Origin of the sequence: Streptomyces sp. SA15 (assembly GCF_002291145.1) — a bacterium.
Lineage (GTDB): Bacteria > Actinomycetota > Actinomycetes > Streptomycetales > Streptomycetaceae > Streptomyces.
Genome location: NZ_NTGE01000195.1, coordinates 57672 through 114917, shown reverse-complemented (window position 1 = coordinate 114917; position 57246 = coordinate 57672). Strand labels below are relative to the sequence as shown.

General features: G+C 69.9%; 47 protein-coding genes and 3 pseudogenes (2 of these 50 running past the window's edge). 22 read left to right on the top strand and 28 right to left on the bottom strand.

The genetic code is table 11. The features are described from left to right. The 10 genes and pseudogenes from CLM62_RS41665 to CLM62_RS41620 all read right to left on the bottom strand — a co-directional run. Positions 1–821: the 5' portion of a fused response regulator/phosphatase gene (locus CLM62_RS41665; RefSeq protein ID WP_095755079.1), read on the bottom strand. The gene continues 799 nt to the left of window position 1, outside the view; 821 of the gene's 1620 nt are visible here — the first part of the coding sequence; the start codon lies at positions 819–821; the stop codon falls past the left edge of the window. A 76-nt stretch (positions 822–897) separates the two neighbouring features. After that, a complete protein-coding gene (pulA, locus tag CLM62_RS41660; RefSeq protein WP_095755078.1) occupies positions 898–6303 on the bottom strand; it encodes a pullulanase-type alpha-1,6-glucosidase in 5406 nt (1801 codons plus the stop codon). Between the two features lie 109 nt (positions 6304–6412). Beyond that, positions 6413–6919, bottom strand: coding sequence for a GNAT family N-acetyltransferase (locus tag CLM62_RS41655; protein WP_257004398.1), 507 nt, complete (start codon positions 6917–6919; stop codon positions 6413–6415). Positions 6920–6974: 55 nt separating this feature from the next. Continuing rightward, positions 6975–7946 (bottom strand): annotated as a pseudogene (locus tag CLM62_RS41650) (non-reducing end alpha-L-arabinofuranosidase family hydrolase); the annotation flags it as partial. A 101-nt stretch (positions 7947–8047) separates the two neighbouring features. Continuing rightward, entirely contained in the window at positions 8048–9463 is a 1416-nt protein-coding gene (locus CLM62_RS41645) for a glycoside hydrolase family 30 beta sandwich domain-containing protein (protein WP_257004396.1), read from the bottom strand. Positions 9464–9591: 128 nt separating this feature from the next. Beyond that, complete coding sequence (locus CLM62_RS41640; RefSeq protein ID WP_095755074.1) at positions 9592–10962, bottom strand: alpha-amylase family protein; 1371 nt, start codon at positions 10960–10962, stop codon at positions 9592–9594. Positions 10963–11097: 135 nt separating this feature from the next. Continuing rightward, positions 11098–12780 carry a glycoside hydrolase family 13 protein gene (locus tag CLM62_RS41635; protein ID WP_095755073.1) on the bottom strand — a complete coding sequence of 561 codons (1683 nt, stop codon included), beginning with the start codon at positions 12778–12780 and terminating at the stop codon, positions 11098–11100. 333 nt (positions 12781–13113) lie between these two features. Next, positions 13114–14022 (bottom strand): sugar ABC transporter permease, encoded by a 909-nt coding sequence (locus tag CLM62_RS41630; RefSeq protein ID WP_095755072.1) that lies wholly within the window; start codon positions 14020–14022, stop codon positions 13114–13116. Between the two features lie 13 nt (positions 14023–14035). Further along, positions 14036–15040 (bottom strand): carbohydrate ABC transporter permease, encoded by a 1005-nt coding sequence (locus tag CLM62_RS41625; protein ID WP_095755071.1) that lies wholly within the window; start codon positions 15038–15040, stop codon positions 14036–14038. Positions 15041–15150: 110 nt separating this feature from the next. Beyond that, positions 15151–16419 carry an extracellular solute-binding protein gene (locus CLM62_RS41620; protein ID WP_095755070.1) on the bottom strand — a complete coding sequence of 423 codons (1269 nt, stop codon included), beginning with the start codon at positions 16417–16419 and terminating at the stop codon, positions 15151–15153. Between the two features lie 293 nt (positions 16420–16712). On the opposite strand from CLM62_RS41620, the gene CLM62_RS41615 reads away from it, so the two are divergent. After that, positions 16713–17762: a LacI family DNA-binding transcriptional regulator gene (locus CLM62_RS41615; protein ID WP_306457973.1), complete on the top strand. Its 1050-nt coding sequence runs from the start codon at positions 16713–16715 to the stop codon at positions 17760–17762. A gap of 205 nt (positions 17763–17967) precedes the next feature. Further along, positions 17968–18858, top strand: coding sequence for a phosphatase PAP2 family protein (locus CLM62_RS41610; RefSeq protein ID WP_095755068.1), 891 nt, complete (start codon positions 17968–17970; stop codon positions 18856–18858). 62 nt (positions 18859–18920) lie between these two features. Here CLM62_RS41610 and CLM62_RS41605 read toward each other — a convergent pair whose 3' ends face one another. After that, the gene (locus CLM62_RS41605; protein WP_095755067.1) at positions 18921–21917 is read right to left on the bottom strand and encodes a bifunctional [glutamine synthetase] adenylyltransferase/[glutamine synthetase]-adenylyl-L-tyrosine phosphorylase; all 2997 of its coding nucleotides are present in this window, start codon (positions 21915–21917) and stop codon (positions 18921–18923) included. A gap of 159 nt (positions 21918–22076) precedes the next feature. On the opposite strand from CLM62_RS41605, the gene CLM62_RS41600 reads away from it, so the two are divergent. From CLM62_RS41600 to CLM62_RS41585, 4 genes are all read left to right on the top strand, one after another. After that, entirely contained in the window at positions 22077–22586 is a 510-nt protein-coding gene (locus CLM62_RS41600) for a pyridoxamine 5'-phosphate oxidase family protein (RefSeq protein WP_095755066.1), read from the top strand. Positions 22587–22628: 42 nt separating this feature from the next. Then, positions 22629–23069: a VOC family protein gene (locus tag CLM62_RS41595; protein ID WP_095755065.1), complete on the top strand. Its 441-nt coding sequence runs from the start codon at positions 22629–22631 to the stop codon at positions 23067–23069. Positions 23070–23163: 94 nt separating this feature from the next. Then, complete coding sequence (locus CLM62_RS41590) at positions 23164–23667, top strand: hypothetical protein (RefSeq protein ID WP_095755064.1); 504 nt, start codon at positions 23164–23166, stop codon at positions 23665–23667. A 3-nt stretch (positions 23668–23670) separates the two neighbouring features. Continuing rightward, positions 23671–24144, top strand: a complete 474-nt coding sequence (locus CLM62_RS41585; RefSeq protein ID WP_257004394.1) for an MBL fold metallo-hydrolase — start codon at positions 23671–23673, stop codon at positions 24142–24144. 147 nt (positions 24145–24291) lie between these two features. Here the strand turns inward: CLM62_RS41585 and CLM62_RS53335 are convergent, their stop codons facing one another. Next, complete coding sequence (locus tag CLM62_RS53335; RefSeq protein ID WP_373559239.1) at positions 24292–24699, bottom strand: hypothetical protein; 408 nt, start codon at positions 24697–24699, stop codon at positions 24292–24294. 50 nt (positions 24700–24749) lie between these two features. On the opposite strand from CLM62_RS53335, the pseudogene CLM62_RS53330 reads away from it, so the two are divergent. Next, positions 24750–24978: pseudogene (locus CLM62_RS53330) on the top strand (MFS transporter); the annotation flags it as partial. Positions 24979–25078: 100 nt separating this feature from the next. Here the strand turns inward: CLM62_RS53330 and CLM62_RS41570 are convergent. The 5 genes from CLM62_RS41570 to glnA all read right to left on the bottom strand — a co-directional run bounded on the left by CLM62_RS41570 (position 25079) and on the right by glnA (position 29029). Further along, positions 25079–25516, bottom strand: a complete 438-nt coding sequence (locus CLM62_RS41570; RefSeq protein WP_095755063.1) for a type II toxin-antitoxin system VapC family toxin — start codon at positions 25514–25516, stop codon at positions 25079–25081. Continuing rightward, positions 25513–25782 carry a CopG family transcriptional regulator gene (locus CLM62_RS41565; RefSeq protein ID WP_095755122.1) on the bottom strand — a complete coding sequence of 90 codons (270 nt, stop codon included), beginning with the start codon at positions 25780–25782 and terminating at the stop codon, positions 25513–25515. The genes CLM62_RS41570 and CLM62_RS41565 overlap by 4 nt, the downstream gene beginning before the upstream one ends. 486 nt (positions 25783–26268) lie before the next feature. Next, the gene (locus CLM62_RS41555) at positions 26269–26727 is read right to left on the bottom strand and encodes a GNAT family N-acetyltransferase (protein ID WP_095755121.1); all 459 of its coding nucleotides are present in this window, start codon (positions 26725–26727) and stop codon (positions 26269–26271) included. Positions 26728–26797: 70 nt separating this feature from the next. After that, a complete protein-coding gene (locus CLM62_RS41550; protein ID WP_218835667.1) occupies positions 26798–27304 on the bottom strand; it encodes a hypothetical protein in 507 nt (168 codons plus the stop codon). 363 nt (positions 27305–27667) lie between these two features. Next, positions 27668–29029 (bottom strand): type I glutamate--ammonia ligase, encoded by a 1362-nt coding sequence (gene glnA / locus CLM62_RS41545; RefSeq protein ID WP_095755120.1) that lies wholly within the window; start codon positions 29027–29029, stop codon positions 27668–27670. A gap of 340 nt (positions 29030–29369) precedes the next feature. On the opposite strand from glnA, the gene CLM62_RS41540 reads away from it, so the two are divergent. The 4 genes from CLM62_RS41540 to CLM62_RS41525 all read left to right on the top strand — a co-directional run bounded on the left by CLM62_RS41540 (position 29370) and on the right by CLM62_RS41525 (position 34881). Continuing rightward, positions 29370–30026: a DUF3105 domain-containing protein gene (locus CLM62_RS41540; RefSeq protein ID WP_095755061.1), complete on the top strand. Its 657-nt coding sequence runs from the start codon at positions 29370–29372 to the stop codon at positions 30024–30026. A gap of 14 nt (positions 30027–30040) precedes the next feature. Then, entirely contained in the window at positions 30041–30643 is a 603-nt protein-coding gene (locus CLM62_RS41535; RefSeq protein ID WP_179382456.1) for a DUF305 domain-containing protein, read from the top strand. A gap of 193 nt (positions 30644–30836) precedes the next feature. Continuing rightward, on the top strand, positions 30837–32777 hold the full coding sequence (locus CLM62_RS41530) for a protease pro-enzyme activation domain-containing protein (RefSeq protein WP_095755059.1): 1941 nt from the start codon (positions 30837–30839) through the stop codon (positions 32775–32777). 349 nt (positions 32778–33126) lie between these two features. Beyond that, positions 33127–34881, top strand: a complete 1755-nt coding sequence (locus CLM62_RS41525; RefSeq protein WP_095755058.1) for an NAD+ synthase — start codon at positions 33127–33129, stop codon at positions 34879–34881. Between the two features lie 106 nt (positions 34882–34987). Here the strand turns inward: CLM62_RS41525 and CLM62_RS41520 are convergent, their stop codons facing one another. From CLM62_RS41520 to CLM62_RS41500, 5 genes are all read right to left on the bottom strand, one after another. Further along, a complete protein-coding gene (locus tag CLM62_RS41520; protein ID WP_095755057.1) occupies positions 34988–35710 on the bottom strand; it encodes a VOC family protein in 723 nt (240 codons plus the stop codon). Between the two features lie 122 nt (positions 35711–35832). Continuing rightward, positions 35833–37053 (bottom strand): MFS transporter, encoded by a 1221-nt coding sequence (locus CLM62_RS41515; RefSeq protein ID WP_095755056.1) that lies wholly within the window; start codon positions 37051–37053, stop codon positions 35833–35835. A gap of 139 nt (positions 37054–37192) precedes the next feature. Further along, positions 37193–38161, bottom strand: a complete 969-nt coding sequence (locus CLM62_RS41510; protein WP_373559240.1) for an endonuclease/exonuclease/phosphatase family protein — start codon at positions 38159–38161, stop codon at positions 37193–37195. 277 nt (positions 38162–38438) lie between these two features. After that, positions 38439–39071 (bottom strand): TetR/AcrR family transcriptional regulator, encoded by a 633-nt coding sequence (locus CLM62_RS41505; RefSeq protein ID WP_095755054.1) that lies wholly within the window; start codon positions 39069–39071, stop codon positions 38439–38441. 97 nt (positions 39072–39168) lie between these two features. Beyond that, positions 39169–40764 (bottom strand): MFS transporter, encoded by a 1596-nt coding sequence (locus CLM62_RS41500; protein WP_095755053.1) that lies wholly within the window; start codon positions 40762–40764, stop codon positions 39169–39171. Positions 40765–40987: 223 nt separating this feature from the next. Here CLM62_RS41500 and panB point away from each other — a divergent pair, with 223 nt between their 5' ends. The 3 genes from panB to CLM62_RS41485 all read left to right on the top strand — a co-directional run bounded on the left by panB (position 40988) and on the right by CLM62_RS41485 (position 43928). Next, entirely contained in the window at positions 40988–41863 is an 876-nt protein-coding gene (gene panB / locus CLM62_RS41495; protein ID WP_095755052.1) for a 3-methyl-2-oxobutanoate hydroxymethyltransferase, read from the top strand. 233 nt (positions 41864–42096) lie between these two features. Then, positions 42097–43122 carry an ATP-binding cassette domain-containing protein gene (locus tag CLM62_RS41490; protein ID WP_179382451.1) on the top strand — a complete coding sequence of 342 codons (1026 nt, stop codon included), beginning with the start codon at positions 42097–42099 and terminating at the stop codon, positions 43120–43122. Next, positions 43119–43928, top strand: coding sequence for an ABC transporter permease (locus CLM62_RS41485; RefSeq protein ID WP_095755050.1), 810 nt, complete (start codon positions 43119–43121; stop codon positions 43926–43928). Before CLM62_RS41490 ends, CLM62_RS41485 begins: the two co-directional genes overlap by 4 nt. Before the next feature lie 34 nt (positions 43929–43962). Here the strand turns inward: CLM62_RS41485 and CLM62_RS41480 are convergent, their stop codons facing one another. Beyond that, a complete protein-coding gene (locus CLM62_RS41480; RefSeq protein ID WP_095755049.1) occupies positions 43963–47238 on the bottom strand; it encodes a BTAD domain-containing putative transcriptional regulator in 3276 nt (1091 codons plus the stop codon). A gap of 147 nt (positions 47239–47385) precedes the next feature. Here CLM62_RS41480 and CLM62_RS41475 point away from each other — a divergent pair, with 147 nt between their 5' ends. Continuing rightward, on the top strand, positions 47386–48186 hold the full coding sequence (locus CLM62_RS41475; RefSeq protein ID WP_095755048.1) for a site-2 protease family protein: 801 nt from the start codon (positions 47386–47388) through the stop codon (positions 48184–48186). 6 nt (positions 48187–48192) lie between these two features. Here the strand turns inward: CLM62_RS41475 and CLM62_RS41470 are convergent, their stop codons facing one another. The 3 genes and pseudogenes from CLM62_RS41470 to CLM62_RS52420 all read right to left on the bottom strand — a co-directional run. Continuing rightward, positions 48193–48372 (bottom strand): hypothetical protein, encoded by a 180-nt coding sequence (locus CLM62_RS41470; RefSeq protein ID WP_095755047.1) that lies wholly within the window; start codon positions 48370–48372, stop codon positions 48193–48195. A gap of 85 nt (positions 48373–48457) precedes the next feature. Further along, positions 48458–49168: an NADPH-dependent F420 reductase gene (npdG, locus tag CLM62_RS41465; protein ID WP_095755046.1), complete on the bottom strand. Its 711-nt coding sequence runs from the start codon at positions 49166–49168 to the stop codon at positions 48458–48460. Between the two features lie 37 nt (positions 49169–49205). Then, positions 49206–49397 (bottom strand): annotated as a pseudogene (locus CLM62_RS52420) (exo-alpha-sialidase); the annotation flags it as partial. Positions 49398–49521: 124 nt separating this feature from the next. On the opposite strand from CLM62_RS52420, the gene CLM62_RS41455 reads away from it, so the two are divergent. Further along, positions 49522–50127 carry a hypothetical protein gene (locus CLM62_RS41455; protein WP_095755045.1) on the top strand — a complete coding sequence of 202 codons (606 nt, stop codon included), beginning with the start codon at positions 49522–49524 and terminating at the stop codon, positions 50125–50127. Between the two features lie 124 nt (positions 50128–50251). Next, a complete protein-coding gene (locus tag CLM62_RS41450) occupies positions 50252–51559 on the top strand; it encodes an MFS transporter (protein WP_095755044.1) in 1308 nt (435 codons plus the stop codon). 12 nt (positions 51560–51571) lie between these two features. On the opposite strand, the gene CLM62_RS41445 is transcribed toward CLM62_RS41450, so the two are convergent. After that, positions 51572–51802 (bottom strand): hypothetical protein, encoded by a 231-nt coding sequence (locus CLM62_RS41445; protein WP_095755043.1) that lies wholly within the window; start codon positions 51800–51802, stop codon positions 51572–51574. Between the two features lie 57 nt (positions 51803–51859). Here CLM62_RS41445 and map point away from each other — a divergent pair, with 57 nt between their 5' ends. Both map and CLM62_RS41435 read left to right on the top strand, forming a co-directional pair. Continuing rightward, positions 51860–52717 carry a type I methionyl aminopeptidase gene (gene map / locus CLM62_RS41440; protein ID WP_095755042.1) on the top strand — a complete coding sequence of 286 codons (858 nt, stop codon included), beginning with the start codon at positions 51860–51862 and terminating at the stop codon, positions 52715–52717. A gap of 142 nt (positions 52718–52859) precedes the next feature. Then, positions 52860–53507 carry a heme oxygenase (biliverdin-producing) gene (locus CLM62_RS41435; RefSeq protein WP_095755041.1) on the top strand — a complete coding sequence of 216 codons (648 nt, stop codon included), beginning with the start codon at positions 52860–52862 and terminating at the stop codon, positions 53505–53507. Positions 53508–53585: 78 nt separating this feature from the next. On the opposite strand, the gene CLM62_RS41430 is transcribed toward CLM62_RS41435, so the two are convergent. Continuing rightward, positions 53586–54230: a PhzF family phenazine biosynthesis protein gene (locus tag CLM62_RS41430; RefSeq protein WP_095755040.1), complete on the bottom strand. Its 645-nt coding sequence runs from the start codon at positions 54228–54230 to the stop codon at positions 53586–53588. A gap of 111 nt (positions 54231–54341) precedes the next feature. Here CLM62_RS41430 and CLM62_RS41425 point away from each other — a divergent pair, with 111 nt between their 5' ends. The 3 genes from CLM62_RS41425 to efeO form a co-directional block, all read left to right on the top strand. Further along, the gene (locus tag CLM62_RS41425; RefSeq protein ID WP_095755039.1) at positions 54342–55427 is read left to right on the top strand and encodes an iron ABC transporter permease; all 1086 of its coding nucleotides are present in this window, start codon (positions 54342–54344) and stop codon (positions 55425–55427) included. A gap of 14 nt (positions 55428–55441) precedes the next feature. Then, on the top strand, positions 55442–56296 hold the full coding sequence (locus CLM62_RS41420; protein WP_179382455.1) for a heme ABC transporter ATP-binding protein: 855 nt from the start codon (positions 55442–55444) through the stop codon (positions 56294–56296). Positions 56297–56497: 201 nt separating this feature from the next. After that, positions 56498–57246, top strand: the 5' portion of a protein-coding gene (gene efeO / locus CLM62_RS41415) for an iron uptake system protein EfeO (protein WP_095755038.1). The gene runs 409 nt beyond the window's last position; only the first 749 of its 1158 coding nucleotides appear in the window; it begins with the start codon at positions 56498–56500; its stop codon lies beyond the right edge, outside the window.

The window sequence follows — 57246 nt, the reverse complement described above, 5'->3', positions numbered from 1 at the left end:
ACGGGCCTGGCCACGCACACCGGTGCCCTGCCCTGCTGGGTCAGCGCCACCACGAGCCGGGCGTCCTCCTGGACGCCGGGCCGGAAGAAACCGGCCGGCCACAGCGGGGCGGGCACGACGACGCTGTGCACCCCGGTCTGCCCGTCGGCGATCCGCGCGACCAGCCGCGCGACCGCCTCGTGCGCGGCGCTGTCGGGCAGCGCGAGGGAGCTGCGGTTGCGGGAGGTGCCCCGGTGCAGCTCGCCGTCCGGGCCGACGACGAACACGGCCGCGGGTGTGCCGGTGAGCCGGGCGCCTCCGTCCGCGGCCGCCTCGGCCAGTTCCCGCAGGGTGCGCGCGGACTGCACGGTCACGATCGCCTCGGACAGCAGCGTCAGCCGGTGGACGAGTGTCTCGGCCCCGTTGCTCCGCCGCGCCCCGCGCACCGCCGCCCGTACGACGGCCTGGATCTCCCGCGGCTCGGCGGGCACCGTCAGATAGGCGTCCCCGCCCGCGTCCAGCCCCCGGCACCGGTCCCCCGGCCCCACCGCCGCGGCCGAGAAGTGGACCACGGGCAGCGCCGCCATGAGCGGCCTGGACTTGACCCGGCGGCACAGTTCGAAGCCGCTCATGTCCGGCAGCCCGACGTCGACGAGGGCCACGTCCGGCAGGGTGCCCGTGTGCAGCCGTACGTCGAGTTCGACGAGCGCCTCGTTCCCGCTCGCGACCGGCACGACCTGGTGGCCCGCGCGCCGCAGCACGGCGCCCAGGGCGTAGCGGCTGGCCGCCACGTCGTCGACGACCAGCACGGTCGTGTCGGTCTGCTTGCCGTTGCCGTCCATGTCCGCCGGTCCCGCGGGGAAAAGGGAAGTGGGGCGGCCCCGCGATCGGGTCCGCCCCACCCAAAGTAGTGCGACGTCAGTCCGTGCGCGCGAACACGGCGACAGTACGACCCGGAACGGCGAACGTGCCCGAAACCCGCTCGTAGGATGCCGACTTGACGATAGAGTCCGCCCCCGACGCCTGCACCGGGTGCAGCCGGTAGCCGGTCCCGGCGAGTGCGTCGACGCGCTGCTGCGCGGTCCTCGGCGTCGCGTTGAACACTACGACGAGATCACCGCGGTCACCGAGCTCCATGGTGATCACGCCGGGCGTCTCGTCCTTCCCGGACAGGGGGAAGGAGAGCGCCGACTGCACCTGGGCGGCCGTGTCGAGGGAGAACGCCTTCTCCGTCGTACGGATCCTCAGCAGATCCTGGTACGCGGCCGAGGTGCCCTCGATCTGCTCGCAGCCCACCTTGATGCCGCTCAACAAGGGCTTGGCGTACGGCCATTTGGACGCGTTGTCGGCCGCCATCGGCAGCCCGCGTCCGAAGCCGTTGCCGTCGGCGCAGTTCCAGTGGATCGCGTTGAACCAGTCGCCGCTGTCGTAGGAGTTGCGGTCCAGGGACTTGGAGCGCAGCAGGTCGGTGCCCGCCTGGGAGAGGGACGGGCCCTGCGAGAGGGTGGCGGTCGCCATGGCGAGGACCTGCATCCGGGCGCGGTCGGAGGCGCTCGTCGCAGACGGCAGCTTGAAGGCGAGCGCGTCGAACAGCGTCTCGTTGTCGTGCGCGTCGGCGTAGGCGAGGGCGTCGCCGGGGGCGTCCGCGTAGCCGGCGGGTGAGCCGTTGTAGTCGACGTCGGCGCCGGTGACCTCTTCGCCGCCCGTGTCGGTGAAGGTGAACGACTTCAGGTTGCCGGAGAGGCCGACCTTGATCAGGTCCTGGTAGTGCAGTAGACGGGCCTTTTGTTCCTCCGAAGCGCCGTTGCCCGTGGACGAGTTGGGGTCGGTGTACAGCCCGGACGCGAAGCCCTGGACGCCCGGGTCCTCATCGAAGGGGCCGCCGCCGCGCACGGCGTCACGGGCGCGGTCGGAGAAGGTCGCGATCCCTGTCCCCGCCATGTTCTTCTGCGTGGCCTGCACGAAGCGGGCGTCGTCGGCGACCTCGCCGAAGTTCCAGCCCTCCCCGTAGAGGATGATCTTCTTGCCGTCGACGCCGTCCTTTTCGAGGGTCAGCGCGTCCAGGGCCTCACGGACGGCGAGGATGTTGGCCTTCGGGTGGTGGCCCATGAGGTCGAAGCGGAACCCGTCGACCTTGTACTCCTTGGCCCACGTGACGATCGAGTCGACCACCAGCTTGCCCATCATGGAGTTCTCGGTCGCGTTGTTGGCGCAGCAAGTGCTGTCGGCCACCGAGCCGTCGGCGAGGAGCCGCTGGTAGTAGCCCGGGACGATCCGGTCGAGGACGCTCGTCTCCGCCTGGCCACTGGCCGCGGTGTGGTTGTAGACCACATCCATGACGACCCTCAGGCCGTCCTCGTTCAGCGCCTTGACCATCTCGCGGAACTCGACGGTACGGCCGGTGCCGTCCGGGTCGGTCGCGTACGAACCCTCGGGGACCGTGTAGTGGTACGGGTCGTAGCCCCAGTTGTAGGCGTCCTTCGCGGCGACCTTCCCGACGCACTCCTGCTGCTTCTCGGAGTCGGCCGGGTAGGAGGCCAGATCGCAGTCGACTCTCGCCTGGTCGGACCTCTTCTCGGGGATGGTGGCGATGTCGAAGGCGGGGAGGAGATGGACGTATGAGGTGCCCGACTTCGCCAGCTCACGGAGGTGCTTCGAGCCGTCGCTGTCCTTGTCGGTGAAGGCCAGGTAGGTGCCAGGGTGCTTCGCCGTCCTGTCCGCCACCGAGAAGTCCCGGATGTGCAGTTCCTGGATCTGGGCGTCCTTCAGCGGTACGGCCTTGGGCTTACGGAGGTTCGACCAGCCGCTGGGGGCAAGGGACTTGTCGTCGAGGTCGACGACGAGGCTGCGCTCGGAGTCGGCGGTGAGGGCGACCGAGTAGGGGTCGGTGACCTTGTTGGTGACGACCTTCCGGACGCTGGGCGCCCAGACCTTCACGACATACCGATAGGGCTTGTTCTTCCAGGACTTGGGGCCCGTGACGGACCAGACGCCGGTGGCGGCATCGCGCTTCATGGCCACGGTGGAGCCGTCGAGTTCCAGCTTCACGGAGTGGGCTGTGGGCGCCCAGACCGCCAGCGTGGGACGGCCGTTGTGGAATGTCGGCCCGAGCTCCGCCTTCGTCGCCCCGGGGTACAGATCGTCGAGTACGCCGGCGATCTGGACGCCCGTCGCCGCCAGCACGGCGCCGTTCGCGGCCCGCTGGGAGGCGACGATCTGGCCGGTGAGGGCCTCGCGCACCCGGTCGCGGTCGCGCGGATCGACGGACCAGGCGGTGTAGTCCTTCAGGTGCGGGAACTTCGTCTTCTGGCCGTCCGTGAGGGTGGTCCTCGTCAGCCGGAGCCAGCGCTGGTCGTCGCCGGTCAGCCCGCCGTCCTTCACCTCGATCGAGCCCTCGCGGGAGTACAGCAGCTGGGTGGATGCGGCCCCCTCGGAGCCGTTCCAGGCGACCGTGTTCCGGTCGATCCAGATCGCCTTGGAGGTGGTCAGGTCGAGCGCGGCGGCGGACCCGGCCGGCTGCGGGAGCAGGTACTTCTCCTGGCCGCTCACCAGCCACACCTCGTGACCGTTCGCCGTGAGGTCGAGCGACTGGTCGGTGGGCAGGTCCTTCTCGTCGCCCTTGTGGACGATGTAGCTGAGGCTGCCGGCACCGCTGGTGAGCGGTACCTCGAAGACTGCGCCATAGGTATCAGTCTTCACCGGCTTCAGGGGGTTCGACCACTCGGTGGGGTTCGCGGCGCCCGTCCAGACGTGCAGGCCCCAGCCGTCGTAGTTCCCGTCGCCGCGGTGGTAGTGCAGGACGGCCTTGGTCCTGTCCTGGGCGGGGTAGTCCGGGCGCTTCGTCCGTACGTCCGGCTTCCCCTGCTCGATCCACACCTCGCCGGTCTCGGTGACGTCGATCGTGCGGTCGGCGGAGACGTCCTTGTTGCCGTCCTTGTCGATGACGAGGAAGCCGACGTTCGAGGCGCCGGGCTTCAGCTTGACGTAGGCGAAGGCGCCGTACGCGTCCCGGCCGATGAAGGGGTGGCTGTCGGGCCAGTTCGTGGCCTCGCCGTCGGCGAGGTCGCCCCAGGCGTACAGGCCCCAGTCGGCGTAGTCGCCGTCGGTGCGCTTGTAGTGGACGATCGCGTAGTCGCGGGAGGAGGCGGTGGGCGGCTGCTCGGTGGGTGGGGTGCCGGTGGTGGAGGCCGCCAGGACGCTTGCCGTGCGGCCGGCCGAGTCGATCACGACCGCCTTGTAGCGCAGGGCCGTACCGGCCGGTACGTCCTCGGCGATGGTGTGGGTGACCTTGTACGGGGCGTGGTCGGCGGAGCCCAGGGTCCGCCACTTGCCGCCTCCGACCTGGGCGGCGAAGACGACGCGGTTGAGCTGTCCGCCGTCGACGTCGGCGCCGAGCTCCACGGTGCCGGTGGCGCCGGGGGCGGGGGCCTTGAGGGTGATCGTCGGCTTGGTGGCGGGCTTGGCGGGCTTGCCGGCCGCCTTGAGGACGATGGCCGAGCCGGGCGGGACGGTGAGGATGATCTTCTTGTTGGCGTCGGACGTGGTCGTCCGGTCGGTGCCGTAGATCCCGGTGTACGCCATCTGCCCCGAGCCCGTCGCGAACGTCGCGGTCTTCGCCTCGCCGGCGTTGTTGAAGGCGACGACGTACTCGGTGCCGGACTTGGCGTCGGTGCGCGAGAAGGCGTAGACGCCGGCGCCGTCCGCCGCGTACCGCTCGGTCTGGACTCCGTCGGTCAGCGCCGGGTTGGCCTTCCGCAGCTTCGAGAGAGCACTGATCTGCCGGTAGAGCGGTGCACTCGGGTCGTACGCGTCGCTCGCGTGCGTGCGGTCGGTGCCGATCTCGTCGTCGTCGAGGTAGTCGGCCGTACGGGAGGCGAACAGGGGCTGGCGGGCGTCCTTGTCGCCGCCGGAGCCGGTGAAGCCCTGTTCGTCGCCGTAGTAGACGACGGGGTTGCCGCGGCTGAGGAACATCAGCTCGTTGGCGAGTTCGTCCTTGGCGAGGATTTCCGCGTCCGTGGCCTTGGGGTTGTCCTGGTTCAGGAAGTACCCGATGCGGCCCATGTCGTGGTTGCCGAGGAAGGTGACCTGCTCGTACGCGTTGGCCTTGTCGGTCGTGTACTTGTAGTCGTCACCGAAGACGGAAGCCAGCTTCCTCGCGCTGCCGCCCTGGGAGGCGTACTGCCGGGCCGCCTCCTGGAAGGGGAAGTCGAGCGTGGCGTCGAGGCGGCCCTGGGTGACGTACGGCGAAGTGACCGCGGTGTCGGCGGAGTACACCTCGCCGAACATGAAGAAGTCGTCGCGGCCCCGCTTGGCCGCGTAGGCGTCCAGCGCAGTCGCCCACTGGCTCCAGAACTCCATGTTGACGTGCTTCACGGTGTCGATCCGGAAGCCGTCGATGCCGAAGTCCCTGACCCACCGCTGGTAGATCTTCTCCATGCCCTCGACGACCTCGGGACGCTCGGTCCACAGGTCGTCCAGGCCGGAGAAGTCGCCGTACGTGGTCGACTCGCCGGCGTAGGTCGAGTCGCCGCGGTTGTGGTACATCGTCGGGTCGTTGAGCCAGGACGGGACCTTGGTGCGCTCCGTGACCTTCGGCGTGCGCGGGAAGGAGTCGGCGTCCACGGCGGGAAAGCTCTCCGCACCGTCCGCGTAGTCCGCGTCATCGAAGGGCTCGCCGTCCTTCGTCAGGTACGGGAAGGCGCCCTCGGAGAGGTAGTCGTAGGACTTCTCCTCGTAGTCGACGACGTCGGCGGTGTGGTTGGTGATGACGTCGAAGAAGACCTTCATGCCCTTGGCATGGGCCTTGTCGATGAGGGTCTCCAGGTCCTTGTTGGTGCCGAAGTGCGGGTCGACCTGGGTGAAGTCGGTGATCCAGTAGCCGTGGTAGCCGGCGGAGGCGTTCGCGCCGGTTCCCTGCACAGGCCGGTTCTTGAAGATCGGGGCCATCCAGAGGGCGGTGGTGCCCAGGCCCTTGATGTAGTCGAGCCGCTTGGTCAGGCCCTTGAGGTCGCCGCCCTGGTAGAAGCCCTTGTCGGTGGGGTCGTAGCCGGTGGCGAGGCGCGAACCGGTCAGCCCGCCCTTGTCATTGCTCGGGTCGCCGTTGGCAAAACGGTCCGGCAGGACGAAGTAGAACTGCTCGCGGGTGGCATCGTGCCGGGCGGGCTCGGCGGCGAGCCTCGCGTCGGACGGGGGCGGAGGCGGGGTGTCCGCCCGCGCCGCGAGGGGCTGGACGAGCGCTGCGGCCAGCGCGGTCACGGTGACCGCAGCGACCCGTCCGGCGTGGGTGGTTCGGCGCCTCGACGGCGTCGGCCATCTCGGTATCACAGATGGACTCCTTGCGATAACGGCTCTTGTGGGTCCGACCCCGCGCGAAACGTATCGCCGCCGAAAGGCTTACAGCAAGAGTCTTGAAACTCGCGGCAAGAAATTTCAACTACCCCAGGCGGTACATCACCTGTGGCTGCCCCCACTCGACGAACCGCTCGACGCACGTGGCTCCCAGGGCCTCCAGCAGCCGACGCGATCGTAGATTGGCCTCCTGCGTCACGGCCACGATGTCCGCGCCCGGCACGCTGAGCGGGACCCACTCGACGGCAGCCGCCACCGCCTCGCGCGCATAACCGCTCCCCCAGTGTTCAGGCAGCAGTTGGTAGGAGATCTCGGTGCGTCCGCTGCGTGCCCCCGGCTCCACCATCACCGAGCCGACGACAACCGCGTCCTCTCCACGGACCACACTCAACAGCCCCGGCACCCCCACACACCGCTCTGCGCGGACGCGGACCACCTCCGCCGGAACCGGACCGCCGAGGTGACGGCGTACCTCGGCGTCGGTCCACAGGCGTGCGTGCGCCGGGACGTCTTCCGGTTCGACGGGCCGCAGTACCAGCCGTTTCGTGGCGAGGGACACGGGCCACTGGGCGAAGGCGGTGACGGCGGGCATATCGGTGATCATGTCAGAGGACGCCCCGGCGTTGGGGGTTCAGCGAGGGGATGGTTCAGCAGTTGGAGTTGGTCTGCGTCAGCAGGCCCAGCCGCCAGGGGAGGGTGTTGTAGGGGCCACTGGCCGAGGGGTTCATGCCCTGGTACAGGTACTGCAGGCGGCACGGGTTGATGGTGAGGGTCTCGTCGCTGGTGTGGCGGACCATCTCGCCGTGGCTGATGTCCCGGGTCCAGGGCGTGCCGCTGAAGGTGACGTTGTTGGCCCGCGCGAAGGGGTTGGACTCGGTGTCGGCGAGCGGGGTCCAGGTGCCGGTGATGCTGTTCGACGTCCAGGACCTGAAGTACCGCTTGCCGTCGCTGCCGATCGCCTCGTTGAGCAGCAGGTAGGTGTTCGAGTCCTTGAGCTTGTAGACGTTGGCGGCCTCCCACAGGCGGTACTTGTTGGAGTCCGACATCACCATGACCGTGTTGGTGAAGCCGTTGGGGAAGTTCGCCCGGGTGGTCTGCGAGCGATAGAGGTGCCCGTTGTCGTCGGAGGAGAACAGATAGCAGTTCACGCTGTCGCAGACGTTCCAGAAGTCGACCCAGTAGCCGCTGCCGATGTTGTCCCTGATGATCTGCGGCATGCCGTTCGCGTAGAACTTCTTCGGGGCGGTCCACGACTTGGGGTTGGCGATGTCCGCGGTGGTCGAGTACGCCGCGTTGTCCCCGGTCTGGTACACGAGGTACCACAGCTTCTGGGGCGCGAAGTAGAACACCTGCGGCGCCGCCTTGTACCCGGCGCCGATCGGGGTCTGGTCCAGATAGTGGTGCTGTGCGGCGCCGGCCTGCTGCCAACTGGTGAAGTTCAGATACACCATGCTGTACGCGCCGGTGCTGCTCGCGGTGCTGGCGAACACGTGCCACCGGCCGTTGTGGTACACGACCGACGGGTCCTTGATCGCGCTGAGGTTGTGGCTCGCGTCCGACTTCGGGGAGATCAGCACGTTGCTGGACTGCCACGTGAAGCTGCTCGGTAAGGCCTCCGCCTTCTCGGGGGACGCGGACGACGGCGACACCAGGGCGCCGATCAGCAGGCCGAGCCCGCCGAGTAAGACGCCCAGACGACTTCTCACGCGCATCGCGACTCCTATCGCTTGATGGTGTAGGTGACCAGGGACCGGGCCGGAACCGTGGCGCTCAGGGAGCCCCCGGTGACCGGCACGGCGGACTGCCTCGCGGTGCTGTTGGAGCCGTTGGTCAGATACGGCGTCGCCGTCCCGGTGGTGAACCCGATATTCCGCAGGCTGTACGAGACCTGCGTGGCGCTGGTGGCCGCGTTGAGTGCCACGACCGTCACCGATCCGTCGGTGTTGCGGAACGCCGACAGCTTGAGGCCGGCGTCGGGAGTGGTGGCGCCGATGCGGGTGGCGCCGGGCCGGACGAAGCGGCTGTAGTTGGCGATCGCCCACAGCCGCTTGGAGACCCGGTAGTTGTCGCCGTCGAGCTGGATCATGCCGCGGGTGGCGCCGACCGAGGCGCCGTACCAGTAGATGTAGCCGTTGGTGTTGCCCTTGGTGAGGGCGTCGTGGACGGCGGAGGCGACGGTGAAGCCGTCGTAGCCGCTGCCGTCGTCCCAGGCCTCGTTCCAGGTGGTGCCGTTGGGCGACCACTCCGACATCCAGGTCCGCTTCTGGGTCGGCAGGGGTCCGTCGACGGGGCTGGCGTAGGTGTGGCCGGCATGGGTCGCGACCAGACCCCGCGCCGTCGCGTCGGCCTCGATCGCGCTGGTGTAGTTCTTCTGCTGGTTCCAGCCGAAGGAGTCGCAGCAGACGACCTTGTGTCCGGCCGCGTTCGCGATCGGGCCGAACACCTTGGTGAACTCGACCGCCTGGGCGGGCGTGAGTCGCATGGAGTCGTAGGTGGCGGTGTAGTCGGGCTCGTTGGTGAAGCCGAGGTCGGTGATCCGGATGCCCTCCTGGCCGTAGAACTTGGCCCACTGCACCAGGTAGTCGGCGTACGCCTTGCGCCAGTCGCCACTCGCGCAGGTCGCGCCCGCGAGGCCGCACAGGGTCCCGCCGTTGGCGTCCGTTCCGTTGGTCTTCATGTAACCGGGGGCGGTCCACGCGTCGCCGTAGAAGCGGTTCACCCCGTAGGCCTTGGCCTGCTGGGCCAGCCACACCTGGCCCTTGTCCTGGCGGTCCCAGACGTACTTGGGGGTGGCGTTCGGCCCGCCGGGGTCGGTCGGCTGGATGCCCGAGTCGATGCCGAGGCGCAGGATGCTGAGTCCGGCGCCGGTGGACCGGTTGAGCAGCAGGTCCAGTACCTCGCGCTGCTTCGGTGCGGACAGGCCCTGCGAACCGCGCATGATGTCGGCCCGGCCGAAGTGCTCGGAGAAGCCGAAACCGTCGATCGGCTGGAGGGTGGTCGATCCGTTGATGGTCGCGGTGGTGGCCGCTCTGGCCTCCGGCCTGGTCGCCGCGGTGACACCGGCGACCGTCAGTAAGACCGCCAGGGACGTCACCGTCCACTTTCTGAGTCTGCGCATCATGATCCGCCCATTCATGCCCCAAATCGTGGGAGCGCTCCCATATTCTGCGGAAGGTAGGGCGGGGTTCCTGAACCGTCAACCCCTCGCGTACCGCACATTGCCAGTCGCAACAACGCGCGGTCACGCGGAGGGGCGGGAGCGGCTCAGCAGCTCGACTTGCCGGCGTGGATCGCGAGGGCCGTGTTCGAGCTCAAGGTGGCCGTGAACTGCCCACTGGAGTTCACCGTCACGGTCGTGTTGTTCTGCAGGTTGCAGTACGTCCCCGCAGGCAGCGACGTCTGGTACGTACGGCTCAGCGAGCCCGACTCGTGGTTGATGGCCACGAACCCCTTACTGCTCCGCCCGAACGCGATCGCGTCGCCCCCGTTGTCCCACCAGTCGGTGACGGCCTCACCGCGCGTGGCATTACGGAAGGCGACCATGGACTTGATCTCGGGCCAGTTGTGCTGGCACTTCCAGCCGTCCTGCCAACAGGCGTTGACCTGGCCGCCGTTCGGCGGACCCGCGTCTGTGTCAGAGAACTCGTAGCCGGAGTTGATGTCCGGAGCGCCGTAGGGCCAGGCCAGCATGAAGACGTTGGCCAGCGTGTAATTGGCGCCGTCCTTGTAGTTCAGCGTGGAGCCGTTGCGCTCGGTGTCGTGGTTGTCGACGAAGACGCCCGACACGGAGCTGTTCATGTAGCCCCAGCCCTCACCGTAGTTCTTCAGGTAGGCGAGGTTCTCGTTGTTGAAGACACGCTTGAGGTCGTAGGCGTAGCGGAACTCCTGGACGTCACCGTTGCCCGTGTACTCCGTGGGCTGGACGGCCTCACCGCTGCCGTAGATGACCTCCTGCTTCCAGTACACGGAGGGATTCGTGAGCCGTGACTTGATGTTGGCGAGATCAGCGGTGTCCATGTGCTTGGCCGCGTCGATGCGGAAGCCGTCGACACCGAGGGAGAGGAGCTCGTTCATGTAGCCGGCGATGGCACCGCGGACGTACGACTCGCCGGTGTCCAGGTCGGCGAGGCCCACCAGTTCGCAGTGCTGGACGTTCCAGCGGTCCTGGTAGTTGCTGATCCGGCTCGTGCAGTCGTCGAAGTCGTACGACGAGTACAGGCCCGGGTAGGCGTACTTCGTGTACGACGAGCCGCCGGTTCCGGTGCCGTTGCCCGCCGACATGTGATTGACGACCGTGTCGACGACGACCTTCACACCGGCCGCGTGGCAGGTGTTCACCATGTTCTGGAAGGCCGTGCGGTCGCCGAGCCGACCCGCGATCTTGTAGCTCACGGGCTGGTACGACGTCCACCACTGCGCGCCCTGTATGTGCTCGGCGGGCGGGGAGACCTGGACGTATCCGTAACCGGCGGGGCCGAGGGTGTTGGTGCACTCCCTCGCCACCGAGGCGAAGTTCCACTCGAAGAGGACGGCTGTGACGTCCTTTGTGCCGGGCGGGGAGGCGTGCGCGACGGTCGGGGTCATGACAAGAGCGGCCGTGAGAGTGAGGGCCCCGGAGAGGGTTCTGCGTGCCATGTGTGGGGTTCCTTCGTCTTTGAAGGTTCTTGCTGAAGGTTTCCGCAAACTTGCGGTGACGCAGATGTTAAAGGCCCGCCACCTGAAAAGGCAGCGGGCCGTATGAAGTTGAATGAAAAAACTTGCGAGGGGCCGTCAGGCCGTCGTCCACCACACCGTCGTGTCCGCCGGCACCTTCACCTCGCCGTCCGCCTCGGTCACCTCACCGCTGGCGAGGAGCAGACGGCCGTATGTCGGAGTCGTCACCGACTCGCCGCCGGTGTTCGCGACGCACACGAACTCCCCGCGGCGGAAGGCGAGGACGCCCTCGGGTGCCTTCAGCCATTCCACCGCGTCGCCCGCACCCAGGTCGGGCTGTTCGCGGCGGATGGTGAGCGCGGTGCGGTACAGCTCCAGGGTCGAGCCGGGGACGCCGGTCTGGGCCTCGACGCTCAGCTCGCCCCAGTCCTCCGGCTGCGGCAGCCAGCTGCCTGAGCTGCCGAAGCCGTACGACGATCCCGTGCGCGTCCACGGGATCGGCACCCGGCAGCCGTCGCGGAAGCCGTCCTGGCCCGCGCCCCGGAAGTAGGCCGGGTCCTGGCGCACCTCGTCCGGCAGGTCGACGACGTCCGGGAGGCCGAGTTCCTCGCCCTGGTAGACGTACGCCGATCCGGGCAGTGCCAGCATCAGAAGGGTGGCGGCTCTGGCTCGCCGCAGGCCCAGCTCGCGGTCGCCGGCCAGGCGGATCTGGGTGCCGAGGCCGGGCGGATTGGCGAAGCGGGTGGCGTGCCGGGTGACGTCGTGGTTGGATAGGACCCAGGTGGCGGGGGCGCCGACGGGGCGCATGGCCTCCAGGGTGCGGTCGATGACCTCGCGCATCTCCTCGGCGTCCCAATAGGTGCTGAGGTACTGGAAGTTGAACGCCTGGTGCAGCTCGTCGGGGCGCACGTAGTTCGCGGTGCGCTCGATCGTCGGGGTCCATGCCTCGGCGACGAAGATGCGCTCACCCGCGTACTCGTCGAGGATGCGGCGCCACTGCCGGTAGATCTCGTGCACGCCGTCCTGGTCGAAGAACGGCATGACATCGTTGCCCAGCAGTTTCACCTGGTCGTGGGCTCCGAGGTCCGGCAGCCCCTCCGCCTTCACCAGGCCGTGGGCGACGTCGATGCGGAAGCCGTCGACGCCCATGTCCAGCCAGAAGCGGAGAATCGAGCGGAACTCGTCTCCCACGGCCGGGTGCTCCCAGTTGAAGTCCGGCTGCTCGGGGGCGAAGAGGTGCAGGTACCACTCGCCGGGCGTGCCGTCCGGCTCGGTGACCCGCGTCCAGGCCGGGCCGCCGAAGATGGACTCCCAGTCGTTGGGCGGGAGTTCGCCGTTCCTGCCCTTGCCGGGGCGGAAGTAGTAGCGGTCCCGCAGCGGGGAGCCGGGGCCCTCCGCGACCGCACGCTTGAACCACTCGTGCTGGTCGGAGGAGTGGTTGGGGACCAGGTCGACGATGATCCTCAGGCCCAGCTCATGGGCGTCGCGGATGAGGGCGTCGGCGTCGAGCAGGTTGCCGAACATGGGGTCCACGGCCCGGTAGTCGGCGACGTCGTAGCCGGCGTCGGCCTGCGGCGAGGCGTAGAAGGGGCTGAGCCACACGGCGTCCACGCCGAGGTCGCGCAGGTACGGGAGGCGGGTACGGATGCCTTCCAGGTCTCCCATGCCGTCGCTGTCGCTGTCGGCGAAGCTGCGCGGATAGACCTGGTAGATCACCGCGTCCCGCCACCAGTCGCGGCGCTTGGCGACGGTGGCGATGGCGGAGCTCGGGGCCGAGTCGGCGGAGTGCTGCTGGCTCATGGCGTCCTTGGTACGTAAGGGGGTTCGGGTCACGGATGAATTGTGCGGCTTACAGGTTTTCGGCGGTTTACGGAAGTCTCGGGGTTCGTCGGCGCACGGATGTGAGGCGGCCGCGGTGACAGCGGGGTCGGATGGACACCGCGGCCGCCACCCGCGCGGCAAGCCGCACGGGAGTTCTGCGGTGAAGGGCCAAGCGGGTCGCCGGCGGTTCGGCAGCGCCCCAAGGGGGTGCGGGGCTGTATCGACACGCGGCTCCGCCGCGCGGGCGCGACCAGCCACGACGAAGCCGCGGACGATCGACTGCCGGCACATCGCGGCCCTCCCGGCGGAGCGTCAGCCCTTCGTGCCACCCGCCGTGAGTCCGGTCACCAGGTTCTTCTGCACGAAGTAGAAGAACGCGGAGACGGGTATCGCGACCAGCACCGCGGTGGCGGCCATGAGGTTGCGCTGGGCGTCGTGCTCGCTGACGAAGGTCTGCAGGCCGACGGCGAAGGTGTACTTCGTGTCGGACAGCATGAACGTCGACGCGAAGGCGACCTCGCCGAAGGCCGTGAGGAAGCTGTAGAAGGCGGCGACTGCCAGACCCGGCTTGGCGAGCGGCAGGATCAGCCGCGCGAACGTGCCGAAGGGGGTCAGCCCGTCGACGCGTCCGGCCTCGTCGATCTCGAACGGGATGGTGTCGAAGTAGCCCTTCATCAGCCATGCGCAGTACGGAACGGTGGTCGTGCAGTACACGAGGATGAGGCCGAGGTAGCTGTCGATGAGCTGAAGCTCCGACAAGATCTGGTACATCGGCACCATCAGTACGGCTACCGGGAACATCTGGGTGACCAGGAGTATCCACATGAACTTCTTGTAGCCGGGGAAGCGCATGCGCGAGACCGCGTAGCCGGTCGTGGCGGAGATGATCACACCGATGGCCGTGGTGCCGAGGGTGACGATCAGCGTGGTCTGCAGCCAGTCGAAGAACTTCGTCTCCTGCAGGACGAACGTGTAGTTGTCGAACGTCATCTTGCCCCAGATGCGCCCGGGGTGCAGGTAGTCGTCCTTGTCCGGGCCGAGGGACAGGAAGACCAGCCAGGCGACCGGGAAGAGCGCGATGAGGCTCGCGAGGATCAGGATGCCGTGGGAGGCGAGGCGGGCCGTGGGGGTGCTCTCGCCGCGGCGGCGGACCTTGCGCGGCCCGGTGGCGGAGTCCCGCCCGGTCGTCTCGGCGGAGGTCTCGACAGTGGTCGTACTCATGGGAACTCCTGCCTCAGATCGCGAGCTGCTGGTCATTGCGGTTCAGCCAGCGGCGGTAGAAGGAGGTGAAGACGATCAGGATGGCCAGCAGCAGGATGCCGTAGGCCGCCGACTGCGCGAAGTCACGCGGCTGCTGTCCGAAGCCGAGGTAGTACGCCCAGGTGACAAGGATCTGGGCGTCCGGGGCGGTGTCGCCGAACAGCAGGAAGATGATCGCGAACTGGTTGAAGGTCCAGATGACGCCGAGGAGGACGACGGTGGAGCTGACGGACCTCAGGCCGGGCAGGGTGACGTACCGGAAGCGCTGCCAGGCGGTGGCGCCGTCCATCTCGGCGGCCTCGTACAGCGAGGAGTCGATCGACTGCAGGCCCCCGAGCAGCGAGAGCATCATGAACGGCACACCGCACCAGGTGTTGACCATGATCGCGGTGAACCGCTGCCAGAAGGTGTCCTCCAGCCACAGCGGTGTCGGCAGGTGGAGCGTCTCCAGGAAGGAGTTGATGATGCCGCCGTCGGCGAGCATGAACCGCCAGCCGAAGACGGTGACGAAGGTCGGTACGGCCCACGGCAGGATCAGGATCATCCGGTAGAAGGTGCGGCCGCGCAGCTTCTGGTTGAGCAGCAGGGCGAGGCCGAGGCCGATCGTGTAGTGCAGGGTGACGCAGAGCGCCGTCCAGACGACCGTCCAGATGAAGTGCGACCAGAAGCGGTCGTAGGCCGTCTCGCCCCACAGGATGTCGGCGTAGTTGTCGAGGCCGATGAACTTGTAGGTGGCCTCGATCTCGTTGACGCCGATCGTGCGGGCCGAGTTGAGGCTGTTGGCGTCGGTGAGCGTGAGGTAGAAGCCGTAGGCCAGGGGGTAGAGCACGAGGACGCCGAGGACGATCGCCACCGGGGCGATCATCGCGTAGGCGTACCAGTGTCTGTGGTAGCCGTGCTTGATGCGCCGGCCCAGCCCGGGCTTCGGGGCGAGGTCACCGCGGCGCTTGCCGGTCGCGCGGTCGATGGCGACTGTCATGGTTCGACAACCTTTTCGAAGGTCTGCGGATCAAGGGGTGGGCCGTGCGCAGGCCGGTGGCCGCCGGATCTCTCCCCCCATTTCATGGGAGATCCGACGGCCACTCGGGGTCACTTGGCGAAGTCCGGGACCAGCTTGGCGATCGCGGTCTCGGCCTTGCCCAGGCCCTCGTCCAGGGACTCCTTGCCGCCGGCGATCTGCGGCAGCTCGGTGTCCAGCGGGCCCCACAGGGAGCTGTACTCGGGCAGCGCCGGGCGCGGCTGGGCGGCGGGCAGGACGCCCTGGAAGCCGGCGATGCCCGGGTCGGCCTTGACCTCGGCGGTGTAGGCGTCGTCGCGGGTCGGCAGCGTGGAGTTCTTCAGGGCGATGGTCTCCTGGGACTTCGCCGAGGTCATGAAGTTGACGAACTTCAGCGCCGCCTTCTGGTGCGCGGAGTTGGAGCCCGCGTACACCGACAGGTTGTGGCCGCCGGTCGGGGCGCCCGCCTTGCCGGTGGAGCCGGCCGGGACGGTGGCGATGCCCAGGTTGTTCTTGTCCTTGAAGGCCGAGCCCTTGTAGAAGTTCGTGATCTCCCACGGGCCCTGGACGATCGAGGCGACCTTGCCGCTGACGAACGCCTCCTGGATGTGGGCGTAGGCGTCGGCGGTGGTGTCCGCCTTGTGCAGGCCCTTGCCGTCGAACAGGCTCAGCCAGGTGCCGTACGCCTTCTTGGCCTCCGGAGAGGTGACGGTGACCTTCTTGGCGGCGGCGTCGACGGTGTCGGTGCCCTCGCCGTAGAGGAACGTCTGCGCGTAGTAGGCCTGGGTGGAGCCCCAGTAGCCGTCGACGCCGGTCTTGTCCTTGATCGTGGCGGCGGCCTTCTTCAGGTCGTCCCAGGTCTTGGGGGCCTCGACGCCGGCCTTCTCGAACAGTTCCTTGTTGTAGACGAGGGCGAGGGTGTCCGTGGTGAAGGGGACGCCGTAGACCTTGTCCTCGTACTTGGCCTGCTCGATCAGGCTGGGCTGGAACTTGTCCTGCTCGGCGAGGGCCTCGGTGCCGTCCAGCGGCAGGAAGTAGCCCTTCTTGGCGAAGGCGGGGGTCCAGCCGACCTCGGAGCGCAGGATGTCCGGGGCGCCCTTGGAGCCGGCGGCGGTGTCGAACTTGTTCTGCGCCTGGTCGAAGGGGACATTGACGTACTTGACCTTGATGTCCTTGTTGGCGGCTTCGAAGTCCTTGATCAAGGCCTGGTACGTCGGCGCCTCGTTCGTGGCGTTGGAGGTGTCCCACCAGGTGAGGGTGACCGGACCGTCGGCCGAGTCGCCGCTGTCACTTCCGCCGCAGGCCGTCGCCGCGAGGGCGAGGGACGCCACCAGAGCGGTGGCCGCTATGCCACGCCGCATGAGTTCTCCTTGGTGAATTCGAGAGGGGGGACCCCGCCGAGCGACGTGAACGTAACAGCGATGTAAGCGTTGCGAAAGTCCTTGCAGCAAAAAGATGCAAGAGAGGTCTGAAGTTATTCGGGCGTGACCTGTTGGCGACCGTCGTGAGACGCTTCTTTACAGCCGTAGAGCGGTAGGGGATGGTCTGTGCAAGACTCTGCAAGCTCTTGCCGCCACTTTCATGAGGGAGCGCGATGAGCCCACGCCGCCGGATCGGTGCGCAAGGCAACACCTGGCCGGTACAGTCCCACCCTGTGACCACACGGCTTGCCGACATCGCCGCTCAGGCGGGGGTGAGCGAAGCGACCGTCAGCCGCGTCCTCAACGGCAAGCCGGGCGTCGCCGCCACCACCCGCCAGTCCGTGCTGGCCGCCCTCGACGTGCTGGGCTACGAGCGACCGGTGCGTCTGCGGCAGCGCAGCGAGGGTCTGGTCGGCCTGATCACCCCGGAGCTGGAGAACCCGATATTCCCCGCGCTGGCCCAGGTCATCGGCCAGGCGCTGACCAGGCAGGGCTACACGCCCGTCCTGGCCACCCAGACCCCGGGCGGCTCCACGGAGGACGAGCTCACCGAGATGCTCGTCGACCGGGGCGTGGCCGGCATCATCTTCGTCTCCGGTCTGCACGCGGACACCTCGGCCGACATGCAGCGCTACGAGCAGCTGCGCGCGCAGGGCGTGCCGTTCGTGCTCGTGGACGGTTTCTCGCCGAAGGTGCAGGCGCCGTTCATCTCCCCCGACGACCGGGCGGCGATGACGCTGGCGGTCACGCATCTGGTGTCGCTGGGGCACACGAGGATCGGGCTGGCGCTGGGGCCCAAGCGGTTCGTGCCCGTGCAGCGCAAGATCGAGGGCTTCGTGCGCACCATGCAGGACCAGCTGGGCCTGAGCCCGGACGCCATCGAGTCGGAGCTCGTCCAGCACTCCCTCTACACCCTGGAGGGCGGCCAGGCGGCGGCCACCGCGCTGATCGACCGTTCCTGTACGGCGGTGGTGTGCGCCAGCGACATGATGGCGCTGGGCGCGATACGGGCGGCCCGGCAGCGGGGTCTTCAGGTCCCGAAGGACATCTCGGTGGTGGGCTTCGACGACTCCCCCTTGATCGCCTTCACCGACCCGCCGCTGACGACGATCCGCAAGCCGGTCCCGGCGATGGGCCAGGCGGCGGTCCGCACGCTGCTGGAGGAGATCGGCGGGACGCCCGCGCCGCACAGCGAGTTCGTGTTCATGCCGGAGCTGGTGGTACGCGGTTCCACGGCTTCGGCGCCCGGGGACCGGGGTCGCCATCAGGACACGGGACGCTGACGCAAGACTGGGGCGGTCGAAAGCCTTGGGGCGATCAAGCTGACGTAACCCTTAGGGCGACCAAGTCGTCCTCAAGGCGGAGAATTCGCTCTTTCCGCAGTGCGCTGGTAGTAGGGTGCGGGGGTCTTCCGGGCGTAGACGCGCGGCCCGGACCCGACCAGGGGATGATCTGCCGGGAAGGGCCTTTCTGGCAGACTCTGTGCCTATGGGTGAGACGACCGTGACGCCGCAGGAAGGCCGCGAAGAGGCCGTTCCGCATCCCGTCATGGCCGAGGCGGGACACAAGACGGGGCAGACGCGGCAGGGGGTCGTGCAGCGGCTGCGCACCCCGCGTCGCCCTCGTCTGTGGTTCGAGATCCTGCTGATCGCGGTGAGTTACTGGACGTACTCACTGATCCGCAACGCGGTCCCGGAGCAGAAGTCCGAGGCACTGCGCAACGCCGACTGGATCTGGAAGGCCGAGCACCAACTCGGCATCGCCGTCGAGGAGTCGGTCAACCATGCCGTGAACTCGGTGACCTGGCTCATCGTGGGCATGAACTACTACTACGCGACACTGCACTTCGTGGTCACGCTGGGTGTGCTCGTGTGGCTCTACCGCAGCCATCCCGGCCGCTACGCGGCGACCCGCATGGTGTTGTTCGCGACGACGGGCGTCGCCCTTGTCGGTTACTACCTGTATCCGCTGGCGCCGCCCCGCCTGATGAACGGCGGCGACTTCATCGACACGGTCATGGTCCACCAGACGTGGGGTTCGATGGCCTCCGGCGACCTGAAGAACATGTCGAACCAGTACGCCGCGATGCCGTCGATGCACATCGGCTGGTCCATGTGGTGCGGGCTGACGATCTTCGCGTTGGCGTCGGTGCCGTGGGTGCGGGTGCTGGGTCTGCTCTACCCGACCGCCACGCTGGTGGTGATCGTCGCCACCGCCAACCACTTCTGGCTGGACGCGGTGGGCGGCATCGCGTGCCTCGCCTTCGGCTTCACGGTGGCGTGGGTCTGGTACGGCACCCTGCCGTATGCGCTGCCGCGCCTGGTGGCGGTCCGGGGGGCAGGCGGGGCGCTGCTGCCCTCGCCGTCTCGGGCGGGGTGAGCGAGGGCGGCTGAGCCGGGGGCACTGTGGTCGGCCGCGCCGTCAGCGCCCGTCATCCCCCGTCATCCCCCGTAGAGCAGCTCCTCCACCACGCCCCGCGCCCGCCGCGCCGTACGCCGGTAGTCGTCCAGCATGTCTCCGACATGCCCCGGGCCGTACCCCAGGTACCGCCCCACCGCGCCCAGCTCCCGCGCCTCCGACGGGAACGTGTCCGCGGCCCGTCCCCGCACCAGCATCACCGCGTTGCGCACCCGCGTCGCCAGCACCCACGCCTCGTCGAGGATCCCGGCGTCCTCGTCCGAGAGGAGGCCGGCCGCGCGGGCGGCGGCGAGGGCGGCCCGGGTGCGGGTCGTGCGCAGCCCGGCCACCTCCGACCCGTGCCGCATCTGGAGCAGCTGGACCGTCCACTCGACGTCGGACAGCCCGCCGGGCCCCAGCTTGGTGTGCAGCTTCGGGTCGGCGCCGCGCGGCAGGCGTTCGGTCTCCATACGCGCCTTCAGACGGCGGATCTCGCGTACGGCGTCGTCGCCGAGGCCCGCCTCCGGGTAGCGGAGCGGGTCTATCAGCTCGACGAAGCGGCGGCCCAGCTCCTCGTCCCCGGCGACCGGCTCGGCCCGCAGCAGCGCCTGCGACTCCCACACCAGCGACCAGCGGCGGTAGTAGGCCTCGTACGACTTCAGCGTCCGTACGAGCGGTCCGGACTTGCCCTCCGGCCGCAGGTCCGCGTCGATCAGCAGCGGCGGGTCGGAGCTGGGGATCTGGAGCAGGCGGCGCATCTCGGAGACGACCTTGTTGGCCGCCTCGGAGGCCGTACGGTCATCCACTCCTTCGTGCGGCTCGTGCACGAACAGCACGTCGGCGTCGGAGCCGTAACCCAGCTCATGCCCGCCGAAACGCCCCATGCCGATGATCGCGAACCGGGTGGGCAGGGTCTCCCCCCAGCCTTCCCGGACCACCGCGCGCAGGGTGCCCGCGAGGGTGGCGGCCGTCAGGTCGGACACCGCGTCGCCGACGCGGTCCATGAGCGCGCCCTGGTCGGCCTCGGCGGGCTGGGCCTCGGTGCCGTAGGAGCCGACGATGTCCGCGGCGGCCGTACGGAACAGCTCGCGGCGGCGGACACCGCGCGCGGCCGTGACGGCCTGCGCCGCGCCGTCCGCGCGGCCGACCGCGGCGAGGATCTCCTGCTCCAGGTGCGCCCGTCCGCGGGGTTCGAGGCCTCCCCCGTTGCCGTTGCCGAGCAGCGCCACCGCCTCGGGCGCGCGCATCAGCAGGTCGGGGGCGAGGCGGCCGGCGGACAGCACACGGGCCAGGTTCTCGGCCGCGGCGCCCTCGTCCCGCAGGAGCCGCAGATACCACGGCGTCCTGCCCAGCGCGTCGGACACCTTGCGGAAGTTGAGCAGTCCGGCGTCCGGGTCGGCGGAGTCCGCGAACCAGCCGAGCAGGACCGGCAGCAGCGTCCGCTGGATCGCGGCCTTGCGGGTGACGCCGGAGGCCAGTGCCTCCAGGTGCCGCAGGGCCGCCGCCGGGTCCGCGTAGCCGAGCGCGACCAGCCGTTCCCGGGCCGCCTCCGGGCTCAACCGGGCCTCTCCGGGGGCGAGTTGGGCGACCGCGTCGAGCAGTGGCCGGTAGAAGAGCTTCTCGTGCAGCCGTCGTACGACGCTGGTGTGCCGTTTCCACTCGCGGGTCAGCTCGGCCACCGGGTCGGCGCGCAGGCCGAGGGAGCGGCCGAGGCGGCGCAGATCGGCCTCGTCCTCGGGGACGAGGTGGGTGCGGCGCAGCCGGTAGAGCTGGATGCGGTGCTCCATGGAGCGCAGGAAGCGGTAGGCGTCGTCGAGCTGGACGGCGTCGGCGCGGCCGACGTAGCCGCCGGCGGCGAGGGCCTGGAGCGCGTCGAGGGTGGTGCCGCTGCGGAGGGAGGCGTCGGCGCGCCCGTGCACCAGCTGAAGGAGCTGTACGGCGAATTCGACGTCCCTCAGGCCGCCCGGGCCCAGCTTCAGCTCACGTTCGATCTCCGCGGCCGGGATGTTCTCGACCACCCTGCGCCGCATCTTCTGCACGTCGGGGACGAAGTTCTCGCGCTCGGCGGCCTTCCAGACGAGGGGTTCGAGGGCGGCGACGTACTGTTCGCCGAGTTCGGCGTCGCCGGCCACCGGGCGGGCCTTGAGCAGCGCCTGGAACTCCCAGGTCTTGGCCCAGCGCTGGTAGTAGGCGAGGTGACTGCTGAGCGTGCGCACCAGCGGACCGTTTCTGCCCTCGGGGCGCAGATTGGCGTCCACGGGCCAGATCGATCCCTCGACGGTCGTCTCCGAGCAGATGCGCATCATGTGCGAGGCGAGCCTGGTGGCCGACCGCAGGGCCTTGCCCTCGTCGGCCCCGTCGACGGCCTCCGCCACGAAGATCACATCGACGTCGGAGACGTAGTTGAGCTCATGGCCGCCGCACTTGCCCATCGCGATGACGGCCAGCCGGCACAGCGCGGCGTCCTCGGGCGCGGCGGCGCGCGCGATGGCGAGCGCGGCGCGCAGGGTGGCGGTGGCGAGGTCGGCGAGTTCGGCCGCGGTCTCGGCGAGGTCGGTGGTGCCGCACACGTCACGGGCGGCGATCGACAGCAGGCAGCGCCGGTAGGCGACGCGCAGGGAGACCGGGTCGGTGGCCTCGGCCAGGCCGCGTTCGAACTCCTCCACCCCCGGGTGGAGGTCGCTCGGTTCGTACATGACCAGGGCGTGCCAGTCGCCGGGGTGCCGGGCGAGGTGGTCGGCGAGCGCGGCGGAGGCGCCGAGCACGCCGAGCAGCCGGTCGCGCAGCGGCTTGGCCGCTATCACCGTGTCGAGCAGTTCCCGGCGGGCAATGTGGCCGGACTGCGCCTCCAGCAGCCGTACGAGACCGTGCAGGGCGAGGTCCGGGTCGGCGGTCGCGCCCAGCGCGTCGAGCAGCACCGGGTCGTTCCTCAGCGGCGCGAGCTCCGCGCTGTCGAGCAGGCGCTCGGCGGCGGAGGGATCGGTGAAACCGTGCCGCAGCAGTCGCGTGAAGGTGCTGCTCCTGCGCCCCGGCGCCGTCATCCCCGGCCTCCCGTCCGATCAAGGTCGTACGCGCCCGAGCCTAACCGCAGAGCTGGTGGGAAGCGCCGGGTCGGCCGGCGATGAGTTTCCGCGGGCGCGGAGAGTCTGGACCGGGAAGGCAGGGGAACGCGGAGTTACACCAGGCATGGAGGACGACCGATGAGCGAAAAGGAACCCGAGACCCGGCTCGACCCGCGCTACAGCGACGAGGCGGCCGCACCGATCCCCTGGCCCGACGCCGAGGCGCTGCTCGCATCGGCCGAGCTGTTCTGGATCTCGACGGTACGGCCGGACGGACGACCGCATGTGACACCGCTGCCGGCGGTCTGGGCGCACGGCGCGCTGCATTTCTGCACGGGCCCCGAGGAGCGCAAGGCGAAGAACCTCGCACACAATCCGCACGTCGTGCTGACCACCGGCACCAACATCTGGGACAAGGGCTACGACCTGGTGGTCGAGGGCGAGGCGGTGCGTGTGTCGGACAACGGGAGGCTACGCGAGCTGGCCGCCGGGTGGGAGGCGAAGTACGGCGAATTCTGGCACTTCGAGGTACGGGAGGGGTATTTCCACCACGGTCCTGGGCACGCCGTCGTCTATGCGGTGGCGCCGCGCACGGTTTTCGGCTTCGGTAAGGGGGAGCCGTTCAGCCAGACGCGGTGGCGGTTCTGACGTCCGACGTCTGGCATCCGACCTCGACGAGGGAGTCAGGCCATGGACATGAGCCTCGAAGTCGTTCTGCTGCCGGTCTCCGACGTGGACCGGGCCAAGGAGTTCTACCGGGACAAGGTCGGCTTCCACGTGGATCTCGACGACGAGGTGATGCCGGGCGTGCGGATCGTGCAGCTGACCCCACCCGGCTCCGGCTGTTCCATCGCCCTCGCCGACGGGCTGGAGGTCCCGACGGGGATGCCGCGGCCTGGGACGTACCACGGGCTGCAGTTGGTCGTCACGGACGCGAAGGCGGCCTACGAGGAGCTGACCGCGCGCGGCCTCGAGATCAGCGAGCCGCAGCAGTTCGCACCGCAGGACGGCGCGACCTTCATGTACTTCACGGACCCGGACGGCAACGGGTGGGCGGTGCAGGAGTTCCGGCGGCGGGCTGCGGAGCCGTTGCATCAGCTGTTGGCGGACTTGGCAGCTCGGCAGGGGTAGCCGGGACCGAGGGGCGGTCCCGGATACAGCAGGCGCCGGAGTGGCGGGGCAGTGCCGGGACCGGTCCCCGAGGTCCGCCCCTACTCTGCCGGGCATGCGAAGCACACCGTTGCTGTGTACCGCGATCCTCGCGGCCGTGGCCGTCCCCGCCTGCGGCACCTCCCAGGAGTCGGCGTCCTCACCACGCGCCTCCTCCTCCCCGGTCCGCTCGTCCTCCGCGCCGTCCTCCTCGGCGGCTGCCTCCGCCTCGGCCTCCGCCGAGGCGAGGCCCGATTTCTGCCTTCACCTGAACACGTTCTCCGCGGCTGCCGGCCCCGTCTTCGACCTGGCAGTTTTCGACCTCGCGACCGGCGAAACGCCCAAGAAGCGGGACGGCATGATCACTTCCGTCAACGCCATGGCGTTGTCGGGCACCCAGCTGTTGGACCAGGTACCGGCCAACTTGAACGACGACCTGCGCACGGTCGTCTTCGCGGCGGCCGAGGCGAAGAAGGAGCTGGCCACCGATGTTCCGGCCGCTGATGCCGTCGAGGGCCTGCTCACCGAGAAGGTGTCGGCGGCACGGGAGGCGGTCACCGCCTACCGAGGGCCTTGCTGAACAATGCGCGGAAGTTGCAGCGAGCCGGTGCTCGTCGACACGGGTGCGCCGTCGAACCGGCAGCAGTGGCTTGATCACGCCTGGAACCTTGTCGATCCGGCTGACCTGCGATGGGTCTTCCTGACCCACGAGTACCACGACCACGCGGGAAACGTCCGCGAGGTCATGGCCACCTGCCCGAACGCCATCCTGGTCACGACCTGGTTCTCGATGGCCCGCTACGCCATCGACACCGAGGAGTTCTGGATGCCGTTCAACCGCTCCCGCTGGGTGCGCGACGGCGAGAGTTTCACCGCCGGGGACCGCACGCTCCTCGCGATCAGGCCACCGTTCTTCGACAACCCGACGACGCGCGGACTCTTCGACCCCACGACGCGGGTCTACTGGGCGGCCGACACCTTCGCCACGGCCCTCCCACACCCCGCCGAGAACGCCGCCGACCTGGACCGGACGGCCTGGCGACGCTCTCTCCAGTGATTGGCAGATCTGTTCCACCGGCACGGCCATATGACCTGGGGTTTTCCTTCGCGGGGGTGGAACAGATCTGCCAATCCCCCAAACCTGCTCCGCCCTGTGCCTACAGCACCGGCAGGTTCTCGGTACGGCACCGTCCACCCGGAAAGGTCAGCTACCCAGCACGTCCATCAGGTGGTCGTCCAGGTCGGCCACCCAGTCCGCCCGCCGCCACGGCCGCAGCTCCCGCCGAGCCTGCCGCAGGCGCAGCGCAGGCACTCGACCGCCCGTGGCGGACGCCGCAGCCACGCACTGGTGCAGCAGTTCCGCCGCCGCGCGCGGCTCGCGGAGCCGGATCCGGGCGAGCGCCTGGTCGGTGGTGACGATCGCCCGCTGGACCTGCTCGCGAGGTGCCGACAGCACCTCCGCGGATCGCTCGAACCGGTCGTGCGCCGCTGCCGGGTCACCGACGTACAGCTCGCACACGCCCTCGAAACCCCGGAGGTGTGCGCTCGAGAAGCCGGTCGGGGCGGGCTCGTCGGCGTGGGCCGCCTCGATGTCGTACCAGGCGAGCCCCAATGCGGTCTGTGCCTGCCGGTCGTGCCCGCCCCGGGCCGCGAACTCCGCTTGCGTTCGACCTCGCGAACGCGGGGGGGCGCGTGGATCGGGGGTCTCGCCCTGGCGGCGGGCTTCGGCGCGACGTCCCCGGCGGTCGCCGGTGCGGGCCTGGCGGTGCTCGGTCTGGGGGTCGCCGCTGCCGCGGCTGTGGTGGACCGGCGTCGGGTCGCTCCGCAGACGGCGCGAGAGAGGATCGTTGCGACGCACGTGCCTCAGGAGTCGGAGGCGGTTCGCTCCTGACGGGCGCCGGGAACGGTCTGGCGCCGGTGCTCTGCGCTGCCGAAGGTCGCCGCTTACTGCATGCCCTGTTGACTGTTCACGGTGCCGACCGTGCGCCTGGTCAGAGATCGTCGGGGAGGATCCGGAAGTGGGTGTGCCTGCCGCCCAGCGGGCGGACGGCGCGGAAGTCGCGGAGGTCCCGGGTGAGGACGGCATCCGTGCCGTACTCGGCGGCCATCGCCACGTTCACCGCATCCACCAGGTCGAGGTCGAGCGATGCGTAGCGTGCTCGTACGGACAGCGCGGCGTCGAGGATCTCCGGTGTGGGCGGGGCCAGAATCAACCGCATCTGCCGCACCCGCGCCGTGAGGGACCGGAGGATTGCGTCGGCCGCGGCGCGTCCGGCGCGGCTGGTGGCCACCTGGTGCACCTCGGTCAGCGCCAGAGGGGTGGCAACGAGGAAGCCACACTGGTCCGCTGCCTTCCTGGCAGCTTGGTGGTCGGGGTGGGAGCGGTTGTAGAGGGTGAGGATTCCGGAGGTGTCGGCGACAGCGATCACGCCGCGTGTCCCCCGTTCCGGCGTTCCCGCGCCTCGTAGCCCTCGGTCACCGCGGTCCGAACGTCGTCCCTGGTGACAGGCCCTCCGAGGTCGAATGTCTCCTCGTCGGAGAGGAAGGGCTCCTCCCAGACGCGATGCGCCAATGCGATGCGGTGGAGGCCCTCGCGGATTATCTCGGCCTCGGAGACACCCAGACGGGCGGCCGCTTCCTTGATCAGTGCGAGGTCGCTGTCGTCGGCGTAGACATTGGTGCGCTTCAGGGCCATATCCTCATGGTACAGGACGTGTACCACGTCGTCGGCGCGTCTCGCCACAACTCGTCCTCGCCGAGCTCGATCACCTGCTCGGCGACGCGTGGAGCCTCCTACGCAGGCACGACCGTCCACCTGAACGTGGAGCTGTGCCCGAAGGCACCGACCCGGACCTCCCCAGCGCCCCTGGACCGACGACGGTAGCTGCGGCCCCGCCCCTAGGGGGTGTTTTGAAAGTCCCGCACAGCACCCACGGCGCCCGGCACGCACCCTCGCCGCACCGGCCAAAGACCCAAGTAGCTCCGCTACGAGGGCCTTCGTCCGGCACGCCGAGGGCACGCACCGAACACCGCGGGCACCGCACAGGACTTTCAAAACACCCCCTAGCCCATGGACGACCCTGGCGGTGGCGGGCAGGGCGGCCCCGCAACTGGCCGGCCGCTACCGCGCCGGACTCCGCCTCGCATCACTCATCCTCTGGCTCCGCGAACCCCGACGTGATCAATTGCCCGTCGGGGCACGGGCCGGCTTGCGCACCATGAACGCGTCCACCGGATCCTCGGCCTCGACCGTGAACCCGTGCCGCTCGTACAGCCGTCGGGCCGGACTGCCCTGCAGCACGTTCAACCGGACAGGGACGCCGCTGCGGTCACACCCCGCCAGCAGCTCGCGCAGCACGCCCGAACCGATACCGCTGCCCTGAAGATGCGGGGCCAGGTAGAAGTGCTCCAGCCAGTGAGTGTCCTCGGCCCGGCGCAGCGCCACGCAGCCGGCGAACGCGCCGCCAACCTCGATGACCCAGGTGTGCGCCGGTTCGAACCCGTCCCGCAGCCGCTGCCGCACGCGCTCCTCGTCATACCGCCCGAGCCGTTCCAGATCCGCCCGCAACACCACGGCACGCAGCTCTGCCACTGCTGCGACGTCCGACACCGACGCCGGCCGAATACCCCAGTCCACCATGATCGCCACGCTACCGCTCCGCGGCCGGAGGGCCCAGAGACGCCCAGCCTCCGGTTTCCCGGCCGGCGATCTACGCCGGGACAAGGACGGTGAGCCATTCCGCTTCACGTGGCCGGTATCCGTAACGATCCATCAGACCCGACACGGTCGCCGGGACGTGGCGGGCTCCGTAGACGATGGCCACCCGGATCGGCTCGTCGGCGCGCTCCGCGTGGATCTCGCCGAGCGCGTCGAGCAACCGTTCGTCGCGCCGATCGGTCATCGCATGCTCCACAGGATCGTCGGCCATCATCTCCGCCCGCAGCGTCGACGGCAGATCGTCGACTGCCAGGTCCTCATCGAGGAAAGCGCGCGGACCCCGCAGCGCGAACACCAGGCCCATCACGGGAGCCGCGACCAGGAGAAGCAGGTACGTCCACCGCGGCAGTGTCTTCAGGTCCGCGATCGCCTCCGCCGCGGTCACATCGGGGTTGATGACCGGCACGGACTCGGGAAGCAGCAGCTCATCGCGCTGCTCCTGCAGGCCGTTGCGCCGACGCCGTGGGGCGAACCGGTAAGCAAGCGTGAGGGCACTCACTCCGACCGAATTCCCTCGGATTCCCTCCATGACTATGAGGTCGCATTCCCTGAGCCTGATGCGGACCTGGGAGTAGAACGTCGGCGACGCCACATGCAGCATCGGGAAGATCACGAATTCAAGTGGCTTCCCTGTCCGCCTCATGGTGATCACAGCAGATCGGACGGCATACCCGGTCACCTCGATGATTTGCATGACTCCCCCGCGAACCTCGCCCGGTTTCCCTTCCACCCGTACCAGGACACGAGCCCGCGCAGGGCCGCGGTTCCCTCTGCCCAGGAGGAGTGAGACGCCACGGGGCCGACGGTCCACGACCGTCGGCCCCGGCAGTCAGATCAGCGGGAAACCCGCTCCGACCCGCCCTTACAGCACCGGCAGGTTCTTCCGCAGCTCGAAAGCCGTGACCTCGCTGCGGTACTCCTCCCACTCCTGCCGCTTGTTGCGGAGGAAGAAGTCGAAGACGTGCTCGCCCAGCGTCTCCGCCACCAGGTCGCTGCGCTCCATCAGCGTCAGCGCCTCGCCCAGGTTCTGCGGCAGCGGCTCGATGCCCATCGCGCGGCGCTCCGCGTCCGACAACGCCCACACGTCGTCCTCGGCGCCCGGCGGGAGTTCGTAGCCCTCCTCGATGCCCTTCAGGCCGGCGGCCAGCAAGGCGGCGTAGGCCAGGTACGGGTTCGCGCCGGAGTCGATCGAGCGGACCTCGATGCGGGCCGAGCCGGTCTTGCCGGGCTTGTACATCGGGACGCGGACCAGGGCCGAGCGGTTGTTGTGGCCCCAGCAGATGTACGAGGGGGCCTCGCCGCCGGCGCCGGCCGTGCGCTCCGTGCCGCCCCAGATGCGCTTGTAGGAGTTGACCCACTGGTTGGTGATGGCGGAGATCTCCGCCGAGTGCTTCAGCAGGCCCGCGATGAAGGAGCGGCCGACCTTGGAGAGCTGGTACTCCGCGCCGGACTCGTAGAACGCGTTCCGGTCGCCCTCGAAGAGCGAGAGGTGCGTGTGCATGCCGCTGCCCGGGTGCTCGGAGAACGGCTTCGGCATGAAGGTGGCCTGGACGCCCTGCTCCAGCGCCACCTGCTTCATGACCAGGCGGAACGTCATGATGTTGTCGGCGGTGGAGAGTGCGTCCGCGTAGCGCAGGTCGATCTCCTGCTGGCCCGGCGCGCCCTCGTGGTGGGAGAACTCGACCGAGATGCCCATGGACTCCAGCATGGTGATCGCCTGGCGGCGGAAGTCCATGCCGATGTTCTGCGGGGTGTGGTCGAAGTAGCCGGAGTTGTCGGCCGGGGTGGGCCGGGAGCCGTCCAGGGGCCTGTCCTTGAGCAGGAAGAACTCGATCTCCGGGTGGGTGTAGAAGGTGAAGCCCAGGTCGGAGGTGCGGGCCAGGGCCCGCTTCAGCACATAGCGCGGGTCGGCGAAGGACGGGGAGCCGTCCGGCATGAGGATGTCGCAGAACATACGGGCGGTGCCGGGGGCCTCGGCACGCCATGGCAGGACCTGGAAGGTCGACGGGTCGGGCTTGGCGATCATGTCCGACTCGTATACGCGCGCGAAACCCTCGATCGCGGAGCCGTCGAAGCCGATGCCTTCGTCGAAGGCCTGTTCCAGCTCCGCCGGGGCCACGGCCACGGACTTGAGGAAGCCCAGCACGTCCGTGAACCACAGCCGTACGAACCGGATGTCACGCTCCTCCAACGTCCGGAGCACGAACTCCTGCTGCTTGTCCATCTTCCGCTTCCCCATCCTTGCTGGTCAGGCCGCCTGTCTCCCGCACCACGGGAGGCGGTCGGGCACCTGAGCATCCCACCACAACACCATTTCATGCGCGTTGCGCACCTTGATCGTGCGGCCGACCTCCGTGCGAACGCCTCGCGTACCGTAGGTGTACAGCTCTGAGCCCATCTTGCCTGCTCGGACTGACATCCGTAATGCCCGGAGGTCGGGAACCTGCCCGTGCGGGGCGTCGCAACTTCGGCCATTCCCGTGCCCTCGCTACGAGAGGCCCCTCCTCCCGCATTACGATCAGCAGACCCGACCGGCCCTCTTTCCTCAGAAGGACACACACCTCATGGGTTCCGCCAAGAAGAGCAGCAGCGCCGAGCGCAAGGCGCGAATAGAGGAGATGCGGCGCGCCGAGCGCGCGCGGGAGCGCCGCAACCGGGTGCTCACCATCGCGGCCAGCGTGGTGGTCGTCGTCGGCCTCGTGGTCGGCGGTGTCGTCCTGGTCCAGTCGCAGTCCGACGACGACAGCACGGTGGCCCAGAGCACAGGCAGCTTCGTCACCGGCGCGGACGGCGTGAAGACCTGGAAGGGCAAGCTGAGCCAGACCCACGTCACCAAGACCGTGAAGTACCCGACCGAGCCCCCGGTCGGCGGCGATCACAACCAGGTCTGGATGAACTGCAACGGTGACGTCTACACCAAGGAGATCAACAACATGAACGCCGTGCACTCCCTGGAGCACGGCGCGGTGTGGGTGACGTACACCAGCAAGGCCCCGAAGGCGGACGTGGACGCGCTGGCGGCGAAGGTGAAGCAGACGCCGTACACGCTGATGAGCCCGGACGAGAAGCAGGCCGACCCGATCATGCTGACCGCGTGGGGGCACCAGCGCACGGTGACGGGCGCCGACGACCCGAACGTCGACAAGTTCTTCGAGAAGTTCGTGCAGGGCGAGCAGACGCCGGAGAAGGGTGCCGCGTGCACGGGAGGTCTTTCGCAGTGAGGTCGCCCGCCGGAGTGGCCGTCGCCGTGGCCGGGGTGCTCGTGGCGGCCGGCGCGATCACTTATGCCGTGGCCGAGGACGGCGGTTCGAGCGAGACTCCGGCCGCCGACTCCGCGGACGCCGGGTTCGCGCGGGACATGGCGGTGCACCACCAGCAGGCCGTGGAGATGTCGTACATCGTGCGCGACCGCACCGACGACGAGGAGGTGCGGCGCCTGGCGTACGACGTCGCGCAGACGCAGGCCAACCAGCGCGGCATGCTGCTGGGCTGGCTCGACCTGTGGGGCCTGCCGAAGGTGTCCGCCGACCCGCCGATGACCTGGATGGGCATGGGCGACATGGCCTCCGGCAAGGACGGGGCGCTGATGCCGGGCATGGCGACCAACAGCGAGATGAAGAAACTGGATTCGCTCAGCGGTAAGCAGGCCGAGGTCTTTTATCTGCAGCTGATGACGGACCACCACGAGGGCGGTATCCATATGGCCGAGGGCTGTGTGGACAAGTGCACCGTCGGCGTGGAGAAGCAGTTGGCGCAGGGCATGGTCGAGGGGCAGCAGTCGGAGATCGACCTGATGGCGGGGATGCTCAAGGAGCGGGGCGCCGAGCCGCGTTCGTAGGCGTCAGCAGTTCGCGGGGCGCAAGCGGCTCGTAGGGCCTAAAGCCTCAAATCGCCCTGCGCAGCGCCTCCTTGGTGTCTTCTTGGCCTTGGAGGCGTCTTCTTGGCCTCCGATTTCCCCTGGCATGAACGGTTCATCGCGAGAGTGACACCTGTCGAGTGATCCACTCGCGTCGAACCGCACAGGGGGCTCCATGAGATCCAACCGCGCCAGGCTCCGCGCCGGGGTGAGCATGGCAGCGACACTGCCCATGCTCGCCGGAGCGCTCACGCTCGGCATATCCACGGCGCACGCCGCCGACCACCCGCTCCGGGACCTGCTCGCCGGCACCAAACCCGCGTGGGCCACGGCCAAGGCGGACAAGGGCGCGACCTCCGACGGCGCCCAGGTCTCCGCCCGCGTCTACCTCGCCGGCCGGGACGCGGCCGGCCTCGCCCGGTACGCCGAGGCCGTGTCCGACCCGTCCTCGGCCTCGTACGGCGAGTACCTGAGCGCGGGGCAGGCCAAGGCCCGCTTCGGCGCGACGAAGGCGCAGGTCGCCGCGGTGCGGGCCTGGCTGACCTCGGCCGGCCTGAAGGTCACGGGGGTCACGCGGCACTACGTCTCCGTCTCCGGTGACGTGGCCGCCGCCGAGCAGGCCTTCGGCACCCAGCTGCACAACTACGCCAAGGGCGCCGAGACCTATCGCGCCCCGTCCAGGACCGCCTCCGCGCCGGAGAGCCTGAACGGGGCCGTCCTGACCGTGACCGGCCTGGACAACGCCCCGCACAAGGCGAGCCACGACGACCAACTGCCGCCGCCGGACGCGGTGTTCAAGAACGCGGGGCCGTTCTCGTCGTACTACGGCTCGAACGTCGCCACCACACTGCCGGACGCCTATGGCGGGAAGATCCCGTACGCCGTCGAGGGCTACACGGGCAAGCAGCTGCGGGCCGCGTACGGCGCGGGCTCCTACACGGGCAAGGGGGTGCGGGTCGCCATCACCGACGCGTACGCCTCGCCGACCATCGCCTACGACGCGGCCACCTACGCGAAGAAGCACGGCGACGCCGCCTATGCCGACGGGCAGCTGCGCCAGGTCGTGCCCGAGAAGTACGCCCACACCAAGGAGTGCTCGGCCTCGGGCTGGTACGGCGAGGAGACCCTCGACGTCGAGGCCGTGCACGCGGTCGCGCCGGCCGCGGACATCACGTACGTCGGCGCCGCCTCCTGCCACGACGACGACCTGCTCGACTCGCTCGGCACGATCGTCGACCACCACCTGGCCGACATCGTCTCCAACTCCTGGGGCGACATCGAGGCCAACCAGACGCCGGACCTCGCGGCCGCCTACGACCAGGTCTTCCAGTTCGGCGCGGTCGAGGGCATCGGCTTCTACTTCTCCTCCGGCGACGACGGCGACGAGGTCGCGAACACCGGGACCAAGCAGGTCGACACCCCGGCGAACTCGGCCTGGGTGACCGCGGTCGGCGGCACCTCGCTCGCGGTCGGCAAGGGCGACACGTACCTGTGGGAGACCGGCTGGGGCACCGAGAAGGCCGGTCTGTCGGCCGACGGCAAGAGCTGGACGGACTTCCCGGGCGCGTTCACCTCGGGCGCGGGCGGCGGCACCAGCAGGACGGTGGCCGAGCCGTCGTACCAGAAGGGCGTCGTCCCGGACTCGCTGGCCCAGGCCTACAGCGCCGCCGGCAACCGCGTCGTCCCGGACATCGCGGCGATCGCCGACCCGAACACCGGCTTCAAGGTCGGCCAGACGCAGACCTTCCCGGACGGGTCGCAGCAGTACAGCGAGTACCGCATCGGCGGCACCTCGCTGGCCTCGCCGGTGATCGCCGCCGTCCAGGCCCTCGCCCAGCAGGCGCGCGGCGGCAAGGCCATCGGGTTCGCCAACCCGGCGATCTACGCGAAGTACGGCTCTAGGGCGTACCACGACGTCACGGACGACCCGACGGGCTCCGGACTCGCCGTGGCACGCGTCGACTTCGCCAACCAGTTCGACGCGTCCCAGGGCCTGCTCACCTCCGCCCGCACCCTCGGCCAGGACAGCTCACTGAAGGCCGTGAAGGGCTACGACGACGTCACCGGCGTGGGGACGCCCGCGGGCGGTTACGTGGAGTCGTACCGCCGGCGCTGACGACGGTCCGGCGCGGTGCGCCCGCTTCCCGACGGGGTGCGTCGGGAAGCGGGCGCTCTGGTGTGCGCGCCCTCTGCCGGAGCCGGCGGCGACGGGCGAGGGCGAAGGCCAGGTTGCTCGTCGCGGCGGCCGTGAAGGCGGCGGCGATCAGTGGCCAGTTGCTCATGGGTCCCCCTGGTGCGGTGTTCCGGGGACAGTCGTAGTGCAGGGGGTGGGCGGGCCGTCCGGGTTCGAGCGGAACGGGGACGGTTTCGGGCGGGTTGTGCTACGCGAGGTCGAGCACACGCGCGTGGGGTGGCCCACACTCCGCGCCACCCCATCGCGTCGTACTGACGATTACACTGGGCCCGTGCCTCAACTACGTCTCGCCCTGAACCAGATCGACTCACGCGTCGGTGACCTCGCCGGGAACACCGAGACGATCCTCCGCTGGACCCGGCACTCCGCCGAGCAGGGAGCGCACCTCGTGGCGTTCCCGGAGATGGCGCTGACCGGGTATCCCGTGGAGGACCTGGCCCTGCGCTCGTCCTTCGTGGAGGCGTCCCGCGCGGCCCTGCGCGCCCTCGCCGGGCGGCTCGCCGACGAGGGCTTCGGGGAGCTGCCGGTGATCGTCGGCTACCTCGACCGCTCGGAGACCGCCCAGCCGAGGTTCGGCCAGCCGCCCGGCGCGCCGCAGAACGCGGCGGCGGTGCTGTACGGCGGTGAGGTGGTCCTCGCCTTCGCCAAGCACCACTTGCCCAATTACGGCGTCTTCGACGAGTTCCGCTACTTCGTGCCCGGCGACACCATGCCGGTGGTGCGAGTGCACGGCGTCGACGTGGCCCTGGCCATCTGCGAGGACCTCTGGCAGGACGGCGGCCGGGTCCCGGCCGCGCGCTCCGCCGAGGCCGGGCTGCTGCTCTCTGTCAACGCCTCGCCGTACGAGCGCGACAAGGACGACACCCGCCTGGAGCTGGTCCGCAAGCGGGCCCAGGAGGCCGGCTGCACCACCGCCTACCTCGCCATGATCGGCGGGCAGGACGAGCTGGTCTTCGACGGCGACTCGATCGTGGTCGACCGCGACGGCGCGGTGCTCGCGCGGGCGCCGCAGTTCGCGGAGGGGTGTGTGGTCCTGGACCTGGACCTGCCGGCGGCCGCGGCAAACGCGCCCATCGGCGTCGTGGACGACGGTCTGCGGATCGACCGGGTGGTCCTCTCCGAGGAGCCGCTACCCGCCTACGAGCCGGAGCTGACCGGCGGCTACGCCGACCGCCTCGACGACGACGAGGAGGTCTACTCGGCGCTGGTCGTGGGCCTGCGGGCGTACGTCACCAAGAACGGCCTCAAGTCCGTCCTGATCGGCCTGTCGGGCGGTATCGACTCGGCGCTGGTCGCGGCGATCGCCTGCGACGCGGTGGGCGCGCGGAACGTGTACGGCGTGTCGATGCCGTCGAAGTACTCCTCCGAGCACTCCAAGGGGGACGCGGCGGAGCTGGCCCGTCGTACGGGGCTGAACTTCCGCACGGTGCCGATCGAGCCGATGTTCGACGCGTACATGGGGTCGGTGGACCTGACCGGGCTGGCGGAGGAGAACCTCCAGTCCCGCCTCCGCGGCACCCTGCTGATGGCGATCTCCAACCAGGAGGGCCACATCGTGCTCGCGCCCGGCAACAAGTCGGAGCTGGCGGTGGGGTACTCGACGCTGTACGGCGACTCGGTGGGCGCGTACGGGCCCATCAAGGACGTCTACAAGACGTGGATCTTCCGGCTGGCGAACTGGCGCAACAAGGCGGCGCGGGAGCGGGGCCAGACCCCGCCGATCCCGGAGAACTCGATCACCAAGCCACCGAGCGCGGAACTGCGGCCGGGCCAGGTCGACACCGACTCGCTGCCGGACTATCCGGTGCTGGACGCGATCCTCGAGCTGTACGTCGACCGGGACAAGGGCGCTGACGAGATCGTCGCGGCCGGTTACGACCATCAGTTGGTCACGAAGACGCTGCGGATGGTGGACACGGCGGAGTACAAGCGGCGGCAGTATCCGCCGGGCACGAAGATCTCGGCGAAGGGCTTCGGCAAAGACCGCCGACTGCCGATCACCAACGGGTGGCGCGAGTCGGTGTGACGGGGGGTGATTGGCAGATCTGTTCCACCCCCGCGAGGGAAAACCCAGGTCACGCGGCCGTCCCGGTGGAACAGATCTGCCAATCACCGGGTGAACACCGGCCGCGCTACCGGGGCGTCAACACACGGAACTCGTTGCCGTCGGGGTCGGCCATCCCCACCGAGCCGAACTCGCGCTGGCCGGTGTCGATGCGAGTGGCCCCGAGGGAGAGCAGACGGTCGACCTCTGCCTGCTGATCCCCGCGGACAGGTGGAGCGACGTCGAAACGCAGCCGGTCCTTGCCTGTCCTCGGCAACAGCGGTGGACCACCCCACGTGATCTTCGGACCGCCGTGCGGCGAGCGGATCGCGGTCTCCTGGTCCTGGTCCCAGACCAGTGGCCATCCCAGCGCTTCGCTCCAGAAGTACCCGACTTCCTGCGAACCGTCGCAGGCCAGCGCTCCGATGAATCCGCAGTCGGCGAGGAATTTGTTGCCCGGCCCGATGACGCAGAACTCGTTGCCTTCGGGGTCGGCGAGCACTACATGACCCTCCTCCGGGCGCTGGCCGACGTCGATGTGCTGTGCGCCGAGATCCAGCGCCCTGGCCACCGTCTGCTGCTGGTCCTCCAGGGAGGTGCTCGTCAGATCGAAGTGCATCCGGTTCTGGCCGACCTTCGGCTCCCGGGTCGGAAGGAAACGGATGCGGAACCCGGTGTCATCACTGGGCAGGACCGCTACGCCGTCGTATGGATCGTCGACGATCTCCCAGCCCAGGAATCCGGACCAGAACCGGGCGAGAGGCATCGGCCGGCTCGCGTCGAGGCAGAGCGCGAACAGTTGACAAGTCATTCCCCTGCGCCTTCCGATCCGCTGACTGACCGCCGTCGACAGGGCGCCTTGTCAGCCCCTCGAACCCCCGAAGCCTAGGGGTGAGCCCGCGTCACCCGCACCCGAGTATTCGACGGCCGCTGTCAGGAGCGAACCGCCTCCGACTCCTGAGGCACGTGCGTCGCAACGATCCTCTCTCGCGCCGTCTGCGGAGCGACCCGACGCCGGTCCACCACAGCCGCGGCAGCGGCGACCCCCAGACCGAGCACCGCCAGGCCCGCACCGGCGACCGCCGGGGACGTCGCGCCGAAGCCCGCCGCCAGGGCGAGACCCCCGATCCACGCGCCCCCCGCGTTCGCGAGGTTGAACGCGGCCTGGTTGGCGGAGGAGGCCAGGGACGGGGCCGCCGACGCCTTCTCCATGACCATCAGCTGGAGCGGGGAGCCGGTGACGAAGGCCGCCGTGCCGAGGAGTATCACCGCTACGGCCGCGGTCCCCTGCGTGTTCATCAGGACCGGGAACGACACCAGCACCGCCACCAGCGACGTCAGACCGCCGAACAGCGTGCCCCGCAGCCAGTGGTCGGCCAGGCGGCCGCCGAGCAGGTTGCCCGCCGTGGCGCCGACGCCGAACAGCGCCAGCAGCGGCGTCACGCTGGAGCCGGTGTAGCCGGCGGCGTCGGTGAGCATCGGCGTGATGTAGCTGTAGGCCGCGAAGAGCGCGCCGAAGCCCGCGACCGTCGTGCCGAGGGCCAGCCAGACCGGGAGGGAGCGCAGGGCGGCCAGTTCGCCGCGGACGCCCGTGGCGGGGGCGTGCGCGTGGTCGTGCGGGATCAGCAGCGCCAGCGACGCTATCGCCGCCAGGCCGATCGCGCTGACGCCGAGGAAGGTCGCCCGCCAGCCCAGGTGCTGCCCCATGAGGGTGGCCACCGGCACGCCCACGACGTTGGCGACCGTCAGGCCGAGGAACATCAGTGAGACGGAGCGGGCCTTGCGCTCCGGCGCCACCATGGTCGTGGCGACCACGGCGCCCACGCCGAAGAAGGCGCCGTGCGGAAGACCGCTGAGGAAGCGGGCCGCCAGCAGCCAGTTGTTGTCGGGAGCGAGGGCCGACAGCGCGTTGCCCGCCACGAAGAGAGCCATCAGGCCGATCAGGACCTTACGGCGGGACATGCGCGCGGTGACCGCCGCGAGCAGCGGGGCGCCGATCACCACACCCAGCGCGTACGCCGAGACCAGGTGACCGGCGGTGGGGATCGCGATGTGCAGGTCGGCCGCGACGTCGGGCAGCAAGCCCATCATCACGAACTCGGTCGTACCGATGCCGAAGGCGCCCACGGCGAGGGCGAGCAGGGCCAGGGGCATGAAGGGACCTGTGCCTTTCAAAAGGGAGAGCGGAGTTCCGTACCAGAGTATGTTCAAGTACGGAACAAAGGCTCACCGGCCCCGTATTCCAGCGACAGCGGGTGTACAGCGGGGATACGACTTCCAGTGCCGGCGGGGATTACGACGACGTGGCGACGTTCACACGCGCGGCCACCGGCAGGTGGTCGCTGCCGGTCTGCGGCAGCGTCCACGAGCTCTCCGGCTCGATCCCCTTCACCATGATCTGGTCGATCCGCGCCATCGGGAACGACGCCGGCCAGCTGAACCCGAAGCCGCTGCCCGCCGCGCCCTGCGTGGAACGCATCTGGGCGGTGACGGCGTTGAGCGCGCGGTCGTTCATCGTGCCGTTCAGGTCGCCGAGCAGGACGATCCTGGTCAGCTTCTCGTCCTCTATGGCCTCGCCGAGGGCGTTCGCGCTCTTGTCGCGCTGCCGGGCCGTGAAACCGGCCTCCAGCTTCACCCGCACCGACGGGAGGTGGGCGACGTACACCGCGACCTGCCCGGCGGGCGCGGTCACCGTGGCGCGCATGGCGCGCGTCCAGCCCAGCTTGATGTCGACGGGCTTGGCGCCGGTCAGCGGGTACTTGCTCCACAGCCCGACGGTGCCCTGCACCGAGTGGTACCGGTACGTCGACTCCAGGGCCTTCTCGTACACCGGAACCGCCGACGTGGTCAGCTCCTCCAGGGCCACCACGTCGGCGCCGGACGCGGCCACGTCACGGGCGGTGCCGGCCGGGTCGGCGTTGTCGGCGTTGACGTTGTGCGTGGCCACCGTGAGGTCGCCGCCGTTGCCGGCCTTGTCGCTGATCAGGCCGCCGAAGAGGTTCAGCCACACGATCGACGGCAGCAGCACGGCGATCAGGGCGGTCGCGGACTTCCGTACGAAAGCGAGCACCAGCAGCACGGGCACGAAGACGCCCAACCAGGGCAGGAACGTGTCGGTGAGGCTGCCGAGGTTGCCGATGGCGTTCGGGATCTGCGCGTGCAGCAGCATGATCAGGGCGAGCAGCACCGCGAGCCCGGCGACCACGAGGCCGCGACGCCAGATGCGCCGGTCGCCGCTCCAGCCGGCGATCAGGCGGTTCATCAGGCGGTTCATCAGGCGCCGGAACCGGGCTCCAGGGCGCTCGGGGTCCGAGCCACCGTTGTCCGTTTCCGTCACATACGCCTGCTGCGCCATATCGTCGCCTCACTGCCTGCCGTGCACACCGTTCACCCCCCGTGCACATACGACCCTAGGGGATGATCGGCGCTGATCCTGCCGTCCCTCGACGGCCGTACGGGCACGAGGACGTACAAGTCTGCGCGGCGAGTTCCGGCGCCGAACGGAGAAAGCGCCCTCTGTGACGAAACGCGCACACGGGCTACGCAGAGGGCGAACTGACGGGACGTAGCCCTTCCAGCACCGTGTCGACGATCTGCTCCGACAGGCCCTGAGGGAGATCGGCGTCCGGACGCATGACGGTGCGCACCAGCATGGGTGCGACGAACATGTCGGTGATCACGTCGATGTCGACGTCCGTGCGGAGTTCGCCGTTCTCCTGCCCCCTGCGCAGGACTTGGATGTGGAGCCGGCGGCGTGGCTCGACGACGGTCGTGTGGTACGCGGTCCAGATCCTGGGGCTGCTCTTCATCTGGGCGTAGACGTTGTGCAGGAGGGCGGACGTGCGGGCCCTCAGTCCGCGCTCGCGCAGCTGTTCCAGGAGGGCCACGAGGTCGTCGCGCATCGACGTGCCGGGCAGTTCGGGGTCCGGGGGCTCGGCCGCGCGCACGACGTCGACGAAGAGCTCCTCCTTGCCGCTCCAGCGCCGGTAGATGGTGGCCTTGCCGACACCCACCGTACGGGCGATGCGCTCGATGGACAGTTCCGCGAGCGGCACGCCCTCCTCCAGGAGCTTCACCACCCCGTCGACGATGGCGCGCTCCACGGCCTCACTACGGGGGCGGCCCCTGGGGGGTCCCTCCCGGGTCGACCGTCTGTCTGTGAGGCCGCTCACGTCGCTCCGTCCTTTCCGTGGGCTGGGGCGATTCTGCCCTGTCCACGGCTGTTGTTCCGCCTTGTCCACGGCTGCTGTTCCGCCTTGTCCACGGCTGCTACTCCGCCGCCACCAACTCCTCTTCCTCCTCGGCCCGCTGAGGTGTGGCCACCTTGCCCGGCAGGTAGAGGGCTACGACGATCGCGCCGAGCACCGCCACGCCCGCTCCCCACAGCGCGGTGACGTGCATCGCGTGCAGGAACGCGTCGTGGGCGGGACCGACGAGCGCGTTGCCCTCGGGGCCCAGCTTCGCGGCGACGCCGAGGGTCGCCTCGATGGACTCGCCCGCGGTGTGGCGCAGGCCGGCGGGCAGCGGGCCCAGCTTGTCCTCGATGCCGCCGCGGTAGGCCGTGGAGAGCACCGAGCCGAGTACGGCGATGCCGAGCGCGCCGCCGACCTGGCGGAAGGTGTTGCTGAGGGCGGAGGCGGAGCCGGCCTTCTCGCGGGGCAGGGCCTGCATGATGACGACGCTGACCGGGGTCATGATGTGCGCCATGCCGGTGCCCAGGAGGAAGAAGATCACTTCGAGGAGCCAGATCGGTGTGTCGGCCTCCAGCGTGGCGAACGCGGCCAGCATCGCGGCGATGACCACCATGCCGGCCGTGGTGGTGGCCTTGTAGCCGAAGCGGTCGACGATCAGCCGGGCGCGCGGCGCGAAGACCATCTGGGCGGCGGCCAGCGGCAGCATCAGCAGACCGGTCTCGAGCGGCGAGTAGCCGCGCACGCTCTGGGTGTAGAAGACCGAGAAGAAGGTCACGCCCATCAGCGCGAAGAAGACCAGCGCGATGGCGGCGATCGCGGCCGAGAAGACCTTGTTCTTGAAGTAGGTGACGTCGATGGACGGATGGGTGCTGCGCTTCTCGAACACGACGAAGGCGACGAGGACGACGAGACCGGCGGCGATGGTCCCCAGCACGGTGGGGTCGGTGAAGTCGGCCAGCTCGCCGCCGCGGATGATGCCGTAGACGAGCAGGATCAGTCCCACGACGGACAGCACGACGCCGATGGGGTCGATGCGGCCGGGGTTCGGGTCGCGGGAGTCGGGCACCAGCCACAGCATCAGCGCCAGGGCGAGCAGCACGATCGGCACGTTGATGAGGAAGACCGAGCCCCACCAGAAGTGGTCGAGCAGGACGCCGCCGGTGATCGGCCCGATGGCGATGGCGAGTCCGACGCCGCCGGCCCAGATGCCGATGGCCTTCGGCTGCTCCTCGCGCTCGAAGACGTTCATCAGGACGGCGAGGGTGGCCGGCATCACGAAGGCGGCGCCGAGGCCCATCACCGCGCGGAAGGCGATGAGTTCGCCCGGCGAGCCGGAGAAGGCGGCGAGGGCTGAGCCGATGCCGAACACGGCGAGTCCGCCGAGCAGGACCCTCTTGCGGCCGAGCCGGTCGCCGAGGAGACCGGCGCTGAACAGCAGGCCCGCGAAGACCAGGGTGTAGGCGTTGATGGCCCACTCCAGCTCGCTCTGGGTGGCGCCCAGGCCGGTCGGGGCGGGGGTCGAGATCGTCTTGATGGCGACGTTCAGGATCGAGTTGTCGAGCACCACGATCAGCAGACTCAGCATCAGGACGCCGAGGATCGCCCAGCGGCGCCGGTGCACCGCCTCCGGTATTCGGGGGCCTTCGAGGGCGCGGTCGGCAGGAGTAGTCATGCCGACGAGCGTAAAGGGATTTCGATACGGCACCGTCTCGTATCGGAATTCTTTTACCGAGGCCTTAAGAACGGACCTAGGGCACAAGTCGTACGCCGGTACGTGACTGAAGTCCCCCATCCCTCCCCCGCCCCGGTCTGGCCGCGCGTGGCACGAGGTGCCACCATGGAGGTGATCCGGGGACGCCGTCAGGGCGCCTCGAGATGACGAAGGAGCCGTTGCCATGACGCAGCTTTCGGCTGCCCAGCCTGCGCAGCAGAAGACCTCCGACGGCAGCAAGACGCTGTACGGGGGCAAGGGCACCCGCCGTATCACCGTTCGCGACATCGCCGCCGCCAAGGAACGCGGCGAGAAGTGGCCCATGCTCACCGCGTACGACGCGATGACCGCGTCCGTCTTCGACGAGGCCGGGATCCCGGTCATGCTCGTCGGGGACTCGGCGGGCAACTGCCACCTCGGGTACGAGACCACCGTGCCCGTCACCCTCGACGAGATGACCATGCTGTCGGCGGCGGTCGTACGGGGTACGAGCCGTGCGCTGATCGTCGGCGACCTGCCCTTCGGGTCGTACCAGGAGGGTCCCGTGCAGGCGCTGCGGTCGGCGACCCGGCTGGTGAAGGAGGCCGGGGTCGGGGCCGTGAAGCTGGAGGGCGGCGAGCGCTCGCATCGCCAGATCGAGCTGCTGGTGGAGTCCGGCATCCCGGTCATGGCGCACATCGGGCTGACGCCGCAGTCGGTGAACGCCATGGGGTACCGCGTCCAGGGGCGCGGTGAGGAGGCGGCGGCGCAGCTGCTGCGGGACGCGAAGGCCGTGCAGGACGCGGGGGCGTTCGCGGTGGTACTGGAGCTGGTTCCGGCCGAACTTGCCGCCGAGGTCACTCGGGTGCTGCACATTCCGACGGTGGGCATCGGTGCCGGGCCGGAGACGGACGCACAGGTGCTGGTGTGGACGGACATGCTCGGGCTGACCGGCGGTCGGGTGCCGAAGTTCGTGAAGCAGTACGCGAATCTGCGTGAGGTCATGGGGAACGCGGCGAAGGCGTTCGCGGAGGACGTGGTGGGCGGAACGTTCCCGCTGGAGGAGCACTCGGTTCACTGAGCCGAGCTGAGCCATTGCGGCACCATGGCAGCCCGCCGATCATCCCCCGTCGGCGGGCTGCCCCTCTTTGCGCCTAAACCGGCGCCGCTCTCGCGGAGGTGGTAGCTCGCCGTCGTGGTTGCTCAATTGATGGTTGCGGTGGTCATCGGGGATGTTGGTGCTGTCGGTGAGCTGTAGGCGGCTGTCGGTGGGATGTCGGTGGTTTGTCGGTGTGGACTGGCATCGTCGTGGTCATGACGCGAATCGACAAGAACCCCAACCGCGCCGGCAGCGCCGTCACCGTGCGGGGGCTGGTCAAGCACTACGGCGAGACCAGGGCGCTGGACGGTGTCGACCTGGATGTGCGGGAGGGCACCGTGATGGGGGTGCTCGGGCCGAACGGGGCCGGGAAGACCACCCTCGTGCGGATCCTGTCCACCCTGATCCAGCCCGACGCCGGGCGGGCGACCGTCGCCGGCTACGACGTCGTACGGCAGCCCCGGCAGCTGCGCCGGGTGATCGGGCTCACCGGGCAGTACGCCTCCGTGGACGAGAAGCTGCCCGGCTGGGAGAACCTCTACATGATCGGGCGGCTCCTCGACCTGCCCCGCAAGGAGGCACGCGCGCGTGCCGACGCGCTGCTGGAGCGGTTCTCGCTCACCGAGGCCGCCAAGCGGCCGGCGGCCACGTATTCCGGCGGTATGCGGCGGCGGCTGGATCTGGCCGCGTCGATGATGGGGCGGCCCGCCGTCCTCTACCTCGACGAGCCCACCACCGGTCTCGACCCGCGCACCCGTAACGAGGTGTGGGACGAGGTCAAGCGGATGGTCGGCGAGGGCGTGACCGTGCTGCTCACCACCCAGTACATGGAGGAGGCCGAGCAGCTCGCCTCCGAGCTGACCGTGATCGACCGCGGCAAGGTCATCGCGGGCGGCGCCATCGAGGAGCTGAAGGCGAAGGTCGGCGGGCGGACGCTGCGGGTCCGGCCGGCCGACCCGGTGCAGCTGCGGCCGCTCGCCGCCGCGCTGGACGAGCTCGGCATCACCGGGCTCGCCAGCACCACCGTGGACGCCGACCGGGGTGCCGTACTGGTCCCGATCCTCAGCGACGAGCAGCTGACCGCCGTGGTCGGCGCGGTCACCGCGCGCGGCATCACGCTCTCCTCCATCACCACCGAACTGCCCAGCCTGGACGAGGTGTTCCTGTCCCTAACCGGCCACCGCGCCAGTGCCCCGCAGGACGCCGTACCCGCCGACGACCGTCAGGAGGTCGCCGTATGAGCGCCACCGCCACCCTCAATGCCGATGCGCGCATCTCGCTGCGCGGCCACCTCCGTCACACCGGCGCGCTCATCCGCCGCAACCTGCTGTGGATCCGGCAGGACCCGGAGTCGATGTTCGACGCGCTGCTGATGCCGATCGTCTTCACCCTGTTGTTCGTGTACGTCTTCGGCGGCTCGATCGGGCAGGCCCTGGGCGGCGGGCAGGAGGGGTACGTGCAGTACGTGATCCCCGGCATGATCGCGATGATGAGCATGACGCTGTCCCAGGGCGTCGGCACCGGCTTCAGCCAGGACTTCAACTCCGGTGTCATGGACCGCTTCCGGTCCCTGCCGATCGGGCGCGGCTCGGTGCTGTTCGCCAAGGTCTCGGTGGAGCTGGCGCGGATGCTGTTCGCGACGACCGTGCTGATGATTGTCGCCGTTCTGGTCGGTTTCGACATCAACAACTGGCCCGGTCTGTTCGCGGCCGTGGGCCTGTCCGTGGTGTTCGCCTCGTCGATCATGTGGGTGTTCCTCACCCTGGGCGTGATCCTGAAGAACGCCCAGTCGGTGCAGGCGATGGGCTTCCTGGTGCTGTTCCCGCTGCAGTTCGGCTCGTCGATCTTCACGCCGACGGCGTCGATGCCGGGCTGGCTGCAGGCGTTCACCGACTACAACCCGCTGTCCACGCTCGCGGACGCGGCCCGCGGACTGATGGTGGGCGGCCCGGTCGCGCACGACCTGTGGGTGACCCTCGGCTGGTCGGTGGCCATCACGGCGGTCATGGCGCCGGTCGCGATCCACAAGTTCCGTACGAAGAGCTGACACACAGGGAAGGCGCCCGCACGGTCGGTACGCGTCAGACCAGGGCGGCGGCCTCCTCGAGGGAGAGGCCGCCGCCCTCCGCGTACGCCGCCTCGTAGGCCTCGTCGTCGAGCGCGGCGCGCACGCACGCCACGGCTCGGTCGCGTGCGTCGCGCTCCATGGCCATCGCGACATGGCCGGGCGGCAGCATGCTGTCGGCGGCGCCGAGGCACCGGGCGGCGTCGCGGGCGCGGCTGCCGCCGTCGATGTCGGCGAGGGCGATCGCCGCGATGGTCAGGTACGAGGAGCGCATGTGCGGGGCGATGACCGTGGCCAGCGGGTCCTCGGCCTGCTCGATCGCCCGCCGGATCCGGTCCAGACAGTCCTCGTGGCGGCCTTCGGCGGCGTCCAGCCAGGCTTCCCCGCAGAGGATGAAGGCATCGAAGACGACGAAGTGGGCGATCTTGAACTCCTCGCGCAGCAACCGGAGTTGCTCGCGCGCCTCGGGGATCCGGTCGGTCATGCCGAGCCGACCGGCGAGGTAGAGCCGGGCGGCGGGCATCGCTTCGTGGCCCGAGCCGTCCTTGCGGTCGATCACCTCGCGCAGCAGCCGCTCCCCCCGCTCGGCCTCGCCCGCGTCCAGCAGCACGCTGCCCAGGCGGGCGGTGAGCAACTCCCCTTGGGCGTGGGCACCGAGGCGTTCGGCGTACTCCTTCGCCGCCTCGTAGTCGGCGGCGGCGAGCCCGTACTCGCCCTTGCGTTCGTGGGCCTCCGCGCGGGCGGAGAGCGCCTCGGCGGTGCCCCAGAGGTCCCCGAGGCGCCGGTAGATATCCAGCGACTCGTCGGCGTCGCGGGCCGCGTCGCCCGCCCAGTCGGCGCGGCCGGCGAGCAGATTGGCGCGCATCTGGAGACCGGCGGCGAGCTCCCACTCGAAGCCGGGCGTGCCGCGGCAGGTGTCGACGGTGGCGTCGACGATCAGGCGCACCCGGTCCATGTCGCCGGTGAGCATGACGGCGAAGAGCCAGACGGAGCCGGGCATACGGCAGGTCTGTGGCATCCCCGGCTCGTAGGTCTCGGCGATGGCGCGCAGCTTCTGCTGCGCCGGTGGGGTCTGCCAGGCGTCCAACTCCGTGTCCATGCAGGCGAGATGGACGAGATGGACACCGCGCCGGGCCTCCTGGAGAACCTCGCCGGTCCAGGGGGGCGGGGTGTCCGTGCAGCGCTCCCACAGCGGGGCGGCGCGGCGCGCGGGCGGGGCGAAGGGGTCGGGGCCGAGGGCCTGTGCCTCGCGGGACCAGGTGCGGGCTATCAGGCGCAGGTCGCGCATCTGCCAGTACCAGGCCATGGACAGCACCAGGCACAGCACCTCCTGCTCGTCGCGGGTGGCGACGGCGCGCTGGAGCGCGGCGCGGATGTTCTCGGCCTCGCGCTCCAGCCGCTCGATGGCGGCGAGCTGGCTCGGGCCGCGCAGCAACGGTTCGGTGGTGCGGGCGAATTCGCGGTAGTACGTCAGATGCGCGCGCTCGGCGTCCGCGCGCCGACCGGCCTCGTCGAGCCGTTCGCCCGCGTACTCGGCGACGGTCTCCAGGAGCCGGTAGCGCATCTCGCCGCTCCCCGAAGGGGCCGCTACCACCAGGGACTTGTCGACGAGCGAGCCGAGCGCGTCGAAGGCGGCCGGGCCGCAGACTGCCTCGGCGGCGGCGAGCTCGCAGCCGCCGGCGAACACGGACAGCCGCCGCAGCACGTCCCGTTCGTCCTCGTCCAGCAGCTCCCAGGACCAGTCGACGACGGCCCGCAGGGTCTGCTGGCGGGGCAGGACGGTACGGCTGCCGGAGGTGAGCAGGCGGAAGCGGTCGTCGAGCCGATCGGCGATCTGACGCGGGGTCAGCATGCGGAGGCGGGCGGCGGCGAGCTCGATGCCGAGGGGCAGTCCGTCGAGACGCCGGCAGATCTCGGCGCAGGCGTTCGGATCGTCCTCTGTGCGGAAGCCGGGGCGGGCCGCCGCGCCCCGGTCGGCGAGCAGCCGCAGCGCGACCGGCTCGGGCAGCGGCTCCACGGGCCGCAGCAACTCCCCCGGCACGCCGAGGGGTTCACGGCTGGTGGCCAGCACCGTCAAGCCGGGGCAGCGCTCCAGGAGCTCCTCGACGAGCCGGGCGGCGGCGTCGACGACGTGCTCGCAGTTGTCGAGGATCAGCAGCATACGGCGGCTGCCGCAGTGCTCGGCGAGCCGCTCGACGGGGTCGTCGTGCCGCTCGGCCCCGGCCCGCATCGCCTCGGCACCGGCGCCGTACAGCACGGTCTCACGGGCGCCGACGGCGGTGAGCACGGCTTCCGGTACGGCGTCCGGGTCGTCGACGGGAGCGAGTTCGGCCAGCCACACCCCGTCCCGCGCCGCGTACCGCACGGCCTCCGCGGCCTCCTGCGACAACCGCGTCTTCCCGGCCCCACCGGGGCCGGTCAACGTGACGAGCCGGGCGGCGGCGAGGTCTCCCCGGATGGCCTCGATGTCGGCTTCGCGGCCGACGAAGGAGGTGAGGCGGGCGCGGAGGTTGCTGGGGGGTAGGGGCTCGGAGGCCTGTTTCGGCCCGGGTGCAGGCGTCTCACCGGCGTTCAGCAACTCACCGTGCAGAGCACGCAGTTCCGGGCCCGGATCAGAACCCAGCCGGTCCGCCAGCAGCTGTCGTACGTCCTCGTAGGCGCCCAGGGACTCCGCCGTGCGGCCCGCGTCGCGCAGGGCCCGGAGGCGGAGGGACTGGAGGGTTTCGTCGAGGGGGTGGGTGTCGCACAGGGCGGTGAGTTCGGGGAGGGAGTCCTCGGCATGGCCCAGGGCCAGCGCGGCGGTGTGGCGGGCGCGCAGGGCGTCCAGGCGCCGGGTGTCCCAGCGGACCGCCTCGGCGGAGCGGTCGGGCAGGTCGGCGAGGGCCGGGCCGCCCCACAGGGCGAGCGCGTCGTCGAGGACGACGGCGGCCTTGGCGGGATCGCCGTCGGCCAGCGCGCGCATGCCTTCCCCGGCCAGCCGCTCGAAACGGTGCAGGTCGATGTCGTCGGGCGCGGCGGCGAGGCGGTAGCCGCCGTCCACCGAGGCGACCGCGTCCGCGCCGAGCGCCCGGCGCAGCCGCCCGACCAGCGCCTGGAGCGCGCCCGTGGCATCGGCGGGCGGGTCGCCGTCCCACACCTCGTCCACCAGGAGCCCCGCGGGCACGGTCCGGCCGGCCCGCAGCGCGAGCACGGTCAGCAGCGCGCGCAGCCGCGCCCCGCCGACCGGAACGGGCGTGCCGTCGGGGCGGAGTGCCTGGGTGGTGCCGAGGATGCGGTAGCGCACGGGGTCCATTGTCTCTGGGGACGGCCCGGCTCCGCTTCCGGGTTTCGGACACGCGGGGTGTTCCTCGGAACCCCCGACCACCCACGAGACGTTTCCCCCCTGCGCCCGGTACGGTCGGGCAGTCCCACCGCGTGTCACGAGTGTCCAGGGAGCCCCATGACCACCGCCACCACCAGCCGGAGCGACCGGCGGATCAGCCCCGTCTTCGTCGGGATCGTCGCCGTCACCGCGGTGACGGGCTGGGCCACCTGGACCGGGTTCGCCGAGCAGCCCGGGTTCTCCGTGTTCCTGTTCGTGACGGCCGCGTGGATCGTCTCCCTGTGCCTGCACGAGTACGCGCACGCGCGCACCGCCCTGCACAGCGGCGACATCTCGGTCGGATCGAAGGGCTATCTCACCCTCAACCCGCTGAAGTACACGCACGCCCTGCTGAGCATCGTGCTCCCCGTGCTGTTCGTGATCATGGGCGGGATCGGTCTTCCCGGCGGCGCCGTGTTCATCGAGCGCGGGCGGATCCGGGGGCGCTGGCGGCACAGCCTCATCTCGGCGGCCGGGCCGCTGACGAACGTTCTGTTCGCGGTCGTCTGCACGGCGCCGTTCTGGCTGGACGCGCTGGACGGCGTGCCCCCGGACTTCCGGTTCGCCCTCGCCTTCCTCGCCCTGCTCCAGGTCACGGCCGCGCTGCTGAACTTCCTGCCGGTGCCGGGCCTGGACGGCTACGGCGTCATCGAGCCCTGGCTGTCGTACAACATCAAGCGCCAGGTGGAGCCGTTCGCGCCCTTCGGCCTGCTGTTCGTGTTCGCGCTGTTGTGGGTGCCGTCGATCAACAGCGCGTTCTTCGAGGTGATCGACTCGATGCTGCGCGGCCTGGGGATCCACGAACTGGAAACGTACTGCGGTCAGGAGCTGTACCGCTTCTGGCAGGGGACGAACGAGTTCTGCCAGGTCAGCCCGTGAGGGAGCTCAGCCCGTGAGGGACTTCCGCGCCCTCTCCCGCTTCACGTAGTACCAGGTCATGTTGGACGAAAGGCCCGCGAGCAGCACCCAGACGATTCCCAGAAAGCTGCCCTGGACGAAGGAGACGACCGCCGCGGCCACGGACAGGAGGCAGACGGCGAGGGCGTAGAGGGCGAGGCGGGGCATGGGGGCTGTTCTCCTGTTTCGCCTGTCGGGGGAACATCGGGGGACACTGCTGCACTGCTGGTGCCGACCAGTGTCCCCCATCGGCTCATACGTCCGTGACCCGCAGCCCCGCGTGCGCCTTGTACCGGCGGTTGACCGAGATCAGGTTGGCGACCAGCGACTCCACCTGGTGGGCGTTGCGCAGGCGCCCCGCGAAGATGCCGCGCATGCCGGGGATGCGGCCGGCCAGGGCCTGGACGATCTCCACGTCCGCCCGCACCTCGCCGAGGACCATCACATCGGTGTCGATCTCGTCGACCTCGGGGTCCTGGAGCAGGACCGCCGACAGGTGGTGGAAGGCGGCGGTGACCCGGGAGTCGGGCAGCAGGGCGGCGGCCTGTTCGGCGGCGCTGCCCTCCTCCGGCTTCAGCGCGTAGGCGCCCTTCTTGTCGAAGCCGAGCGGGTTGACGCAGTCGACGACCAGCTTGCCCGCCAGTTCCTCGCTCAGGGACTCCAGGGTCTTGCCGTGACCGTCCCAGGGCACGGCGACGATCACGATGTCGCTGCGGCGCGCGGTCTCGGCGTTGTCCGCGCCCTCGACGCCGTGTCCGAGCTCGTCGGCGGCGGCCTGGGCGCGGTCGGCGGCCCGGGAGCCGATGATCACCTTCTGGCCGGCCTTGGCGAGCCGGTAGGCGAGGCCCTTGCCCTGCGGGCCGGTCCCGCCGAGCACGCCGACCACCAGCCCGGAGACGTCGGGGAGGTCCCAGGGGTCCTTGGCGGGGGCCTTCTGTGCACTGTCGGTATCGGTAGAGGTCATGGGCCGACTTTACGTCCGCCCCGCGCGCCGGAAAGTCTCAGGTGAGCTCCGTCACGGGCACCCGCCGGAAGCTGATCGTCTCGTACGCGCCGAAGTCGCCCGTCTCGTAGAGGAGTCCTACGGTGTCGGCGTCGATGCGAGCGAGGTCGGAGTAGGCGGCGGGCAGGCCGTCGACCGTGAACGCCGGGCGCCAGGTGGTGCCGCCGTCGGTGGAGGCGCGGATCGTCAGGGGACGGTGGCGGTCGGCATGATCGGACTCCTTGCTGGACAGTGACTCGATTCTTTGCCCAAGTTGGGCGAATTCGGGGTGAACTGGGGGTCACGAACGGCCGGTTGGGGCAGGATGCGGTCCCATGGATGCCGTACGGGTCGCGTTGTTGCGCGAAGTGCTCGCCGGGACGCAGTGGTTGGGGGCCACGCGGCGGTTCGCGGGGGCGCTGCGGGGGTCGGTGGTGTCGCACGGCGGGGGGCTGCTGCTGGTCGGCACGGCGGATTACGAGCCGTGGCATCTGGCGGCGCACCTGGTGGACGAGGCCGCGTGGTCGGGCACGCCGGAGCTGGCCCCGACACTCGTACGGCATGACCCGCGCCCGTCGGATCCGGCCCATCTGGCGGTCGGGCTGGGGCGGCTCGCCGGGGCCCGGCGCGGCGAGACCCTGCTCGTGGTATCGCCGGAGGGACCGGGTGCCGCGCTGCTGGAGCGGGTGCATGATGCCCGGCGGGCCGGGGCGGCGGTGCTGGCCCTCGGGGACGGCGGGGGCGAGCTGACGGCGATGGCACACGAGTCGCTGACCGTGCCGGAGGGCGCCGAACTGGACCTCGACACCGTGCAACACCTGGTCAGCGCGGCGGCCGGGGAGAACTCCCTGCCGTCTCCCTCCGGGGGCCGCCGGCGTTTCCGGGACAGGCTGTCGAGGCTGATGGACGCACTGACGGCACCGCCACCTGCCAGCTGGTGACCTGTCCCGCCCACAGCCCAGCCGATCGCCCGCCGTCAGGGGCGGCCGGTTTTCCGTCGTCGTAGTGCGGGCCCGGCAAAAAGCGCTTGCTCGCCACCGCCGCTCCCCCGAACCATGGCCCCTCGTGACCGACGCCACCCCCGAACCCCCCTCCGGGCTCCGCGCCCTCCTCCCCGACCTCGCCCCCTGGCGGGCCTCCGTCGACTTTCGCAGGCTCTGGCTGTCGGGGCTGATCACGAACTTCGGGAGTTTTCTGACCTTCGTCGCGCTTCCGGTGCAGATCAAGGAGCTCACCGGGTCCGCGGCGGCGGTGGGGGCGCTCGGGGCCGTGGAGCTGGTGCCGATGATCGTGTTCGGGCTGTACGGCGGTGCCCTCGCCGACGCCTGGGACAAGCGGAAGCTGATCGTGTGGACGGAGGCCGGGCAGGGACTGCTGTGCGTGGTGATGCTGGTCAACGCGGTGATGCCGAGCCCCGCCGTCTGGCCGCTGTACCTCGTCGCCGCGTTCTCCTCCGCGCTCGGCTCGGTGCAGCGGCCCGCGCTGGACTCGCTGATGCCGCGGATCGTGGCCCACGAGCACCTGCCGGCCGCGGCCTCGCTCAACTCGCTGCGCTGGCAGGTCGGCGGCGTCGCCGGCCCGGCGCTGGCGGGCGTGGTCGTCGCGTTCGCGGGGCTCGGCTGGGCCTACACCGTGGACCTGCTCACCTTCGCCGTCTCGGTGGTGTTCTGCGTCCGGCTGGCCCCCTCCCCCGCCTCCCACGAGGCGCACAAGCCGTCCCTGAAGTCCATCCTCGAAGGCGCCCGGTACGCCTGGAGCCGCAAGGAACTCCTCGGCACGTACATCATCGACATCGCGGCGATGCTCTTCGCGATGCCGCTCGCCGTACTGCCCTTCCTCGCGGACGAGCTGGACGCCGAGTGGTCGCTCGGCCTGATGTATGCCTCCATCCCGGCCGGGGCGCTTCTGGTGAGCCTGACCAGCGGCTGGACCTCGCGGGTGCACAAGCACGGGCGGATCGTGGTGCTCTCGGCCGCGCTGTGGGGCGTGGCGATCGCCGCCGCAGGTGTCTCCGGGAACGTCTGGCTGGCGCTGCTGTTCCTCACCGTCGGCGGCGCCTGCGACATGGTCAGCGGCGTCTTCCGGGCGGCCATGTGGAACCAGACGATCCCGGACGAACTGCGCGGCCGGCTCGCCGGGATCGAGCTGCTGTCGTACTCGGTGGGGCCGCAACTCGGCCAGGTCCGGGTGGGCGCCATGGCCGCCTGGCGGGGCGTGCGGACGTCCATCTGGTCGGGCGGGCTGCTGTGCGTGGGCGCGGTGGGGCTGCTGGCCCTGTGCCTGCCGAAGCTGATGACGTACGACGTGCGGACGAACGAGCACGCGGTGCGGCTGCGCGAACAGCGCGCGGCAGCCGCACAGGCCGGTGCCTGATCAGGTGGCTGATCAGTCCTCGTCCCGGCCCGCCGCCGGGGCGTCGTGCCACTTCGGGTCGTTCTCCCACTCGAGGTTGCGCTCGCGGGCGGTCGCCATCGCGTGCTCGGCCTCCTTGCGGGTGGCGTACGGCCCGAAGCGGTCCTTGGCCGGGCACTCCGGCCCCTCCTCGACCTTCTTGTGCTGGAGGCAGTAGTACCACTCGCCCGGCTTTCCGGCCGTGCGCTTCTTGAACAGGGCCATGACGGCTCCTTTCGCCACGGACATGTTCCCCCACGCCGCCTCGTTAGACTCACTCACATGTCTGGCCAGTCGCTGCTCGTACCAGGGGAGCTGTCCCCCACCCGTTCCGTGCCCGGAAACATCCGCCGTCCCGAGTACGTCGGCAAGCCCGGGCCCACTCCGTACACCGGGCCGGAGGTGCAGACGCCCGAGACGATCGAGGCGATGCGCGTCGCCGGCCGGATCGCCGCGCAGGCGATGGCTCAGGCGGCGAAGCTGATCGCGCCGGGTGTCACGACCGACGAACTGGACAAGGTCGCGCACGAGTACATGTGCGACCACGGCGCCTACCCCTCGACGCTGGGCTACCGCGGCTTCCCCAAGTCCCTGTGCAGCTCGGTCAACGAGGTCATCTGCCACGGCATCCCCGACTCCACGGTTCTGCGCGACGGCGACATCGTCAACCTGGACGTGACGGCGTACATCGGCGGGGTGCACGGCGACAACAACGCGACGTACCTGGTGGGTGAGGTCGACGAGGAGTCGCGGCTGCTGGTGGAGCGGACCCGGGAGTCCCTCAACCGCGCGATCAAGGCGGTCAAGCCGGGCCGGCAGATCAATGTCATCGGCCGGGTCATCGAGTCGTACGCGAAGAGGTTCGGGTACGGGGTGGTCCGGGACTTCACGGGCCACGGGATCAACTCCTCCTTCCACTCCGGGCTGATCATCCCGCACTACGACAGCCCGCACGCGACGACCGTGATCCAGCCCGGGATGACGTTCACGATCGAGCCGATGCTGACGCTCGGGACGCACGAGTACGACATGTGGGACGACGGCTGGACGGTCGTGACGAAGGACCGGAAGCGGACGGCGCAGTTCGAGCACACGCTGGTGGTGACGGAGACGGGGGCGGAGATTCTGACCCTGCCGTAGCGCCGCGCCTGCCCTGGCCCGCTCTCCTCGGAGGGTGGGCTTTTGCGTGTGGGATCGATGGAGATTCTGGGTACTTGTTTACCGACAGAGAGTCGGCAAAGGCGTTGACTTAGGTAAGGCTAACCATAGAAAATCTGGGCTCATGGACTCCTTCTCGACAGTCATCCGCACCGCCTCCCAGGAGCAGCACGTGGAGGCGAACACCTCGACGTTCATGAGCGACATGCTCGGCGGCAGGCTCGGCGTCGACGCGTACGCGCGCTACACCGAACAGCTGTGGTTCGTGTACGAGGCACTGGAGGCCGGCGCGGAGCGGCTGGCGTCCGACCCGGTGGCGGGGCCCTTCATCCGGCCCGAACTGTTCCGGCTGAGCGCACTGGAGAGCGATCTGGCGCATCTGCGGGGGCCGGACTGGCGTGCGGGGCTGTCCGCGCTGCCGGCGACGCGGGAGTACGCGGAGCGGGTGCGCGAGTGCGCGCAGCGGTGGCCGGCCGGTTACATCGCCCACCACTACACGCGTTACCTCGGCGACCTCTCCGGCGGCCAGATCGTCCGCGACAGGGCGGAGAAGGAATGGGGCTTCGCCAGGAAGGGCGACGGGGTCCGCTTCTACGTCTTCGAGGAGATCCCCAACGCCGCCGCGTTCAAGCGGGGTTATCGGGAGCTGCTGGACAGCGTCCGGGCGGACGACCTGGAGAAGCAGCGGATCGTCGCGGAGTGCAAGCGGGCGTTCGACTTGAACCTGGGGATGTTCCGGGCGCTGAGTGCGGAGTTTCCGGTGAGCGCCTGAGACTCGGCGCTCTCGGTGCCCTCAGCGTCCGTGCCCTCAGCGCTCTCGGTCCTCTCTGCGCCCGTGCCCTCAGCGCTCTCAGCGTTCCAGGAACACGCGTCCGCCGACCTCCACCCAGCCCCCGGGCTGCGGAGCGGTCAGGATCTGCGATCCCGTGCCCTGCGTGATGTTGAGAGCCCGCCCGAGCCGATCCGTCAGCAGCAGTGCCGCCGCGCCCGTCGCCTCGTCCTCCTCGATGCCGTCGTCGCGGCCCGGGAAGGCGCGGGCCCGGATCCGGCCGGCGCACTCGTCCTCCCAGGCCCAGGCGTAGATCCACTCCCCCGGCGGCGGGACGGGCAGGTCGTCGACCTCGGCGGCCGTGGCGTACTGGCGCAGGGTGCGCGGCGGCACCCACTCCGCCCGCGCCTCGATCCAGCTGAACTCGCCGTCCAGGCGGGCGCCCACCACCCCGGCCGGCGTGACGAGTTCGGGCACGTCGAGGAGCCAGGCCGTGCCGACGCAGGGGTGGCCTGCGAAGGGCAGGCGCAGGGTCGGCGTGTAGATGTCGATGATGCCGCGCTCGGGGTCGTCCACGAACACCGTCTCGCTGAAACCGAGTTTGCCCGCGAACACCTGCCGCTCCGCCGGGTCCGGCATCACCGAGCCGTCCCGGACGACACCGAGCTCGTTGCCGTATCCGCCGTTCGCTCCGCAGAAGACACGGAGTACGTCGTAGTCAGTCACGCGGGCATTGTGCCTTGAGAGTTGCCCGGCGGTGGTGCCGACCTGGAGGCTACACCCGAGCCAGAAGAGGCAAGGCTAACCTAAGCTCACACCGCCAAGGGGGATGCCGGTATGACCGTACTGGAGAAGGCCGCGCAGGACGCGCCGGCCGAAGTGCCGCCGCGCAGACGGCACTCCGCCGCCTGGCTGCTGACCGCCGGAATGGTCGTCGGCCTTCTCGTGCTCGTGCCGGTCGCCGCCGGGACCGGCGCCTACGCTGTGCCGGTCGGGGACGTGGTCGACTCCGTACAGCACAAACTGGGCCTGGGTGGTGCGGAGTTGGACCGGGTCGCCGAGTCGGTGCTGTGGAATGTGCGTTTCCCGCGTATCGTCCTCGCGCTGCTCATCGGGGCCTCGCTGGGCTGCGCGGGCGCGCTGATGCAGGGCGTGTTCGGCAACCCGCTGGCCGAGCCGAGCACCATCGGCGTCTCCCTGGGCGCGGCGGTCGGCGCGGTCGCCTCGATCTCGCTCGGCCTGACCTTCCTCGGCACGTGGACCCTGCCGGCGATGGCCTTCGTCGCCGGCCTCGGCACCGTACTGCTGGTGTACGCGATGTCCCGCTCGGCCGGCCGTACGGAGGTCGTGACGCTGATCCTCATGGGCATCGCGGTGAACGCCTTCGCCGGCGCGCTCATCGGGCTGTTCATCTTCCTAGCGGACACCGCGGCGGTGAACCAGATCACCTTCTGGCAGCTCGGCTCCCTCGCCCAGTCCACCTGGCCCAAGGTGCTCGCGGTGCTGCCGTGCGCGGCGATCGGGCTGGTGGTCGCGCCGCTGTACGCGCGCCGCCTCGACCTGCTCGCGCTCGGCGACCGGCCCGCCCGGCATCTGGGCGTGGACGTGGAGCGGCTGCGGATCCTGCTGATGTTCGTCATCGCCCTGCTGACGGCCGCCGCGGTGAGTGTCTCCGGGGTGATCGGCTTCATCGGCCTCGTCGTGCCGCATCTGCTGCGGATGGCCGCCGGGCCCGGGCACCGCTTCCTCATCCCGGGCAGCGCGCTCGGCGGTGCGGTCGTGCTGCTCGCCGCCGACCTCGCGGCCCGGACGATCGCCGCTCCCGCCGAGCTGCCGCTCGGTGTGCTGACCGCCCTGCTGGGCAGTCCGTTCTTCTTCTGGCTGCTGCGCCGCACGCGGCGCAGGCAAGGGGGTTGGGCATGAAGCTCCTGCGGGACATGAAGCTCCTGTCGGATGTGAGGCTCCTGTCGGACATGAGGCTCCTGCGGAACCGTCCGACACCGCCGCCTCCGGCCGAGCCCGGCGACGTGCTCGCCACCGCCGAGGACCTGTACGTCCGTCTCGGCACCCGCGAGGTGCTCCGCGGCGTGGACATCACCGTCCGCGCGGGCGAGGTGCTCGCCCTGGTCGGCCCCAACGGGGCGGGCAAGTCGACGCTGCTCGGCGCCCTGGCCGCCGATCTGCCGGCCGCCGCGGGTGTCGTACGGATTTACGGGCGTCCGGCGACAGAATGGTCCGCGCCCGAACTCGCCCTGCGGCGAGCGGTGTTGCCCCAGTCCGCCACGCTCTCCTTTCCCTTCGCGGTCGAGGAGGTCGTCCGGATGGGCCGCGCGCCCTGGGCGGCCGTCGCCCCCGACGAGAACGACCCGGCCGTGGCCCGGGCGATGGCCGCGACCGAGGTCACCGCCTTCGCCTCCCGCTCCTTCTCCGCCCTCAGCGGCGGCGAGCGGGCCCGGGTCGCGCTCGCCCGGGTGCTCGCCCAGCGCGCTCCCCTGCTCCTGCTCGACGAGCCGACCGCGGCCCTCGACCTCAAGCACCAGGAGCTGGTGCTGCGGGTGTGCCGGGAGCGGGCGCGGGCCGGGGACGCGGTCGTGGTCGTGCTGCACGACCTGGGGCTCGCGGCGGCCTACGCGCACCGGGTCGCGATCCTGCACGCCGGCCGGATCGCCGCCGCCGGGCCGCCGGCCGAGGTGTTCTCCGACCGGCTGCTGACGGAGGTCTACGACCAGCCCGTCGAGGTGCTCCCCCATCCACGCACGGGCGAGGTCCTGGTGACCCCTCGACGGGACTGACTCAGGCCTCTTGACCGCCACTTGACCTGGACATGAGGTCCATTTTTGGTCACCGTGACCGGCTCGTGCTCATACACCGTCCATGAGAGCTGAATCACTACGTGGGCAGTTATCGCACAGGAAATCCCTGGGTACGTTAGGCGAGGCTCACCTTATGTGAGGCCTGTCACGCATCCTTTTCGGCCATTCCCTGGAGCCACCATGCGAGCCGTCAGATTGTCCGTTCTCACCGCAGCCGCGACCGCGGCGGCGCTGGCCGCCGTCACCGGCTGCACGGAGAAAGGCAGTTCGGCGGGCGGTGACCGAGTCATCAACGTGACGGCCACGGACGACAAGTGCGAGGTGTCGAAGAAGGAGTTCCCGGCCGGTCATGTCGAGCTGGCCATCGAGAACAAGGGCTCCAAGGTCACCGAGGTCTACATCCTCTTCCCGGACGACCGGATCGTCACCGAGCGCGAGAACATAGGCCCCGGCACCCAGCAGAAGGTCACCGCCGAGGTGAAGGCCGGTGACTACCAGATCGCCTGCAAGCCCGGCATGAAGGGCGACGGCATCCGCCAGGCCGTCACGGCCACCGGCGGCGGCGCGGTCGCCCAGCGCGACCCCCGTCTGGACAAGGCCGTCGCCGCCTACCGCGCCTACGCGCAAGCGCAGGCCGACGAGACGCTGCCGAAGGCCGAGGTGTTCGCCAAGGCGGTCAAGGACGGCGACATCGAGGCCGCGAAGGCCGCCTACGCGCCCTCCCGCATCGGCTGGGAGCGCACCGAACCCGTCGCGGAGTCCTTCGGCGACATCGACCCGAAGGTCGACCTGCGGGAGGACGGCCTGGAGGAGGGCCAGGACCTGAAGAAGGACTGGACCGGCTGGCACCGCCTGGAGCGCTCGCTCTGGAAGGACAAGAAGCTCACCGACCGGGACTCGGAGCTCGCCGACCAGCTGATCACCGACCT

Excerpts from the sequence above, each read along its gene's own strand:
- CLM62_RS41655 (WP_257004398.1), bottom strand. The coding sequence starts at position 6,919 with ATGCCCGCCGTCACCGCCTTCGCCCAGTGGCCCGTGTCCCTCGCCACG.
- CLM62_RS41645 (WP_257004396.1), bottom strand. The coding sequence starts at position 9,463 with ATGAATGGGCGGATCATGATGCGCAGACTCAGAAAGTGGACGGTGACG.
- CLM62_RS41640 (WP_095755074.1), bottom strand. The coding sequence starts at position 10,962 with ATGGCACGCAGAACCCTCTCCGGGGCCCTCACTCTCACGGCCGCTCTT.
- CLM62_RS41635 (WP_095755073.1), bottom strand. The coding sequence starts at position 12,780 with ATGAGCCAGCAGCACTCCGCCGACTCGGCCCCGAGCTCCGCCATCGCC.
- CLM62_RS41630 (WP_095755072.1), bottom strand. The coding sequence starts at position 14,022 with ATGAGTACGACCACTGTCGAGACCTCCGCCGAGACGACCGGGCGGGAC.
- CLM62_RS41625 (WP_095755071.1), bottom strand. The coding sequence starts at position 15,040 with ATGACAGTCGCCATCGACCGCGCGACCGGCAAGCGCCGCGGTGACCTC.
- CLM62_RS41620 (WP_095755070.1), bottom strand. The coding sequence starts at position 16,419 with ATGCGGCGTGGCATAGCGGCCACCGCTCTGGTGGCGTCCCTCGCCCTC.
- CLM62_RS41610 (WP_095755068.1), top strand. The coding sequence starts at position 17,968 with ATGGGTGAGACGACCGTGACGCCGCAGGAAGGCCGCGAAGAGGCCGTT.
- CLM62_RS41605 (WP_095755067.1), bottom strand. The coding sequence starts at position 21,917 with ATGACGGCGCCGGGGCGCAGGAGCAGCACCTTCACGCGACTGCTGCGG.
- CLM62_RS41600 (WP_095755066.1), top strand. The coding sequence starts at position 22,077 with ATGAGCGAAAAGGAACCCGAGACCCGGCTCGACCCGCGCTACAGCGAC.
- CLM62_RS41595 (WP_095755065.1), top strand. The coding sequence starts at position 22,629 with ATGGACATGAGCCTCGAAGTCGTTCTGCTGCCGGTCTCCGACGTGGAC.
- CLM62_RS41590 (WP_095755064.1), top strand. The coding sequence starts at position 23,164 with ATGCGAAGCACACCGTTGCTGTGTACCGCGATCCTCGCGGCCGTGGCC.
- CLM62_RS41585 (WP_257004394.1), top strand. The coding sequence starts at position 23,671 with ATGCGCGGAAGTTGCAGCGAGCCGGTGCTCGTCGACACGGGTGCGCCG.
- CLM62_RS41565 (WP_095755122.1), bottom strand. The coding sequence starts at position 25,782 with ATGGCCCTGAAGCGCACCAATGTCTACGCCGACGACAGCGACCTCGCA.
- CLM62_RS41555 (WP_095755121.1), bottom strand. The coding sequence starts at position 26,727 with ATGGTGGACTGGGGTATTCGGCCGGCGTCGGTGTCGGACGTCGCAGCA.
- glnA (WP_095755120.1), bottom strand. The coding sequence starts at position 29,029 with ATGGACAAGCAGCAGGAGTTCGTGCTCCGGACGTTGGAGGAGCGTGAC.
- CLM62_RS41540 (WP_095755061.1), top strand. The coding sequence starts at position 29,370 with ATGGGTTCCGCCAAGAAGAGCAGCAGCGCCGAGCGCAAGGCGCGAATA.
- CLM62_RS41530 (WP_095755059.1), top strand. The coding sequence starts at position 30,837 with ATGAGATCCAACCGCGCCAGGCTCCGCGCCGGGGTGAGCATGGCAGCG.
- CLM62_RS41520 (WP_095755057.1), bottom strand. The coding sequence starts at position 35,710 with ATGACTTGTCAACTGTTCGCGCTCTGCCTCGACGCGAGCCGGCCGATG.
- CLM62_RS41515 (WP_095755056.1), bottom strand. The coding sequence starts at position 37,053 with ATGCCCCTGGCCCTGCTCGCCCTCGCCGTGGGCGCCTTCGGCATCGGT.
- CLM62_RS41510 (WP_373559240.1), bottom strand. The coding sequence starts at position 38,161 with ATGAACCGCCTGATCGCCGGCTGGAGCGGCGACCGGCGCATCTGGCGT.
- CLM62_RS41500 (WP_095755053.1), bottom strand. The coding sequence starts at position 40,764 with ATGACTACTCCTGCCGACCGCGCCCTCGAAGGCCCCCGAATACCGGAG.
- panB (WP_095755052.1), top strand. The coding sequence starts at position 40,988 with ATGACGCAGCTTTCGGCTGCCCAGCCTGCGCAGCAGAAGACCTCCGAC.
- CLM62_RS41490 (WP_179382451.1), top strand. The coding sequence starts at position 42,097 with ATGACGCGAATCGACAAGAACCCCAACCGCGCCGGCAGCGCCGTCACC.
- CLM62_RS41485 (WP_095755050.1), top strand. The coding sequence starts at position 43,119 with ATGAGCGCCACCGCCACCCTCAATGCCGATGCGCGCATCTCGCTGCGC.
- CLM62_RS41480 (WP_095755049.1), bottom strand. The coding sequence starts at position 47,238 with ATGGACCCCGTGCGCTACCGCATCCTCGGCACCACCCAGGCACTCCGC.
- CLM62_RS41475 (WP_095755048.1), top strand. The coding sequence starts at position 47,386 with ATGACCACCGCCACCACCAGCCGGAGCGACCGGCGGATCAGCCCCGTC.
- CLM62_RS41470 (WP_095755047.1), bottom strand. The coding sequence starts at position 48,372 with ATGCCCCGCCTCGCCCTCTACGCCCTCGCCGTCTGCCTCCTGTCCGTG.
- npdG (WP_095755046.1), bottom strand. The coding sequence starts at position 49,168 with ATGACCTCTACCGATACCGACAGTGCACAGAAGGCCCCCGCCAAGGAC.
- CLM62_RS41455 (WP_095755045.1), top strand. The coding sequence starts at position 49,522 with ATGGATGCCGTACGGGTCGCGTTGTTGCGCGAAGTGCTCGCCGGGACG.
- CLM62_RS41445 (WP_095755043.1), bottom strand. The coding sequence starts at position 51,802 with ATGGCCCTGTTCAAGAAGCGCACGGCCGGAAAGCCGGGCGAGTGGTAC.
- map (WP_095755042.1), top strand. The coding sequence starts at position 51,860 with ATGTCTGGCCAGTCGCTGCTCGTACCAGGGGAGCTGTCCCCCACCCGT.
- CLM62_RS41435 (WP_095755041.1), top strand. The coding sequence starts at position 52,860 with ATGGACTCCTTCTCGACAGTCATCCGCACCGCCTCCCAGGAGCAGCAC.
- CLM62_RS41425 (WP_095755039.1), top strand. The coding sequence starts at position 54,342 with ATGACCGTACTGGAGAAGGCCGCGCAGGACGCGCCGGCCGAAGTGCCG.
- CLM62_RS41420 (WP_179382455.1), top strand. The coding sequence starts at position 55,442 with ATGAAGCTCCTGTCGGATGTGAGGCTCCTGTCGGACATGAGGCTCCTG.